Source organism: Paraburkholderia fungorum, from assembly GCF_046026025.1.
In the GTDB taxonomy this organism is placed as follows: domain Bacteria; phylum Pseudomonadota; class Gammaproteobacteria; order Burkholderiales; family Burkholderiaceae; genus Paraburkholderia; species Paraburkholderia fungorum_E.
The window spans coordinates 1-57,671 of record NZ_JAQQFL010000041.1; the positions used below are offsets into that span (position 1 = coordinate 1).

General features: G+C 63.0%; 45 protein-coding genes and 2 pseudogenes (1 of these 47 running past the window's edge). 7 read left to right on the forward strand and 40 right to left on the reverse strand.

The window, feature by feature from the left end; all coding sequences use genetic code 11:
- Positions 1 to 73: 73 nt before the first annotated feature.
- The 3 genes from PQR67_RS32620 to PQR67_RS32630 all read right to left on the reverse strand — a co-directional run bounded on the left by PQR67_RS32620 (position 74) and on the right by PQR67_RS32630 (position 3,321).
- Positions 74 to 2,383 carry a putative bifunctional diguanylate cyclase/phosphodiesterase gene (locus PQR67_RS32620; RefSeq protein ID WP_408466928.1) on the reverse strand — a complete coding sequence of 770 codons (2,310 nt, stop codon included), beginning with the start codon at positions 2,381 to 2,383 and terminating at the stop codon, positions 74 to 76.
- A gap of 114 nt (positions 2,384 to 2,497) precedes the next feature.
- Positions 2,498 to 2,668, reverse strand: coding sequence for a hypothetical protein (locus PQR67_RS32625; RefSeq protein WP_408466929.1), 171 nt, complete (start codon positions 2,666 to 2,668; stop codon positions 2,498 to 2,500).
- Positions 2,669 to 2,754: 86 nt separating this feature from the next.
- Entirely contained in the window at positions 2,755 to 3,321 is a 567-nt protein-coding gene (locus tag PQR67_RS32630; RefSeq protein ID WP_408466930.1) for a DUF4865 family protein, read from the reverse strand.
- A gap of 95 nt (positions 3,322 to 3,416) precedes the next feature.
- Between PQR67_RS32630 and PQR67_RS32635 the strand changes: the two genes are divergently transcribed.
- Positions 3,417 to 4,283, forward strand: a complete 867-nt coding sequence (locus PQR67_RS32635) for a LysR family transcriptional regulator (protein ID WP_408466931.1) — start codon at positions 3,417 to 3,419, stop codon at positions 4,281 to 4,283.
- A 130-nt stretch (positions 4,284 to 4,413) separates the two neighbouring features.
- Here the strand turns inward: PQR67_RS32635 and PQR67_RS32640 are convergent, their stop codons facing one another.
- Positions 4,414 to 4,926: a hypothetical protein gene (locus PQR67_RS32640; RefSeq protein ID WP_408466996.1), complete on the reverse strand. Its 513-nt coding sequence runs from the start codon at positions 4,924 to 4,926 to the stop codon at positions 4,414 to 4,416.
- Positions 4,927 to 5,152: 226 nt separating this feature from the next.
- A pseudogene (locus PQR67_RS32645) lies at positions 5,153 to 5,395 on the reverse strand (SH3 domain-containing protein); the annotation flags it as partial.
- A gap of 342 nt (positions 5,396 to 5,737) precedes the next feature.
- Here PQR67_RS32645 and PQR67_RS32650 point away from each other — a divergent pair.
- Positions 5,738 to 6,304: a lysozyme inhibitor LprI family protein gene (locus PQR67_RS32650; protein WP_408466932.1), complete on the forward strand. Its 567-nt coding sequence runs from the start codon at positions 5,738 to 5,740 to the stop codon at positions 6,302 to 6,304.
- A 95-nt stretch (positions 6,305 to 6,399) separates the two neighbouring features.
- On the opposite strand, the gene PQR67_RS32655 is transcribed toward PQR67_RS32650, so the two are convergent.
- From PQR67_RS32655 to PQR67_RS32670, 4 genes are all read right to left on the reverse strand, one after another.
- Positions 6,400 to 6,954 carry a nucleoside deaminase gene (locus PQR67_RS32655; RefSeq protein WP_408466933.1) on the reverse strand — a complete coding sequence of 185 codons (555 nt, stop codon included), beginning with the start codon at positions 6,952 to 6,954 and terminating at the stop codon, positions 6,400 to 6,402.
- A gap of 43 nt (positions 6,955 to 6,997) precedes the next feature.
- Positions 6,998 to 8,128 carry a BMP family ABC transporter substrate-binding protein gene (locus PQR67_RS32660; protein ID WP_408466934.1) on the reverse strand — a complete coding sequence of 377 codons (1,131 nt, stop codon included), beginning with the start codon at positions 8,126 to 8,128 and terminating at the stop codon, positions 6,998 to 7,000.
- Between the two features lie 309 nt (positions 8,129 to 8,437).
- Positions 8,438 to 8,746, reverse strand: coding sequence for a winged helix-turn-helix domain-containing protein (locus PQR67_RS32665; protein WP_408466935.1), 309 nt, complete (start codon positions 8,744 to 8,746; stop codon positions 8,438 to 8,440).
- A 72-nt stretch (positions 8,747 to 8,818) separates the two neighbouring features.
- Positions 8,819 to 10,312 carry an aminotransferase-like domain-containing protein gene (locus tag PQR67_RS32670; protein ID WP_408466936.1) on the reverse strand — a complete coding sequence of 498 codons (1,494 nt, stop codon included), beginning with the start codon at positions 10,310 to 10,312 and terminating at the stop codon, positions 8,819 to 8,821.
- 170 nt (positions 10,313 to 10,482) lie between these two features.
- On the opposite strand from PQR67_RS32670, the gene PQR67_RS32675 reads away from it, so the two are divergent.
- A complete protein-coding gene (locus tag PQR67_RS32675) occupies positions 10,483 to 12,801 on the forward strand; it encodes an FdhF/YdeP family oxidoreductase (RefSeq protein WP_408466937.1) in 2,319 nt (772 codons plus the stop codon).
- A gap of 60 nt (positions 12,802 to 12,861) precedes the next feature.
- On the opposite strand, the gene PQR67_RS32680 is transcribed toward PQR67_RS32675, so the two are convergent.
- The 10 genes from PQR67_RS32680 to PQR67_RS32725 all read right to left on the reverse strand — a co-directional run bounded on the left by PQR67_RS32680 (position 12,862) and on the right by PQR67_RS32725 (position 23,778).
- Complete coding sequence (locus PQR67_RS32680; protein WP_408466938.1) at positions 12,862 to 13,365, reverse strand: M48 metallopeptidase family protein; 504 nt, start codon at positions 13,363 to 13,365, stop codon at positions 12,862 to 12,864.
- An 85-nt stretch (positions 13,366 to 13,450) separates the two neighbouring features.
- Positions 13,451 to 14,095 (reverse strand): hypothetical protein, encoded by a 645-nt coding sequence (locus PQR67_RS32685; protein WP_408466939.1) that lies wholly within the window; start codon positions 14,093 to 14,095, stop codon positions 13,451 to 13,453.
- A 104-nt stretch (positions 14,096 to 14,199) separates the two neighbouring features.
- Positions 14,200 to 15,570 (reverse strand): sensor histidine kinase, encoded by a 1,371-nt coding sequence (locus PQR67_RS32690; RefSeq protein ID WP_408466940.1) that lies wholly within the window; start codon positions 15,568 to 15,570, stop codon positions 14,200 to 14,202.
- Positions 15,557 to 16,279 (reverse strand): response regulator transcription factor, encoded by a 723-nt coding sequence (locus PQR67_RS32695; protein WP_408466941.1) that lies wholly within the window; start codon positions 16,277 to 16,279, stop codon positions 15,557 to 15,559. Before PQR67_RS32695 ends, PQR67_RS32690 begins: the two co-directional genes overlap by 14 nt.
- On the reverse strand, positions 16,269 to 17,852 hold the full coding sequence (locus PQR67_RS32700; RefSeq protein WP_408466942.1) for an alkaline phosphatase family protein: 1,584 nt from the start codon (positions 17,850 to 17,852) through the stop codon (positions 16,269 to 16,271). Before PQR67_RS32700 ends, PQR67_RS32695 begins: the two co-directional genes overlap by 11 nt.
- A complete protein-coding gene (locus tag PQR67_RS32705) occupies positions 17,849 to 18,574 on the reverse strand; it encodes a TonB family protein (protein WP_408466943.1) in 726 nt (241 codons plus the stop codon). Before PQR67_RS32705 ends, PQR67_RS32700 begins: the two co-directional genes overlap by 4 nt.
- A 1-nt stretch (position 18,575) precedes the next feature.
- Entirely contained in the window at positions 18,576 to 18,974 is a 399-nt protein-coding gene (locus PQR67_RS32710; RefSeq protein WP_408466944.1) for an ExbD/TolR family protein, read from the reverse strand.
- A gap of 2 nt (positions 18,975 to 18,976) precedes the next feature.
- Entirely contained in the window at positions 18,977 to 19,669 is a 693-nt protein-coding gene (locus tag PQR67_RS32715) for a MotA/TolQ/ExbB proton channel family protein (protein ID WP_408466945.1), read from the reverse strand.
- Positions 19,670 to 19,684: 15 nt separating this feature from the next.
- Positions 19,685 to 21,856 carry a TonB-dependent receptor gene (locus tag PQR67_RS32720; RefSeq protein WP_408466946.1) on the reverse strand — a complete coding sequence of 724 codons (2,172 nt, stop codon included), beginning with the start codon at positions 21,854 to 21,856 and terminating at the stop codon, positions 19,685 to 19,687.
- Positions 21,857 to 22,086: 230 nt separating this feature from the next.
- Entirely contained in the window at positions 22,087 to 23,778 is a 1,692-nt protein-coding gene (locus PQR67_RS32725) for a glycoside hydrolase family protein (protein WP_408466947.1), read from the reverse strand.
- Positions 23,779 to 24,347: 569 nt separating this feature from the next.
- On the opposite strand from PQR67_RS32725, the gene PQR67_RS32730 reads away from it, so the two are divergent.
- Together PQR67_RS32730 and PQR67_RS32735 are read left to right on the forward strand one after the other, a co-directional pair.
- On the forward strand, positions 24,348 to 25,004 hold the full coding sequence (locus PQR67_RS32730; RefSeq protein WP_408466992.1) for a peroxiredoxin: 657 nt from the start codon (positions 24,348 to 24,350) through the stop codon (positions 25,002 to 25,004).
- A gap of 36 nt (positions 25,005 to 25,040) precedes the next feature.
- Positions 25,041 to 26,111 (forward strand): rhodanese-like domain-containing protein, encoded by a 1,071-nt coding sequence (locus PQR67_RS32735; protein ID WP_408466993.1) that lies wholly within the window; start codon positions 25,041 to 25,043, stop codon positions 26,109 to 26,111.
- A gap of 215 nt (positions 26,112 to 26,326) precedes the next feature.
- Here PQR67_RS32735 and PQR67_RS32740 read toward each other — a convergent pair whose 3' ends face one another.
- Positions 26,327 to 27,232 carry a LysR family transcriptional regulator gene (locus tag PQR67_RS32740; protein WP_408466948.1) on the reverse strand — a complete coding sequence of 302 codons (906 nt, stop codon included), beginning with the start codon at positions 27,230 to 27,232 and terminating at the stop codon, positions 26,327 to 26,329.
- A 97-nt stretch (positions 27,233 to 27,329) separates the two neighbouring features.
- On the opposite strand from PQR67_RS32740, the gene PQR67_RS32745 reads away from it, so the two are divergent.
- Positions 27,330 to 30,926, forward strand: coding sequence for an indolepyruvate ferredoxin oxidoreductase family protein (locus PQR67_RS32745; protein ID WP_408466949.1), 3,597 nt, complete (start codon positions 27,330 to 27,332; stop codon positions 30,924 to 30,926).
- Here the strand turns inward: PQR67_RS32745 and PQR67_RS32750 are convergent.
- From PQR67_RS32750 to PQR67_RS32760, 3 genes and pseudogenes are all read right to left on the reverse strand, one after another.
- Positions 30,873 to 31,763 (reverse strand): annotated as a pseudogene (locus PQR67_RS32750) (LysR substrate-binding domain-containing protein). The gene PQR67_RS32745 and the pseudogene PQR67_RS32750 sit on opposite strands and share 54 nt — an antisense overlap.
- Before the next feature lie 230 nt (positions 31,764 to 31,993).
- Positions 31,994 to 34,444 carry a penicillin acylase family protein gene (locus tag PQR67_RS32755; protein ID WP_408466950.1) on the reverse strand — a complete coding sequence of 817 codons (2,451 nt, stop codon included), beginning with the start codon at positions 34,442 to 34,444 and terminating at the stop codon, positions 31,994 to 31,996.
- Positions 34,445 to 34,511: 67 nt separating this feature from the next.
- On the reverse strand, positions 34,512 to 35,669 hold the full coding sequence (locus tag PQR67_RS32760; RefSeq protein ID WP_408466951.1) for a porin: 1,158 nt from the start codon (positions 35,667 to 35,669) through the stop codon (positions 34,512 to 34,514).
- Positions 35,670 to 35,870: 201 nt separating this feature from the next.
- On the opposite strand from PQR67_RS32760, the gene PQR67_RS32765 reads away from it, so the two are divergent.
- Positions 35,871 to 36,761: a LysR family transcriptional regulator gene (locus PQR67_RS32765; RefSeq protein WP_408466952.1), complete on the forward strand. Its 891-nt coding sequence runs from the start codon at positions 35,871 to 35,873 to the stop codon at positions 36,759 to 36,761.
- Positions 36,762 to 36,838: 77 nt separating this feature from the next.
- Here the strand turns inward: PQR67_RS32765 and PQR67_RS32770 are convergent, their stop codons facing one another.
- The 17 genes from PQR67_RS32770 to PQR67_RS32850 all read right to left on the reverse strand — a co-directional run.
- On the reverse strand, positions 36,839 to 37,624 hold the full coding sequence (locus PQR67_RS32770; RefSeq protein WP_408466953.1) for a cyclase family protein: 786 nt from the start codon (positions 37,622 to 37,624) through the stop codon (positions 36,839 to 36,841).
- 88 nt (positions 37,625 to 37,712) lie between these two features.
- Positions 37,713 to 39,335, reverse strand: a complete 1,623-nt coding sequence (locus PQR67_RS32775; protein ID WP_408466954.1) for an indolepyruvate oxidoreductase subunit beta family protein — start codon at positions 39,333 to 39,335, stop codon at positions 37,713 to 37,715.
- Positions 39,328 to 41,574, reverse strand: a complete 2,247-nt coding sequence (locus PQR67_RS32780) for a thiamine pyrophosphate-dependent enzyme (RefSeq protein WP_408466955.1) — start codon at positions 41,572 to 41,574, stop codon at positions 39,328 to 39,330. Before PQR67_RS32780 ends, PQR67_RS32775 begins: the two co-directional genes overlap by 8 nt.
- A 96-nt stretch (positions 41,575 to 41,670) precedes the next feature.
- Complete coding sequence (locus tag PQR67_RS32785) at positions 41,671 to 43,095, reverse strand: FAD-binding oxidoreductase (RefSeq protein ID WP_408466956.1); 1,425 nt, start codon at positions 43,093 to 43,095, stop codon at positions 41,671 to 41,673.
- A gap of 13 nt (positions 43,096 to 43,108) precedes the next feature.
- Entirely contained in the window at positions 43,109 to 44,443 is a 1,335-nt protein-coding gene (locus tag PQR67_RS32790) for an MFS transporter (protein WP_408466957.1), read from the reverse strand.
- A gap of 88 nt (positions 44,444 to 44,531) precedes the next feature.
- Entirely contained in the window at positions 44,532 to 45,278 is a 747-nt protein-coding gene (locus PQR67_RS32795) for an HpcH/HpaI aldolase family protein (RefSeq protein ID WP_408466958.1), read from the reverse strand.
- 70 nt (positions 45,279 to 45,348) lie between these two features.
- The gene (locus tag PQR67_RS32800) at positions 45,349 to 46,050 is read right to left on the reverse strand and encodes a GntR family transcriptional regulator (protein WP_408466959.1); all 702 of its coding nucleotides are present in this window, start codon (positions 46,048 to 46,050) and stop codon (positions 45,349 to 45,351) included.
- A gap of 60 nt (positions 46,051 to 46,110) precedes the next feature.
- The gene (locus PQR67_RS32805) at positions 46,111 to 46,674 is read right to left on the reverse strand and encodes a flavin reductase family protein (protein WP_408466960.1); all 564 of its coding nucleotides are present in this window, start codon (positions 46,672 to 46,674) and stop codon (positions 46,111 to 46,113) included.
- An 11-nt stretch (positions 46,675 to 46,685) separates the two neighbouring features.
- Positions 46,686 to 47,783 carry an LLM class flavin-dependent oxidoreductase gene (locus tag PQR67_RS32810; RefSeq protein ID WP_408466961.1) on the reverse strand — a complete coding sequence of 366 codons (1,098 nt, stop codon included), beginning with the start codon at positions 47,781 to 47,783 and terminating at the stop codon, positions 46,686 to 46,688.
- Positions 47,780 to 48,526: an ethyl tert-butyl ether degradation protein EthD gene (locus tag PQR67_RS32815; protein ID WP_408466962.1), complete on the reverse strand. Its 747-nt coding sequence runs from the start codon at positions 48,524 to 48,526 to the stop codon at positions 47,780 to 47,782. The genes PQR67_RS32810 and PQR67_RS32815 overlap by 4 nt, the downstream gene beginning before the upstream one ends.
- 13 nt (positions 48,527 to 48,539) lie before the next feature.
- Positions 48,540 to 49,958: an amino acid permease gene (locus tag PQR67_RS32820; RefSeq protein WP_408466963.1), complete on the reverse strand. Its 1,419-nt coding sequence runs from the start codon at positions 49,956 to 49,958 to the stop codon at positions 48,540 to 48,542.
- 49 nt (positions 49,959 to 50,007) lie between these two features.
- Entirely contained in the window at positions 50,008 to 51,150 is a 1,143-nt protein-coding gene (locus PQR67_RS32825; RefSeq protein WP_408466964.1) for an aminotransferase class V-fold PLP-dependent enzyme, read from the reverse strand.
- Between the two features lie 57 nt (positions 51,151 to 51,207).
- Positions 51,208 to 52,293 (reverse strand): porin, encoded by a 1,086-nt coding sequence (locus tag PQR67_RS32830; RefSeq protein WP_408466965.1) that lies wholly within the window; start codon positions 52,291 to 52,293, stop codon positions 51,208 to 51,210.
- Positions 52,294 to 52,415: 122 nt separating this feature from the next.
- Positions 52,416 to 53,804, reverse strand: a complete 1,389-nt coding sequence (locus PQR67_RS32835; RefSeq protein WP_408466966.1) for an MFS transporter — start codon at positions 53,802 to 53,804, stop codon at positions 52,416 to 52,418.
- An 81-nt stretch (positions 53,805 to 53,885) separates the two neighbouring features.
- Complete coding sequence (argE, locus tag PQR67_RS32840) at positions 53,886 to 55,070, reverse strand: acetylornithine deacetylase (protein WP_408466967.1); 1,185 nt, start codon at positions 55,068 to 55,070, stop codon at positions 53,886 to 53,888.
- 100 nt (positions 55,071 to 55,170) lie between these two features.
- A complete protein-coding gene (locus PQR67_RS32845; RefSeq protein ID WP_408466968.1) occupies positions 55,171 to 56,373 on the reverse strand; it encodes a pyridoxal phosphate-dependent aminotransferase in 1,203 nt (400 codons plus the stop codon).
- A gap of 891 nt (positions 56,374 to 57,264) precedes the next feature.
- On the reverse strand, positions 57,265 to 57,671 hold the end of the coding sequence (locus PQR67_RS32850; protein ID WP_408466969.1) for an EAL domain-containing response regulator. The gene runs 868 nt beyond the window's last position; 407 of the gene's 1,275 nt are visible here — the last part of the coding sequence; its start codon lies beyond the right edge, outside the window; its stop codon occupies positions 57,265 to 57,267.

Genomic DNA, 57,671 nt, shown 5'->3' on the forward strand with positions numbered 1-57,671 from the left:
GGCGGGGGCGGGCGGGGGCGGGGGCGGGGGCCCCCCCCCCCCCCCCCCCCCCCCCCCCCCCCCCCCGCGCCAGTCATGACGCGCCGGCCATCCCCACCTGCGCGTCACACAAACTACGCGCATAGGCGCTCGCCCCCACGGGGCGGCTGTAAAAATACCCCTGCTGCTTGTCGCACGCGATCCCGCGCAAAAACGCCGCCTGTTCGGCAGTCTCCACACCTTCAGCAGTGACATTCATGCCGAGCGAATGGGCCATCGCCACCACCGCCTGCGTGATCGCGATCGAATCGCGATGATCCGGCAAGCCGGCGACGAAGGATCGATCGATCTTCAGGTTATGCAGTGGAAAGCGCTTCAAATACGACAGCGATGAATAACCCGTGCCGAAATCGTCGACGGAAATCCGCACGCCCATCGCGCTCAATGCGGTGAGCATCGGCAAGACGGCGTCGCTGTCGCTCATCAACAGCCGCTCGGTAATCTCCAGTTCCAGCGCGCCCGGCTCGAGTCCGGACTGCTCGAGACAGCGCTCGATCCGCTCCACCAGGCCGCCTTTGAACTGACGCGGCGACAGGTTCACCGCGACGATCAGATCCGGCGCCAGCGTGCGCCGCCAGAGCGCGACCTGCTCGCAGGCGCGCGCCAGCACCCAGGCGCCGATCTCGACGATCAGGCCGGCGTCTTCGGCCACGGGAATGAATTCCACCGGCGAGACATTTCCCAGATCGCTGTTGTACCAGCGCAGCAGCGCTTCGGCGCCGATCGTGCGGCCGCACTGGCTGTCGACGATCGGCTGATACACGAGACTCAGTTCGTCGGTGGCGAGCGCGCGCCGCAATGCCTGCTCGATCATGAAGCGGCGTTGCAGACGCTGATTCAGTTCGGCCGTGAAGAACTGGAAATTGTTCCGGCCGCATTGTTTCGCGTGGTACATCGCCGAGTCGGCGTTGCGCATCAGCGTGGGGACGTCCTGGCCGTCTTCGGGAAACAGACTGATGCCGATCGACGCGCCCATGTAGTACTCGTTGTCCGCCACCGCGAACGGCACCGCGATCGTGTCGAGAATGCGCTGGGCGAGCGCGATCAGATGCCCGGTGTTTTCGTATGCGCTGACCACGATCACGAACTCGTCGCCGCCCACCCGCGCGAGCGTGTCGCCCAGCGCAACACACGTCGACAGCCGCTCCGCCACGCTGCACAGAAGCGCGTCTCCAGCCTCGTGACCCGCGGTGTCGTTGACCTTCTTGAACCCGTCCAGATCGACGAACAGCACCGCCACCCGCGCCAGCTCGCTCATCCCGGCCACCCCGGCCGGTGCGAACAGATCGCGCATCCGCTCGGCCAGATAGGCGCGGTTGTAGAGCCCGGTAAGCGGGTCGCGGGTGGCCAGAAACTTGAGCTGCCGTTGCGCCTCGCGCACCGGCCCGATGTCGGTAAACGAAATCAGCACCGAACCGGGTTCGCTGTCGCCCGGTCTGATGATCGGCACGACATTCTCAGTAATCCAGACGACATCGCCGTCGATCAGTTCCAGGCCGATCGTGACGCCAAGCAGGGGTTTGCCGTTTGCCAGCACCCGGGTGGTCGGGCGATCGGCCTCGGTGACGAGGGAGCCGTCCTCGTGATACGCACGCACCATCACCGACAGAATGTCGTGGCCGACCAGTTCGGCGCTCGCCCGCAGAATGCGCTGCGCACTTGGATTGCAGGCCAGCACCACGCCGTCGCGCGACTGCACGATGATGCCCTCGTTCAGATGATCCACCACCAGCCGGTGATGCTCCTCGCTGCGCGCGAGGCGTTGCGCGATGGCGTCCTGATGCACGGCAAGACCGACGCTGTGGCTGATGTCATAGAGTATCGCCGCCTCTTCGGCGCTCGGTCGGCGCGGCGTACGGTGATAGACCGCGAACGCGCCCAGCACCGTGCCGGAATCGTTTTCAAACGGCACCGACCAGCACGCACGCAAGCCGAGCGGCAATGCGAGGTGCCGGAAGTCGGCCCACAGCGGATCGGTTTCGATATTCTCGACGGTCACCATGCGCCGCTCGAACATCGCGGTGCCGCACGACCCGACCCCTGGGCCGATCGCGACGCCGTCGATCGCGGCACTGAAATGCGCCGGCAGCGATGGCGCGCCGCCCACGCGCGCGCGTACGCCGTCCGCGTCCAGTAACAGGATCGAACAGGCCGCGCCTTCGCCGAGCAGCGCTTCCGCGCGGCGGCATACTTCATCGAGCAATTCCGGCAGCGGGGTGTTGCGGGTAATCAGCCGCAACACCGTACGCTCCGAAGCCAGCACCCCCTCGGCCCGATCCGGCCCATAGCGGGTGCTCTCAGGCGTTGCTCCCATCGTGTAATCTGATGTCGCTTCGCGTGTCATTTGTGCGCCCCCTAACCCCACATCGGCAGGTTAGTGTACGCGGCGCACCGGGGTTTACGCGAGGCCGGCGCACTTTAATCGCGACGCATAGCGCGAAATACATGTCCCGGCCGGTTACCTCGTCAGCCAATGAAACAACAGCACCATTAACACGGTGACTCCAACGATCGAGGTCGCAGTCAGCACGAGCCCTGCCAGATGTGCGGACAACGCCATGCGGGCGTCGAGCGGTGCGGGTGGCGCGAGTAGTACGGCTGAAGCGCGGGCCGCAGGAGCGGATGTCAAACCGCTTTCAACGGCCCTGCTGTTAGGCGTGCTGTTGTTAGACGTTCCGCAGTTGAGCGTGCCGCAACTGGATGCACTGCACCCGCTCACTTCAGACTCGCCACGCCGGGCCGCGCGAGATGCAGCACCTCGTAGACCGTGCGGCCCGCGGCAGCGACGGGCGCCGCCGACGATAGCGTGAGACGGATCAGCTTCCAGTTGGCGACATCGAGCGCGCCGACCACCGCCACCGTATCGTCCTGCTCCGCGATGCGACGATTCTCCTCGGTCAACGCGGCGCGCAACTCTGCGCGGTTGTCGTGCTCGCCGATCGGCTGTTCGTCGCGATACAAGGTGAGCGCCCGCTGCGCCGGCCCTTTGCGGGCATCGAGCGGTAACCAGGTTTCGACGTCGGGACGGCCGAAGTCGTCGATCACGTTCTGAAAGCGCGACCCCATGAAAAAGTCGGCGGTTTGCTCGACATCGAGCCACAAGTACACCGCGGAATACACGTTTGCCGTGGCGCCATAGCGGCCCTTTTCACGGACGACGAATGCCTTGAAACCCAGGCCCTCGGTCTCATCCCATAACGGGCCGCGCCGCGTCGCGCGCTCGCGGATGATCCCCATGTCATAGGCGGAGGGCAGACGGTGCGAATACTGTTTGGCAAGCATGGCGAACTCCTCTTGGTTTCGACTGATGGTGAGCTTGCGCCCGCACGATCATTACAGCAAGATATGGTGATTTATATCTGCGATAAAGTTTCAATATGCCAACCCTCTCCCGTCCTCTCGATCTGGATGCGATCCAGGCTTTCGTGCTGGTGGCGGATCTCGGCAGCTTCACGCGCGCCGCCGAAGTCATGGACACCTCACAAGCCGCGATGAGCCTCAAGCTCAAACGGCTCGAAGAGCGTCTGGGTTACCGCTTGCTGGAACGCACGCCGCGGGTGGTGAGGCTCTCGCCGCGCGGCGATGTGTTCATCGGCGCCGCGCGCAACTTGCTGCTCGCCCACGAGCGAGCCCTGGCGGGGAGCGCCGCCGAGACGCCGGAACGCCGGCTCAAGCTGGGCATCAGCGACCACGTGGCAGGGCCCAATCTGCCGGCCTTGCTGGGACGGCTCGCGACTTATGATCCGTTGCTCGTCATCGAGGTGCGCATTGCCGCGTCACGCGACGTGCTGGCCTGGTTCGAGCGGGGTGAAGTAGACGCGGCAATCGGCCGTCGCGAGGACGACCGCCACGATGGGCAACTGCTGGCCGAGGAGCGGCTTGGCTGGTTCGCGGCGCCTGGCTGGCAGCAGCGCGAGGGGCAGCCGCTGAGGCTGGCGACCCTCGCCGCGCCGTGCGGGATCCGCGCGATTGCCACGGACGCGCTCGATGCGGCCGGGATTGCGTGGACCGAGGTGTTTGTCGGCGGCGGCGTGATGGCGGTCGGCGCGGCCGTCAGTGCGGGGCTCGCCGTGGCCGCGCTGGCGCAGCGCGTGGCGCCGGCAGGCGCGGTCGAGGTCGGCGAGCAACTCGGCTTGCCGCTGCTGCCGACCTCGAAGGTGGTACTGCATACGCGGCTGAGCGACCCGCGCTCACAGGAAACCCTGCGAGCCGTCAGTTCAGCGTTTCTGAGCGCGGCGTACTGAAGAAAACCGACGCTCGCCGCATCGCCCGCGTGAGAACGGCGATGACGCGGCAGCGAGCGTGTCAGACGGGCCCCCTCACGCTTCGCGGCGCTGCGGAACCCGAAGCAGGCTCAGGCGCGAGTCGCGGCGTCTAGTCCAGGGTGCCTGTGCCGCTACCGCGATCAGCCGCGCTGATCCGGTTGCCGGTTACCTCCGCCTCCTCCGTCTTTTCCGCCTCCCGAGGGCCTGTCACCGCCGCCTTGCGGGCGGCCTCCGCCATTGCCAGCCGGTGGCTGACCTCCCGATGGGCGTCCACCGGCGTTCCCTGGTTGACCTCCCGGTGGTCGTCCACCCGTGTTGCCCGGTAGCGGACCTCCTGGCGGTCGCCCACCCGCATTGCCCGGCGGCGGACCTCCCGGTGGGCGTCCACCCGCATTGCCCGGTTGCTGACCTCCCGGTGGTCGTCCACCCCCATTCCCCGGTGGCGGACCTCCTGGTGGGCGTCCACCCGCATTACCCGGTGGCTGCCCTCCCGGTGGGCGTCCACCCGCATTACCCGGTGGCGGACCTCCTGGCGGTCGCCCACCCGCGCTACCCGGCGGCGGACCTCCCGGTGGCCGTCCACCCGCGTTACCCGGCGGCGGACCGCCTGGTGGCCGTCCACCCCCATTCCCCGGCGGACGCCCTCCCGGTGGCCGTCCAGCGCCGGGTCTCGGCGGCGGCGGGGGCGGATGATGCGCCCAGCGCGATTGCTGGCCGTACCACGGCCGGCCCCGATAATAATTGCCCCAGTAAGTGCCGATCGAGAATGTCACGATCGGCAACCCGATCACCGTGCCGTAGCTCATCACCGGCACATTGCTGCCCTGATAGGGATAGCTGAGCCGCCCCGCATAGACCCAACCGCGCAGATTCGGAGCAGCGACGTCGCACCATTGGTAATTGCTGATGCAACCCATCACGCTAACCGGAACGCCGCCAGGCAACTGCGTGACGACCGGGTAATCCGATGCAGGTCCGGCACGTACGTTGACCGTGCTGTTCGTGTAAGCCTGCGATTGCGCAGAAGCCACTGCGGGTACAGCCAGCAAGCCGGCTGCAGCGTAAATGCATCGAGCGACGTGTCGTTTCATTCTCCCTCCCCTTTGCTGCCCGCGTTTGTGCGCTTGTTTGCGTACTTATGTGCGGACCGCGTATCAGCCTGAATCCTTGCCTGCATCTTTGCCTGCACCGAAATCCACACCCGCATCCGGCCGTGTTGGCGCACAAGCCATCTGCTAACGAACGGACGCACGTTGCATGCCTGAAAGCGTTCGTCAATGCATGCCCAGCTTACCGGCCTGCTCCCGGGCCGCTCGCGCCAGGCAAGATTTGGTAATCACCCACCCGAACTCACGCTGTTCTCGGGCGTCCGCGTTCCGTCGACTCGACCGATCATCCATTGCATGAAAAACCCATGCACTGCCGGGACCACGATGAAAATTTTCCGCCCCATCCTTCTTGTCGCCGCACTGATGCTCGCGCATCTGCCCGCTCACGCCACCAGCTTCGACTGTCACCGGGGACGCTCGCTCACTGAACGGATGATCTGCAACGACCCCGCACTCTCAAAGCTCGATGACGCGCTGGGACAACTGTACTGGAGCGCGCGGCGGCGAGTCATCAACCGTCGGGCCTTTCTTACCGATAGCGATAGTAAATGGGCGTGGCGGGAAGCGAATTGCCGCGACGCGGCATGTCTGGGGACGTGGTACAGGACGCGGATCGACGAACTGCAACGGCTGATCGAAAGCATGCAGACGGAAACGCCAGATGGGCCGTCCGTCCCGAACACGCCGCGTAAGGCCGTAACGCCCGCGCTACAACAAATCGAAACGGCGATGCTTCAATGCACCGCCGCCAACCCGGGGATCGTTGTGAACGACCAGTGCTCCACGGTGATCAAGCAGACCAACAGTCAGTGGAACTATAAGCCGCACGGTGGCGACTGGTTCTGTGGCCTCGCCATGCTCGCACCGGCGGAAGCAGGCTCGGCACGGTGAGAATGGCGTTTTTGTGTTTGCCCGTGGTGCTGGACTTTACTTTTCATTCTTTGCCACCGCAGGCAAACAGACTTCAGCGATGCCGAGATGATGCCCTATCTGCCGCTCCAGAATTTCCGCTGCACCGCCATCACCTCCGCCTCCACTTCTACCACCGGGCCAATCACCTCGACGGGCTTCTGGCAGTGGTCGAACACATAGCGGCAATCCACGCTCATGGTCGGATTCTCGGCGTGATCGCCGGTCGCCTCCAGCAAGCGCTTCTCGGTCATGCCGAACACGACGCGGCCGATGTTGGCCCAATACATCGTGCCGGCACACATGCAGCAAGGTTCGACCGATGTGTACAACGTGCAACTCCACAAGTACTCAGGTGTGAAGTTCAATGCCGCCACGCGAGCCAGCACCGACTCGGCGTGATTCACCGTGTCGACATTACCCTGCTCCATCAGCACGGTCTCCTGATCCGGGCCGATCAGCACCGCGCCGAACGGGTGGTGCCCCAGCAGCGTCGCCCGCTCGGCCACCCGGCTCGAGTGCCGCAAATGCCGCACGATCTGCTCGTGAGTCGGCGTGAGGCCCTGCGGCGGATAGGCCGCCGCCTTGTCTGCAGCGCCGCTATCGGTATCGGTCGGGACGGTAAGACTCACGGGCGATCTCCTTTAATAATAGTTAGTCAACCAGATCAATTCTTTACTTCGGCAGCGAACCGTCCACGCCTTGCACGAACCAGTTCAAACGCAGCAGCTCCGCATCGCTCAACGACTTGCCCGCGGCGATCTTGACCGCGCCGGACTGGTCCGTGATCGGACCGGCAAATGGATTGAACTTGCCCGAGATGATGTCGTCACGCTTCTGGCTCAGCGCCTTTTGCGCCGCCGGCGACACCGCGTCCGTGTTGATGTTGGCCAGATCGATCGCCTTCTCTTTCAGCCCCCACCACACCGGCGAATTGTTCCACGTGCCCGCCATCACCTGCTGCACGAGATGGGTGTAATACACGCCCCAGTTGCTCACGCATGCGCCCAACTGGGCATTCGGTCCGAACTTCTTCATATCGGAGTCCCAACCGAATGCATGGACTTTCTTCTGTTCGGCCGTCTGCATCGTCGCCGTCGAATCGGTGTTCTGGATCAGCACGTCGGCGCCCTGGCCGATCAGCGTCTCGGCGGCCTGCTTCTCGCGGCCCGGGTCGAACCAGCTATTGATCCACACGACTTTCACGCGTGCATTCGGGTTGACCGAACGCGCGCCCATCGTAAAAGCGTTGATGTTGCGCACCACTTCCGGCACCGGTACCGAGCCGACAAAGCCGAGCGTGTTGGACTTCGTCGTATAACCGGCGACCAGCCCGGCCAGGTAGGCGCTCTGATACGTCCGCACGTCATAGGTGGCGAAGTTGGCGGCCTTCTTGTAGCCGGTCGCATGCTCGAATACGGCGTCCGGGAAGTCCTTGGCGACCTTCAGTTCGAAATCCTGAAAGCCGAAGCTCGAGCCGACCACGATCTTGTTGCCCTTGGACGCCAGATCGCGAAACACACGCTCGGAATCCGCCGATTCCGGCACATTCTCGACCCGCGTCACCTTGATCTTGTCGCCGAATTTCGCCTCGACCTCTTTCACGCCCTGCTCGTGCGCATAGGTCCAGCCGGCGTCGCCCGGATTGCCGAGGTAGACGAAGGCGATGCCAAGCGGCTGTGCGCTCGCGGCAGCCGCTGTCCCGGCGCTGAGTGCGAGGCACGCGCCGAGCGCTGCGGCGAGAACGGTCCCGACGGTTTTGATGCGCAATGAGTGATGCAGCACTCGCGTCAGCTTTGCTTTCATGAATTCTCCGAAGATGGTTTCCAGGTGCCTGCCACCGCGCGGGCGTGTCCCGCGCAAGGCTTCAGCATAAGGGGCCATATTCGAAGGCCAATTTCAGCGCAAAAAATATTTCTCGTTATCCCGCTCATAACGGAATCCATATTCTGGTGGCCAAAAACCATGTTCGAGCCTTCGAACGAGTGCATCGGCCAGGTGGTACGGCAAGCGCTCGGTGCAAGCGCAATGACCTTATCAAGCAGGCACACAGCGCTCTTAACGGCCGGACGCCGACGGCACCGTCACCGCCCTCACGCCGAATTCCGCTGCCACTCAATGAACCTGTGACGGCGGGTCCGCCGGTTCGTCGTCTGGCGCATCGTCCTCACCGAACAAGTCCGCGCATAAGCCCTGGCCGATCTCGCTCAGGCGCGCCGTCCCGGTGCCTTCCTCATTGAAGGTGGTGTCCACGAGACCGCCGTCGACGAGCGCCGTCAACTGCCGCCGCAACGCACTCATCGGCACGTCGGCCTGCTTGGAAAGCTTGGCGAGCGACCACGCGCCGCCAGGCGTCTCCCGATACGCGCGCCACAACTGCGCCAGGATGGCGACCAGCACCGGATCGAGTTCGTCGTCTTCCATCGTGAATGTCTCCTCGTTTTTCTCAAACACGGTCAACCCGCGCCAGGTTCTACGCGGCCCTACGTGGCCCTTTCAGGCCATCTGCGCCACCAGTTCACCCAGCGTCTTCACTGCCGCCTCGGTCTGCGCCGTCCACGGATAGCTGTAGTTGAGCCGGATGAAATGGCGAAAATCGTCGCGCATCGAAAACATCATGCCCGGCCCGATCGTGATGCTGCGTGCGAGCGCCGCCTGATAGAGCCGCATCGAATCGACCCGTTCGGGCAATTCCACCCACAGCACGTAGCCGCCCTGCGGGTTCGACATGCGCGTGCCTGCCGGAAAAAACCGCTGCACCATCGCCATCATGATGCTCGCCTGCTGCCGGTAAGCCTTGCGCACCTGCCGCAGATGCCGGTCGTAACCGTCCTGCCGAAGGTAATCGGCGACGGCGACTTGCGGCACCGAAGGCGTAGTCAGCGTGTTGAGAAACTTCAGCTTCTCGACTTGCGCGCGATAGCGCCCCGGCATGGCCCAGCCGATCCGGTACGACGCCGTCAGGCTCTTCGAAAACGACGCGCAATGCAGCACCAGCCCCTTCGTATCAAAGTTCTTCAAGGGCGACGGCCGCGCCTCGCCGAAGTACAACTCCTGATAGACATCGTTCTCGATGGCCGGAATCTCGTGCGCGGCGAGCAGTTCGACCAGTTGCTGCTTGCGCGCGTCCGGCATCTGGAAACCAAGCGGATTCTGGAAGTTCGGCATCACCATGCACGCAGCGATCTTCTGCCGCGCGATGACCTGCGCCAGCGCCTCGATATCGATGCCGTGGACCGGATGCGTCGCCACTTCGATTGCCCGCATGCCCAGACGCTCGATGGCGTGCAGCATCGCGTAGTAAGTCGGCGACTCGACGGCGACCGTATCGCCGGGCTTGGCGACCGCCTGCAAGCTGAGGTTGATCGCCTCCGTCGCACCGAGCGTGATGACGATTTCGTCCGGATCGACCGGCACGCCGTTCTCGGCATAGCGGCGCGCGATCTGGCGGATCAGCTGGGGATTGCCGGGCGGCAAATCGTCGATCAGATTCCAGCTCGCCTGGCGCCGGGCGATCGCATTCGCGTACTGGTTGATGCGCCGCCATGGGAACAGCGACGGGTCGGGGTACGGCGAGCCGAGCGGCACGGCGTCGTGCGCGCGGATGCTGCGCAGGGTCGACAACACGAGGCGGCTCACGTCGACCGCGGCCGCCACCGGCGGCGTATGGACGGCCGGCGGACGGCTCAGGCGCGGCTCGTCGAGCGCGGCCGCCACCGGCGGCGTATGGACGGCCGGCGGACGGCTCAGGCGCGGCTCGTCGAGCGCGGCCGCCATCGCCACCGCGTCGCGCACGAAATAGCCCGACTGCGGCCGGGTCTCGACAAGCCCCCGGCTTTCCAGCAACGCGTACGCGTGCAATACGGTCTTGATGCTGACGCCGTGCTGCTGGCTCGCCTGCCGCACCGACGGGATCCGTTCGCCCGCCGCGAAGACGCCGCGGCGCACGGCTTCGGTCATTTCATCGGCGAGTTTTTCGTACAGTTTCAAGGACCTGGCTCAAACAAACGTGTCAGTGGGAACGTCAGTCTATGACAAATATCAAGCAACTGTATCTCTCCGCTTTCCGATTTTCTGTATGCTGCGCTGCTTTTGGAACACAGTAGGCTTCCATGCATCGGCATAAAAGCCTCGTCCACGCCCTATCTGGCGGCAAGATCATGAAGAAACCCGAAGCTCGCATCGAACCGTACACGCACCCCGCCGCTGGCTGGGGCGCGCTCAAATACGTCGCCCTCAACCTCCTCAAGGAAAAGGTGACGGGCGGCGACTATCGCATGCTGTTCAAGCAGAACCAGCCGGACGGCTTCGACTGCCCCGGTTGCGCGTGGCCGGATCGCGAGCACGCGTCGACCTTCGAGTTCTGCGAAAACGGCGTCAAGGCCGTGGCCGCCGAGGCGACCAGCAAACGCGTGACACCGGCGTTCTTCGAAGAACACACGGTTGAAGCACTGATGGCGCAGTCGGATTTCGAGCTCGAACAACACGGCCGCCTGACCGACCCGCTCGTCTACGACGCCATGCGCGACCGTTACGTGCCGATCGGCTGGGACCAGGCGTTCGACCTGATCGCCGACCACCTGAAACGCCTCGACCATCCCGACAGCGCTGCCTTCTATACGTCAGGCCGTGCCAGCAACGAAGCCGCCTTCCTGTACCAGTTGTTCGTGCGTATGTATGGCACCAACAACTTTCCCGATTGCTCGAACATGTGCCACGAAGCGACCAGCCGCGGCTTGCCGCACACGGTCGGCATCGGCAAGGGCACCGTTACGCTCGACGACTTCGAACACGCCGATACGCTGCTGATCTTCGGCCAGAACCCCGCGACCAACCATCCCCGCATGCTTGGCGAGTTGCGTGAGTGCGCCAGGCGCGGCGCGACCATTGTGTCGATCAATCCGCTGAAGGAACGTGGACTCGAGCGCTTCGCCAGCCCGCAACATCCGGTCGAGATGATCACAATGGGCAGCACGAAGATCAGCTCCGTATTCATCCGGCCAAAGGTGGGCGGCGATTTCGCATTGATCAAGGGTGTCGCGAAACGCGTGATCGAGCTCGACGACGAAGCGCTGGCCTCAGGCCTCGACCGTGTGCTCGACGTCGCGTTCATTGCCGAACACACGGTCGGCTTCGATGCATTCGCCGACGATCTGCGTGCCGAAAGCTGGGACACCATCGTCGCCGAAGCGGGCGTGCCGTTTGAAGACGTGCTGAAGCTCGCCGATATCTACGTGAAAGGCCGCGCGGTCATTTCGACGTGGGGCATGGGTCTCACCCAGCACAAGAACTCCGTGCCGACGGTGCAGATCCTGTCGAACCTGATGATGATGCGCGGCAATATCGGCCGCCGCGGCGCCGGCCTGTGCCCGGTGCGCGGACACTCGAATGTGCAGGGCGACCGCACGGTCGGCATCGAGGAAAGGCCGACTCAAGAGTTTCTCGACCGGCTCGGCGAAGTCTACGATTTCGAGCCGCCGCGCGAGCATGGCCTCGACGTCGTCAACACGATCCAGGCGATGCTCGACGGCAAGGTGAAGGTGTTCATCGGCCTCGGCGGCAACTTTTCGATCGCGACGCCGGACACGCCGCGCACATGGGAAGCCATGCGCTCGTGCGAGCTGACCGTGCATATCACGACCAAGCTGAACCGCAGCCACCTCATACACGGACGCGACGCGCTGATTCTGCCGACGCTCGGGCGCACCGAAATCGATCTGCAGAATGGCGTGGCGCAAGGCGTGAGCGTCGAGGATTCGATGAGCATGGTGCACATCTCGTACGGCATGAACAAGCCGGCTTCGGAGAATCTGTTGTCGGAGATTGCCATCGTCGCCCGCATGGCGCACGCCACGCTCGGCAGCGGCAAAGTCGACTGGCTCGCTCAGGCGGCCGACTATGCGTTGATTCGCGACGGCATCGCGCAGGTCATCGACGGCTTCCATGACTACAACGAACGCCTGAAGCACCCGGGCGGTTTTCACCTGGGCGTGGCGTCGCGCGAACGGATCTGGAAAACACCGAGCGGCAAGGCGCAATTCCTGGTGCACGCAATCGATGTCGACACGCCGATTCACCAGGCGCGTGCAGCGCATGGCGAGCGTCTGATGACCTTGATGACGACGCGCTCACACGACCAGTACAACACCACGATCTACGGTCTCGACGACCGCTATCGCGGCGTGTACGGGCAGCGGCGCGTGCTGTTCGCCAACAGGGACGATCTCGCGATGCTGGGTTTCGTCGCCGGCCAGCGCGTGGATATCACGAGCGTGTGGGCCGATGGAATCGAGCGTCACGTGGCCGGGTTCCTGCTGGTGGAGTACGACATTCCGCGTGGGTGCCTCGGCGCTTACTATCCGGAGACGAATCCGCTGGTGCCGCTCTCCTCGGTCGCCGATGGCGCGGGCACGCCGACATCGAAGTCGATTCCGGTGCTGTTGACGGCGTCGGCGGTGATCGATGCGGTTGCTGCCTGACGCGATGCCGGCTTGCGGCCGGCAGACGCCACCCGACGCGCCAAACCTGGAGCTTGACGCTCAGGTCTGGCTTTTTGCCAGATCGCGGTACGTGAGATACAGGCGCAGATCGAATTCGATCTGATGGTAGCCCGGTTGCATGAACTCGCAGAGGCGGTAGAACGCCTTGTTATGGTCGCTTTCTTTCAGATGGGCGAGTTCGTGCACGACGATCATTTTCAGGAATTCCGGCGCGGCCTCCTTGAATAGCGAGGCGACGCGGATTTCCTTCTTGGCCTTCAGTTTGCCGCCTTGCACGCGTGAAATGCTGGTGTGAAGGCCGAGCGCGTGACGCACGACGTCGAGCTTGCTGTCGTAAGTGACTTTGTCGATTTGCGCGCCGTTGCGAAGGTATTCGCGCTTGAGCTCCGCGCAGTATTCGTAAAGCGCCCGGTCTGTTTGCACCTGATGAGCGCCGGGGTACCGCGCGGTGAGATAGTCGCCGAGCCGGTCGTCGGCGATCAGCTTTTTCACCTTCTCTTGCAGAGGTGCGGGATAGCCGGTCAGGTATTTCAGGTGTTGCATGGCGGTGTTCTTTGCGATTGGCGGCTGCACGGGTTGCGTGCCTCGCGGCGGAGGCTGTGCGGTGCGGATATTCGATGCGCCGGCCTCAACCGAGATTGTCCTCGCAATCCGCCCACAGCCGCAGCGGATCGCGGTGAAGCGGATACTGCCTGTCGAGCCAGGTCGACAGGCGGGTCCAATCAGGGTGATTCGTTCCGCTCTGAGCAGACCAGGTCGACGACCGTTCAAGAATCTGCCCGTTCTCGCGATCACGGACCACCAGGCTGCCGAGCCCGCTTGAACTGTTCTCCTGCGATTCGACCCGATACCGCGGCAGAAGCCTCAGTTCCGCATCTCCAGCCCAGCCGTACACGGCCCGCACCACGCCGGTTGCGTCCCGCAACTCCACTGCCCCGCTCGCCGGCCGAACGGCCGACCAGCCTTCAGGAAACTCCGCGACCACTTCGTTGCCGCTTTCCCTGACCCATTTCATACGCCATGCTTTCTCCATCGCCTCGCGTACCTGCGACACCGACGTATATCCCGGAGGCAACTCGATCCCTATTGGCAAGGTCACGAGGTTATCTTTCCAGAGTGAAGCCTCGTCACGATCACGTCGATCGGTGGTTCTGGATACCTCTTCTCCGAACGGGTTGTCGGGCCGGCTGGCTAGATGGGAGCCGCTTTGCTGCAAATTGGGGAAAAGACCGTCCGCGTCCCGACGAGTCAGTTTGGGTTTGCCGTTTTTCATGGATCTGTGCGCTGAAAAGCATGCTCAAGGACGTTCAATTTACATTAATCGTGAGCTTGGGGTATCGCTTTCAGCGAACAACCGGCGGCACGGCTGCGCAAGCCTCAGTCTTGTCCAAATCGCATCAGCATTTTGCAGCCCGGCTGGTTGTCGCTGATTGAGATATCCGCGCCGTGTACCCGCGCAATCGCCGCGACAAGGCTCAGACCCAGGCCATGCCCAACCGTTGCCTGCGTTTTCGCGCCGCCGCTACGGTAAAACGGCCGGAACACCGCCTCGCGCTCACCGGGTTCGATACCGGGCCCCGTGTCCGCCACCTGCAGTATCGCGAGCCCATCGACCTGGCGCGCTTCGAGTGTGATCTCGCCGCCTCGCGGCGTGAATTTCAACGCGTTGTCGAGAAGATTTTCGACCACGCCAAAGAGCAGATCGGCATCGCCGATGACCTCCACCGGCGCAATCGATTCCAGCCTCACCGTCAATCCCCGCTCATACGCTAGCGGTTCATAGAGTTCGACGACATCGCGCAACACGGTGTCGAGCGAGACCGGTCCGAAACTCGCCCGGCGCCCTCCCGCTTCGATTTCCGCGATCCGCAGCAGCGCCGTAAAACGATTGAGCACCACGTCCGATTGCACGATCGCGCTATCGATCGCGCTCGCATAGTCTTCAGGCGTTCGCGCGCGCCGGCCGGCCCGTTCAAGCCCCGCGCGCAGGTGTGTCATCGGCGTGCGCAGATCGTGCGCGATGCCGGCGCAAACACCCCGCACCTCTTCGACGAGGTGCTCGATCTCGTCGAGCATCGTATTGACGATCGCCGCCAGCCGGTCGAGATCGTGGTTCGTGCCGCGCGTCGGCAGACGGCGGTTCAGCTTGCCCTTGATGATTTCACGGCTGGCCTCGCTAATCGCGCGAATCCGCCGGTTCGACATCCAGTTGAGCGCGGCGCCACACCCGATCGCCAGCAGAATCGTCAGCGCCAGACCTGCGCACAGCGTCTTCACCAAGGTGCGGTCGAACACGATGATCTCGTCGATCGAATGTCCGACCACGATCCGCACCCCGCTGGTGGTCGGCACAATGATGCCGCGATAGTGGCCTTCGACCTGCGCACCACCGTCCAGGAAAGTCTGCGTGTAATTGAAGGGTTGCCGTTCCGGCTCGGCCGGCAAGCTCGCCACGTTGCCCGCGAGCCACGCACCGTTTGCATCGAACACGCCATACGGCCGGCTGTTGGCGATATCGCGCCGGCTCAATGCGGCGATACTCGCAATCGCTTCGGCACGGCCGATCGTGTGGAATTCGGCCACCTCGCCACGCAGACGCTCGTCGACTTCATGCAGCAGATAGCTGGTCGTCAGCCAGTACAGCAGCGCGAACAGCGCGATCGCGGAACAGACGAAAACGATCACCAGCCAGCCGACGCTGCCCGCGCGGCCGGCACTCACCCGCGCCGGGCGCTTAACTGTCGGCATGGATGATGTAGCCGGCATTGCGCACGGTCACGATCATGGCCGGCAGGCGCCCATTGCAACTGACCTTGCGGCGCAAATTGGAAATATGCATATCGACGACATTCGTCTGCGTATTGAAGGGGTAATTCCAGACCGACTCGAACAGCATCGCGCGCGTGACGACCTGGCCCGCGTGACGCATCAGGAACTCGAGCAGCGCCAGCTCGCGCGGTTGCAGTTCGAGCGTCTGTCCGGCACGCTGAACGACGCGCGTGGCAGGGTCGAACGTCAGATCGCCAACGCACAGCAAGGACGGCTCCCCCACCGACGAATGGCGGCGCAGCAATGCGTTCAGCCGCGCGGTCAGTTCGAGCGCGTCGAACGGCTTGGTCACGTAGTCGTCCCCGCCAGTCCGCAGTCCGCGCACGCGTTCGTCAACGGCGCCCAGCGCACTGAGGATGAGTACCGGCGTGCGCTTGCCGACGTTGCGCAAGGTGGACAGGATCGACAGGCCGTCGATGTCCGGCAGCATGCGGTCGAGCACCACGGCGTCGAAGTCGCCGTTCAGCGCCCGCAGCAAACCGTGATGACCGGTCGGCACGCATTCGACTTCGAAGCCGTAGTCTTCGAGCGCCGCATGAATTTCAAGCGCGACGTGCTGATCGTCCTCGACGACCAGCACGCGCGGCGTACTCCCGCAAAGCAGGGAAATCGGCAGGTCACTTGCCAAGTGGATGCGTTCCTCGTAGATCCTGAGCCAGTTGCCGCGACTGCGCCCAAGTCGCGGCCGGCAGCACCGCGGTGCCTTCCTGCGCGACCGCCTGTAACGTGGTGGGGGGCACACCAAGCGCGGCCAGAATGGTTGGCGCGACCTGGGTCGTCGAGACCGGGTAAGTCACGTGGCGCCCCTGATCGGCAAGCCGCGGACTGGCGAGCAGCAGCGCCACCGCCGTATCGTCGTTATGAAAACCGCCGTGTTCGGCGAGCTTGCCATCTTTCGGTGGCGTAAATATGACACCGTCGCGCGAGACCACGACGATGTCCGGTGTGCGGCTGTCCTGCAGCGGGGTGGGAAAGCGCAGCGCCAGCCGGTCACCGCTCAGCACGTCGGCAATGCCCAGCGCTTTCGCCTGGCGGCGTAGCGCGGCGCTGATCCGCTTCGTCGCGGACGCATCGTGCAGCCAGATCAACGCGCCGTGATCGGTGGTCAATTGCGCCAGCGCACCGGGCGCGGCGTCGTCGATCACCTTCTGGAGGCGGCGCTCGTCGATCTTGCTCAGACGCGCCGGGTCGATCGGACCGTTGCCGTGCTTGGCCGTCACGATCACCAGCGTGTCGTCGAGCAGATGCTGTTTCCCGAGTTCGCCGACGAACTGGCCGATCAGCCGGTCCGCATGGCCGATCGCGCGATCGACACCCGGCGTCAGTCCACCTTCGGCATCGCGATAGCCATACAGTTTTTGCGCGACATTCACCGCCTGCAGGTTCAGCCCGAACACGTTCGGCACGGCCGTGCGCCGGCTGGCGTCGTGGCTCAAGCCGTCGATCTCATTGATGATCGCGCGCGCTTTCAGGTCGTCGTAGTCTTCGGTCTTGCCGAGCGAACCGGTAATCTCACGGGTCGTCACGTTGCTCAGGCCTTCGTAGTTCGCGCCGATCTCCGGCAGGAACAGATCGTCGACGCCGTGGCCGGACGGCCCCTCGACCAGTTCGTAAGTCGGATGCTTGTCGGTCCAGGCGGTATAGCCGCCCGCATCATGCACGGCCTCGAAGATCGTATTGACGCGCAGGAACGCGTGCGGATACACCGGCGCACAAGCGTGTTGCGGATCGCGCGGCAGTTTGACCGGATCGATTGCATCGCGCCCGTCGGGGCCGGTCATGTCGAGCGACTCGTCGTAGCGCACCCGCGTCCCCGTCCGGCTGCAATCGCTGCCGGGTGGCGCAAGCTCGCGATCGTACGAGTCGTCGTAATACACGCCGGTCACCGCGGGCGTGCCGCCGGTAACAAGCGCCAGCAGGCCCGGAAACGAGTCAGCCGGCTCGACCGTATGGGCGTTGGTGTAGTCGACGCCCTGCTTCGACAGATTCGCGAGCGTGCTATCGGGGTGCGCCTGAATGAAGTTGGCGAGGTCGCTGGTATGCAGGCCGTCGACGCTGATCAGCAGCACGTGTTGCACCGGTGCTCCCGGCGGCAGTCCCCCCGCGCGGGCGGTGCCTGTGACGGCGAGAACGGAGAGCGGGAGTGCGAGTGCAAGTGTGCATGTGAGTGCGATTGTCAGAGCGGAAAGAATCGGTTTCATTCGGTTTCGTTTAGATTGAAAGTGACCCACAGTTGTTCAGAAAGCGTTTTTCCTGCAAAGGCCGGCTCCGGCTTCGGACACGCCGCGTCGCGCACGGCCGCCAGCGCGGCACGATCGAGCAGGCCAACGCCGCTGGAAACGACGACCCGCGCATCGGAAATCGCGCCGTCGCGGTAATCGAACGCCACCCGGGTGCGGCCGGCGATACCACCCATGCGCGCCGACTCCGGGTAATGCAACGCGGACTGGATAGCCGCCCGTAACGCGGCTTCGAAACTCGCGCCCGGTTTGGCGGGAGTCGCGGCCGCGGTGACAGGCGCTGGCGGTGGCGGATGAGACACAGCCGGCGGCTCTGTCGGTGTAGCCGACTGCACCGTGGGTGCGGGCTCCGGTTCAGGCGGCGCTGCCGGCGCGGGCGCAGGCAATGCCGGACGCTGTGTCACCACCCGCTCGAGGCGATGCACGGGCTGCGGCTGCGGCTGCGGCTGAGGCCGGGGCGCCGCTGGCGGCACGAGTGGCAGCGCTGCGGGCGCCGGCGTGGGGGCAGCGGCGGGCGCAAGCGTCAACACCATCGCCGGCCGCTCGGCTTGCGCCACGTGCCGATGCGTCAACATCAGATAAGCGCCAGCGAGCACACCGGCCTCCACGACGAAAGCCAGCGCCGCCGCCAGATAGATACGCCGTCGCTCCGGTGCGCGGACAGATGCGGAGATCGTCGCCATCTCACTGCGCCACGGGTTGTGCGGCCAGCGCGATCTGCGACACGCCCGCCGCGCGGCACGCGTCCATCACGGCAACGAGTTTCTGGATCTGCGCCACCTTCGAGCCGGCGATGGTCACCGCCGTATGCGCCGCATCGGGCCGTGCCGACAGCATCGCCGTGAGCTCGGCGGCCGTCACCGTTTTTCCCTCGACCGAGATCGTCCCCGTGTCGGACAGCGCGACGCTCACCTTCGCCGGCGGCAACGCCTGAGTGCTCGCGCTCGACGGCAACTGCGTTTTCAGACCCGCATTCGGAATCATGTGCAGCGTGATCATGATGAAGAACACCAGCAGAAAGAACATGATGTCGATCATCGGGATGATCTCGATGCGTGCTTTGCGCGCTTCGAAATACTTCATCGTCACGCCCCTTGCGATACGGGCTTTCCCGCCACGGCGCGCAGCCCTTCGCGCTCGCCTCTCACCACCGGCTCATGGGCGATGCCGGTCATCCGATTCACGAGCGCTGCCTTCAACGTTTCCAGTTGATGCACGACGGAGCGAACCCGGTTATGCAGCCCGTTGAAAAACACCAGGCCGAGCATCGCGACGAACAAACCCGACGCGGTAGCGACCAGCGCCTCGGCCACACCGCCCGTCACCTGGGTCGGCGCATTGCCCGGGTTTGACAGCACCTGGAACGCGTTGAACATGCCGATGATCGTGCCGAACAAGCCGAGCAACGGCGCGAGCGTGACGATCGTATCGAGCACCCACAGCAAGCGGTCTATGCGCGGCGCCTCCCGCATGATGACCTCGTTAAAACGGGCGTCGAGTTCCTCGCGGTTGTGCGTGGCCTGCAACCGCGTGGCCGTCGCGAAGAGCCGTGCGACCGGCAAATCGTGGTATTGCCGTGTGAGCGAAGCGAGTGTCGCCGCGTCGAGATGATCGAGCCGGTCGATCTGTTCGAGCGCGGCATAACCGCATGCCGCGAGGCGATGCAGGAACCAGAAGCGCTCGACGATCACCGTCAACGCGACGAACAGCATCGCCGCAATGGCATACAGCACGCCGCCGGAATCGTTCGCGAGATGCAGCAAGGTGTCGACATTCATTGAATCAATCTCCAGTTAGAAGTCGGTGGACAGCGTGGCGACGAACGCACGGCCGGGAATCGTCCAGTACAACGGCGTGCTGTCGGCCGCGGTATAGCCGGCCAGCGCGTTGATGCTGGTGCGGTTGAAAAGGTTGTCGATTTCGAGGCCGATGCGCGTGTTGTGCATCCAGGCGGCCGGGCTCCTGATCGTGTACACGCCAGACAGGTTGGTCACCGCGAATCCGCCGAGGGGCTGCGTGTCGCCCGTGTCGCCGAACTGATGGCCAACGAACTTGGTGATCAACGAGCCGTACAGCGGACCACGCTCATAGATCACACCGAGTGCGGCCGTGGATTGCGGTGCGTTCGGCATCCACGTGTCGGTACTTTTCTGTTTGGCCGAATTGAAAGTCAGGTTGCCGTACAGGCTGAAACCGAGTCCGGCATAGAACGTCGCTTCCGATTCGACGCCCTTGTAGACCGCGCCGCCCGCATTCGAGAAGGTCGCGTTGCCGCCCACCACGCGGCTCGTCACCGCGTTGCGGAAGTTGATGTAGTACAGATCGGCCGACACGGTGAGCCGCTCGCTCTTGTACGTGGTGCCGATCTGATAGTTGTCGGTCTGCTCCGGGTCCGGCTGGCCGGAAACGGAGGGGTTCTGCACGTAGAACACATTCAGGTTCGGGGCGAGAAAACCTTGCGCGTACTGGATGTACGCGCTCCAGTTCGGGTTGATCTGCTCATGCAGGGTCAGCGACGGCAGCACCTTCGTCCACGTATGGCTGAAGTCCACCGCCGCGCCGGAGCCCTGATCGACCGGTGAGTCGATACTGCGATTGAACGACACGTACTTGACACCCGGCGTCACGGTCAGCCCGTGCGGCAATTGCCACTCGTACTGGATGAACGGCTCGAACGTGAGGAGCGTGTCGTGCATCGTGAAGTTCAGCTGCTCGAGCGCGAAATTCAGCGAATCGTCCACGTTCATGTTGTTGCGGAAATTCGATTGATGCGTGAGCCATGCGCCAAGCTGCAGCTTGCCCGGGCCAATCTGCCGTTCGGCGTTCACCACGTCGCCAAACGCGCGATAGTTGTTGGCCATCTGCTGGCCCGGCACGTTGTTCGGCCCAAAGGTGGTGCCGTTCGGCGTTTCTCCGTTCGGGTCGAGACCGTTGAAACCGTCGTGGTAATACGCGTAGGTGTACAGCTTGTTTTCGATCTTCCAGTCCGCGAGTTTCGTTTTGATGCCGATATATTCGAAGTCCTTGCTGATGCGATCGAAGTTGTAGCCGTAGTACGACTGGCTCGACGGATCGCCGCTCAGGCCGAAGTTGGGTCCGAACTCACGAATCTGCGCGGCCGTCGCGCCGAGCGACACATTCTGGTGAATGCGGCTGTAGTCCGCATACAGGGTGAGCAGCGTGTCGTCGCCAAGCGGCTTGTCGAGCTTGAAGAAAAAATTGTCGCGGCGCTGTGCCCCGTTGGTCAGATATCCGTCGCTGCCGACGTGGTTGTAGCCGACCACCGCACGCGCATCGCCCCACTGCTGCATATCGCCGGTGTTGAATTCGGCGCCGCTGGTCCACGTATTGAAGCTGCCGTACGAACCGAAGACCGTGAACTTCGGCGTCAGAGACGGCTCCACCGACTGCACGGCAATCGTGCCGCCGAAGGTCGCAAAGCCGATCTGCGAGGCGTCGCCTGGACCGCGATCAACCGCGATCGAGCCGATATTGCGCGACGAGAAAAACGACGTCGAATGATGGGTGAAATCGTTCGAGTCGCCAAACGGAATACCGTCGAAGGTCACGTTGTACTGACCGTCCTGAAAGCCGCGAATCGACAGGCTCTGCGACTCCATCAAACCTGCGCCGTTGGGGTCGATATTGGACACGCTCGGGGAAATCTGAATGATGTCGCTATAGTTCGCACTCGGCGCCGTGCTGTTCTCGATGTAGTGCCGGCTGACGATCGACTTCGGCTCGCTTGCGCTCAACGCCCCCTGCGACGGCGCCTGGGCCGGGGCCGATTGCACGTTGCCGGAGGGCGCCGCGGCGCCGGCGGACGACCCGGTTGCCGTGCTTTGCACCGAGCCGAGATCCCCGGAGGTCTGAGCGAAGGAAAGCTGCGTGCCGGCTGCGCATAGCGAGGCCAGAACAAACTGCGTAAGCGGTTTCTTGCGGAACCTTGAACGTACCCGTTGCATGTTTCAGCATCCTTGTCTTGAATGACCGTCGAGTGATCAGCGAATAAGGCCATGCTAAAGACCGGGCGTTAATCGACCGTGATGGATACCTTACGAACCTAATCCGGTTGCATGCGCAACAAAAGCGAGAAAAAGGAGAAAGGCCGCCGCGGTTTGCCAACCGGGGCGGCCTCCTCTGCCATCCACTCATGCACGGCGCTGCCGCGCCGCACCTGAATGGGGCCAGTTCGTTACTGGTTGTTGATATTGTTCGGTGCTTTCGGCAGCGACTTGCTGGCTGTCAGCACCACATTGCCGATCTGACGGTAGTTCAGCAGATTGGTATTCGGTGTCTGCACGCCATAACCGGCAAACGTCACGCTCAAGTGGGTCGCGTCGATCTGAATGGCGGTCGGTGCATAAAGACGTTGAGCGAACCAGGTTTGCGTCGGGATGATCGGCGCCTTGGCAGGAATCGTCACCGTGGTCTTCGCGCCACCCTGGTTGGTCGTCGTGATCGAGTTGATCGACGCGATCGGGCTGTTGATGTCGTTATAGACCGTCCACGTCTTCAGGTCGCTCGATTCCGCATAGCCGATGTAGTGGAACGCATCCGAATCGCCGTCCAGACAGTTGCCGCCCGAGAAGTACAGACCCCAGCGGCTGCCGTCGCCATTGATATCGATCAGCGTGCCACGCGGGCTGATCCAGCGGGTGCCGTTGTAGTCCACCGTGGTCGGATCGTTCAGGCCGCTCACCACACCCAGATCGGTGAAGTTCACGCCGTCCTTGGTTGTGGCCAAACGCACGTTCGAAATATCGTGGTTGGTCTTGCCGCTAAACGGCGCCTTCGCGCACTGATTGGCAACCGGCATCGTCGTGCTGCCGGTGTTGTCGCCATTCAGGATCTTTTGCACGTACAGCACCGTGGTCGCCTTGGTCGGGTCGGTGTTCGGCACGACGGCCATGATCCCGTCCGGGTTCAGCAAACCGCTGGTCTGCTGCACGACGACCGGGTTCACCGCGCCCGCCGTGTTGGTTGTCGCCGTCGCCACCGCGGCGATGTCCTGACCGCCCACGTTGGTGTTGTTGGTGTTCCAGATCGGGAACTTGGCGCTGGCGAGCGGCAGGGAGATCACGTTCAGCGGCGCCACGTCGACCTTGGCCGGGTCGCGATTCAGCGTGTAGAGCATCTGGCCGGTCGCGGCCTGCGTGCCTGGCAGTTGCAGCAGCGATGCATGACCCCAGCCGTTGTCGGCGGTAGTCGCTGCATTGGTGCTCGTGATCGTGGCGGGGCACTCGCCGGGATTGAGTTCCAGCACGTTCTGCATGAAGTACCAGGTCTTGCCGTTGTCGTCCGACTCGGCCGCGACGACCGACTCGTTGATGTCCTTCGGACGCCAGTCGAACAGGCCGATGATCGGCGTGGTCGTGCCATTCACGTTACCTGTCGTTGTCAGGTTGCTGGTGTACACCAGCGGGAAATAGAACGGCGCCATGTTGACGAGCGGATCGGTCGGCGGCATGACGAACTTCGAGCCGGTTGCATAGGTCTTGCGGACCGGCGGCGTGACGGTGTAGTCGCAATAACCGGCGGCCGTGTCGGGCACGGTGCCCGTCGTCAGAAACGGGTTGGTCGTGTTCTGCGTATTTTTCGGATCGAGCGCCAGCTTGTCGAGCGTGAACGGCGTCGCGCCGGCGCCCTTGCCGATCGACGTGCCCACGTTGATCTGGGCAGCCGCCGGTTGCACGCCGCTATCCAGCGACCACTTGACGCTTGCTGCCGCAACCGCCGGTGTCGAAGCAGCGGCAGGTGCCGACGCCCCGGCCGGCGACGCCGCGGCGGTGCTTGCCGGGTCGTTGTTGAGACTGCCGCCGCAGGCGGCCACTAGCGCGCTCGCCAGCGTTATCGCCGACAGCGCCATGAACGAAGCTTTCCTCATACTTCCCCTCTGCATGTTTTGATTGATGGAGTCGACCGACCAAACACAAGCCCGCGGTGCATGCCTCGAGCACGCGCCGCGGGATACTGAAAAAATGCGTAGATCTGTCTGGACCGCAGAGGCGCGATGTTTGAACGGTGTCTCGCGCTTCGCGAAGATGGTTCTGCAGGTCCGCTTCTAACGTGAGCGCATGATGCGAAAGCGTCATGTCGATGACGGGTCACGGATCTTACGAACATAAACTGGGCAGGCAGCGAGCCGGATCGACCCGCGCACGGCGGGAATCCGGGTACGAACCGGATCAAGGTGCGGGGGTGTTTCTTCGGCGTGCCAGCAAAGCTGGCCGCCATAACGGCGGATTCACCCTAACGTCTGCTGATAGCGAAATTCATTTTTTGTTCTACGCTATATAGGCGACCCGCGGATGGCCCGCCAAGGCGATGCCGTGCAACTGGCCTTAGGGCGATCTCGAGTCGAACCAATTGAAATCCAAACCCCAGGTAGCCCTGGCGTACCCCGCTCCACCGCGACACGGGCACCCTGATGCACCCACCCTATGGAGGCTAATGATGTCAATTCGACTGGGAGAAGACGCGCCCGATTTCACTGCCGAAACCACGGAAGGAACGATCCGTTTTCATGAGTGGATCGGCGACCAGTGGGCGATCCTGTTTTCGCATCCCAAGGATTTCACCCCCGTTTGCACCACGGAACTCGGATACCTGGCAGGTCTCAAGCCGGAATTCGATAAGCGCAACACGAAAATTATCGGGCTGAGCATCGATCCGGTCAGTGACCACAACGAGTGGGTCAAGGACATCGCCGAGACGCAAGGCCACGCGATCAACTACCCGATGATCGGCGACCCGGACCTGACGGTCGCGAAGCTCTACGATATGATTCACCCCGAGGCGAGCGGCGGCGGACCGCGCACCGCGGTGGACAATGCCACCATCCGCTCGGTGTTTCTCATCGGGCCGGACAAGAAAGTCAAAGCCATGCTCGTCTATCCGATGAGCGCAGGCCGCAATTTCGACGAGGTGCTGCGCCTGCTCGACGCGCTGCAACTCAACGCGAAACACGCGGTGGCAACGCCGGTGAACTGGAAACCGGGTGAAGACGTGATCATCCCAACCTCCGTTTCAAACGATGCCGCAATGCAAAAATATCCGCAGGGCTTCAAAACGGTGAAGCCTTACCTGCGCTACGTTGCGCAACCCAAGTAAAGTACCCGCAAAAGCGAACCTCGGAGCCAAACCGTGTTGATCTTCCGGCAGCTATTCGACCAGCAGTCGTCAACCTATACCTATCTTCTCGCCGACAGCACGACGCGAGAGGCCGTGCTGGTCGATCCGGTATTTGAACAGGCGCGCCGGGATACCGCCTTGATCAACGAACTTGGGTTGCATCTGCTCTACACCATCGACACCCACGTCCACGCCGATCATGTGACCGGCGCCTGGATGCTGAATCGTCGTACCGGTAGCCAGATTGCGATATCGGCGGCAAGCGGCGCCGAAGGCGCCGACCGCTATCTGAGCCATGGCGACAAGGTCCAGTTCGGCCCGAGGTACCTCACAGTAAGGGCGACACCGGGTCATACCGATGGCTGCATCACACTCGTGCTCGACAACGAGACCATGGCGTTGACGGGCGATTGCCTGTTGATCCGGGGCACAGGCCGCACGGATTTCCAGCGCGGTGACGCACACGCCATGTTTCGTGCGATCCACAATCACATTTTTACGCTGCCTGCCGCGTGCCTGCTTTACCCCGCCCACGACTATCGCGGCTTGACGGTCACGAGCGTGGACGAGGAACGGCGCTTCAATCCACGCCTTGGCGGTGAGCTGTGTGAAGCGGATTTCGCCGGCTACATGACGAACCTGCGCTTGCCGCATCCGAAGCAGATCGACATAGCCGTGCCTGCGAACCTGAAATGCGGCCTGGCGGCGAGCGACCCCGCGCAGATGGCGGAGCCCGATTGGGCGCCGCTGACATGCAGCTTCGCGGGGATCTGGGAAATCAATGCTCAGTGGCTCGAGGAAAATCCGCATGCGGTCGAGATCGTCGACGTGCGAGAGCCCGACGAGTTCGACGGACCGTTGGGGCGCATCCAGGCCGCCACGCTCATCCCCTTGGGCGACCTGGCCGGACGCGCCGCCGAACTCACGAAGGAACGCCCGATCGTGACGGTTTGCCGGGCCGGCGGGCGCTCCGCACAAGCCACGATCATTCTGCGGCAGGCCGGATTCGAGCGGGTTGCCAACCTGGCCGGCGGCATGCTCCGCTGGCGCGCTGAAGGACGCACCGTCGAGAACGGCAGCATGTAGCGGTTTCTCCGAACACCACGCCTCAGCGCCTGACCGACATCGACATCGACATCGACAGCGCCGCGCTTGCTGCGCAAGGCCCTTCCGTGATGGACGGCAGGTTACGCGGCGTTCGATAACGATTCGGGTATGCGAAAAACAGATACATCCGAAAACACCGACATCATCACAGCGCCGTTGCGGCGCGACTCAACCTGAAAATCCGCCTCCTGCCCTCAACTTCCGCAGGCATGAATCAGGAACTGTTGAAACGCAACCGCCGGCGTATCCAGGGTCGAGCCCTTGCGCCACAACATGCCTGCATCCATCTGCGGAATCGCGTTGAGGATAGGCCGCGCTTCAATCCGCTTGCCCTCCAGCGACCACGGACGAAATACCATGTCGGACAGAATCGTCACCCCGAAGCCATACGCAACCAGACCGCGTAACGCCTCCATCGAACTGGTGCGAAACGCGATGTTCGGCTCGATTTCATTGCGCCTCCAGTAGCGCAGCGTCGACTCCTCGCCTTCGTCCACGGTGATCAGGATATACGGATAGTTCGCAACATCCGCGAGCGACGGCGCATTGAGTTGCGCAAGCGGATGCGTGGGCGAGGTCCACAACTGCCGCCGGGAACGAATCAGTGTGTGGTGCTGAAAACGCCTGATATGCTCCACATTCGACAGCAACGCAACCCCAAGATCGACATCGCCGTCGAGCACCGCCTGCTCGATCGACGCGCGGTCCGTATCGTGCAGATCGATCTCGACATCGGGGTAAGTCGCACGAAAGCGTGCCATCAGTTCCGGCAGAAAATAGCCCAACAGCGTATAGGACGCCGCGATGCGCACCGTCCCCTTCAGATCATGCGAGCGAAACGGGGCCTTGTAGACCGCGTCGCGCACTGAATCCAGTATGTGCCGCGCGTGATTCAGGAAGTCCTGCCCGTCCGGTGTCAGCGTGACACCCTGCGGCAAGCGTTCGAACAGCCGTGTCCCCAGGGTTTCCTCTAATGCGAGCACGGCGTTCGTAATCGCGGATTGCGACACGTGCTCGACAGTCGCCGCCATCGAAAACTGCCCGCTTTGCGCGGCCGCCACGAAGTAACGCATCTGCCGCAGGGTGATGTCTTTTGACATGTGTTTTTCGCATAGCAGGATTCGGTATTCGTGATTTTACGATGGAAATTCCGCTTCCTATACTCGGGCTCAAATAGAACCATCGGAGACATGGACCATGAATGCCCCGCTATCGCCCGAGCTACGTGACGCACTCGCCACCGTTTCGCTGGACGACAAATACACGCTCGAAAAAGGCCGCGTCTACATGAGCGGCACGCAGGCGCTGGTCCGTCTGCCGATGCTGCAGAAGGCGCGCGACCAGCGAACCGGCCTCAGGACGGCGGGGTATGTGTCCGGCTATCGCGGCTCTCCGCTCGGCGCGCTGGATCAGGGACTGTGGAAGGCGAAGAAGCATCTCAAGGAACACGACGTCGTGTTTCAGCCTGGGGTTAACGAGGATCTTGCGGCCACCGCGGTATGGGGTACGCAACAGATCAATCTTTGGCCTGGCGCCAAGGTCGATGGCGTATTCGGCATGTGGTACGGCAAAGGGCCGGGCGTCGACCGTACCGGGGATGTCTTCAAGCACGCGAATTCTGCCGGCACGGATCCAAACGGCGGCGTGCTGGTTCTTGCGGGCGACGACCACGCGGCGAAGTCGTCGTCGGTCGCGCACCAGTCCGAGCATATGTTCGTCGCCAGCGGCATTCCGGTGCTCTATCCGGCGAGCGTGCAGGAGTATCTCGACTATGGGCTTCACGGCTGGGCAATGAGCCGCTATTCCGGCCTGTGGGTCGCGATGAAATGCGTGACCGACGTGGTCGAATCGAGCGCGTCGATCGATATCGATCCGGACCGTTTGCAGATCGTCTTGCCGGACGACTTCGACATGCCCGACGGCGGACTCAATATCCGCTGGCCCGATCCGCCGCTCGCGCAGGAAGCGCGTCTGCTCAATCACAAGTGGTACGCGGCCCTCGCCTACGTCCGCGCCAACAAACTGAACCGCGTGGTGATCGACAGCCCCACGCCGCGCCTGGGCATCATGACCGCGGGCAAAGCCTATCTCGACGTGCGGCAGGCGCTCGCCGACCTGTCGCTCGACGACGAGACCTGCGCGCGCATCGGCATTCGCGTATTGAAAGTGGGCTGCGTGTGGCCGCTCGACGCGCAGAACGCGCGGGACTTCGCCACCGGTCTCGACGAAATCCTGGTGGTCGAAGAGAAACGTCAGATCCTCGAATATGCGCTCAAGGAAGAGTTGTACAACTGGCGCGACGACGTTCGTCCCAAGGTATTCGGCAAGTTCGATCAGCGCGACAACGCAGGCGGCGAATGGTCCGTGCCACGCGGGCAGACGCTGCTGCCGGCGCATTACGAGCTCTCGCCTGCCCTGATCGCGAAGGCAATCGCGCGGCGTTTGGCGCAGGCCGATCTGCCTGCCGATGTGCGCGCGCGGATCGAAGCGCGCGTTGCGATCATCGAGGCCAAGGAACGTGAAGCCGCCACGCCGCGTTCCGTCGCCGAACGTCAGCCGTGGTTCTGCTCCGGTTGCCCGCACAACACATCGACCCGCGTGCCGGAAGGCTCACGCGCGCTGGCCGGTATCGGCTGCCACTACATGTCGATGTGGATGGACCGTAACACGGAGACGTTCAGCCAGATGGGCGGCGAAGGCGTGGCGTGGACCGGGCAGATGCATTTCACGAATGAGCGGCACGTGTTCGTCAATCTCGGCGACGGCACCTACTTTCACTCAGGTCTCCTCGCGATTCGCGCCTCGATTGCGGCGGGCGCGAATGTCACCTACAAGGTGCTCTACAACGACGCGGTCGCGATGACGGGCGGCCAGCCGGTCGACGGCGTGCTCACGGTTCCGCAGATCGCGTTTCAGGTGGCGGCCGAAGGCGCGAAGCGGGTGCTGATCGTCACTGACGAGCCGGAGAAATACGATGCGAAGGTGCGTCTTCCCGATGACGTGAAGGTCTACCACCGCGATGAACTCGACCGGTTACAGCGCGAGTTACGCGACGTGGCCGGCACGACCATTCTGATCTACGACCAGACCTGCGCAACCGAAAAGCGCCGGCGCCGCAAACGCGGCACCTATCCCGATCCCGCCAAACGCGCGTTTATCAACGACGCGGTGTGCGAAGGTTGCGGCGACTGCTCGGTGCAATCGAACTGCCTCTCGGTCGAGCCGCTGCAAACAGCGCTCGGCACCAAGCGCAAGATCAATCAGTCGTCCTGCAATAAGGATTTCTCCTGCGTGAACGGCTTTTGCCCGAGCTTCGTGACGGCGGAAGGCGCGCAGGTGAAGAAGCCCGCTAAGGCCAGTTCAGGCACCGCACTGCCCGATTTCGCGGCGCTGCCCCGGCCTGCGATTGCCGCCTTATCGAAGCCTTATGGCGTGCTGGTAACCGGTGTCGGCGGCACCGGCGTCGTGACGATCGGCGGCTTGCTGGGCATGGCCGCTCACCTCGAAAACAAAGGCGTCACCGTACTCGATATGGCGGGGCTCGCGCAGAAAGGCGGTGCGGTGCTCAGCCACGTGCAGATCGCGGCGACCCCCGATCAATTGCACGCCACGCGCATTGCCACCGGCGAAGCGCGTCTGATCATCGGCTGCGACGCCATCGTTTCCGCATCCGCCGAGGTGCTTTCCCGCACGCAACATGGCGTGACCAGGGCGGCGATCAACAATAGCGCGACGCCGACCGCGCAATTCGTTCGCGACCCGCAGTGGAGCTTCCCCGCCGACGAGACGCGGCACGACCTGCTCAAGAGTATCGGCGACGACTGCGATTTCATCGACGCGAATCGTCTTGCTCTCGCGCTTCTCGGCGACACGCTCTACGCCAATCCCTTGCTGCTCGGTTTTGCCTGGCAACGCGGCTGGCTGCCGGTCGGCTACGAAAGCCTCGATCGGGCCATCGAGCTTAACGGCGTGGCGGTCGAGAAGAATCGACTCGCGTTCGAGTGGGGCCGCTATATCGCGCAGCACGGCGAAACCGCAGCCGATGCTTTTGCGCCGCGTGCGGACAAGCAGCAGGCGATTGTCGTGCAGATGCCGGAATCGCTTGACCGTCTCATCGAACGCAACGTCGAGCGGCTTGGGCTCTATCAGAACGCGCGCTATGCGGCGCGTTACGTGGAGGTGGTCACCCGTATGCGCGCCGCCGAAACGAAGCTTGCAGCGGGCGCGAAGCTACGCCTCACGCCGGTGGTCGCGCGCAATCTCGCCAAGCTGATGACCTATAAGGACGAGTACGAAGTCGCACGTCTCTACGCGGACCCCGCTTATCTGGACAAACTACGCGCGCAATTCGAAGGCGAACCGGGCCGCGATTACAAGCTCGCTTTCCATCTCGCCCCGCCGCTACTCGCGAAACGCGACGAACACGGCCACCTGAAGAAACAGCGCTTCGGCCAATGGACGCTGAGCCTGTTCCGCCTCCTCGCCAGACTCAAAGTCCTGCGCGGCACCACGCTCGATGTGTTCGGCAAGACCTCCGAGCGCCGCGGTGAACGTGAATTGATCGAACAATACGTCACGCTGATCGACGAGTTCTGCGCAACGCTCGACAGCACGCGCTTCGAGGTTGCGATGAAGCTCGCCAATCTGCCCGATGAAATCCGCGGATTTGGTCACGTCAAGGAACGCAATGTCATCGCTGCGGCGACGAAACGCGAACAATGGCTCCGCGACTATCGTGCCTCACCGCACCTCGAACGCTTTGACCAGGTAATCGACAAACGAAGCAATTCTTGAGGAAATAGCGGTGTTCCGATAGTAGACGGCGTGGATCGGCTGCCGGATGTCCTGAGTCTGGCGGCCGAGAATCTGCACGAGGCGTCCTGACTCCCGGTCCTGCCCAGTCATGAAGTCCGACAGGCAGACGATGCCAACGCCATCCAGCGCCAGTTGTCTGAGCGTCTCGCCGCTGGACGACCAGACCGTCGGCTCGATGCGATGCGGCTCGCCGTCGGGGCCGAGCACGGGCTAGACGTTCAGCGAATCCGGCTGATTGAATCCCAGCAGCGCATGTTTGCCGAGATCTTCGACCTTGCGTGGCTGGCCGTGCGCCGCCAGAAAACCGGGACTCGCCAGAATACGAAGCCGGCTGTTGCCAACGAGCCGGCTATGCAGCGTCGAATCCTTCAACCGGCCGATCCGGATCGCGACGTCGGTGCGCCGTTCCAGCAGATCGATGATCCCCTCGTTGCTGTTCAGTTCCAGCTCCACTTGCGGATAGCGCTCCCGATACCCCCGCACGAGCGGCACAATCACGTGAAGCATGAACGGTGAAGCGGCGTCGACCCGCAACCGTCCGGACGGCTTGTCGCGCCGCGCCACCATCTGCTCCTCCGCGCTCTCCACCGATTCGATAATCGCCCGCGCATTCTGCAGAAACGCCCGCCCTTCCTCTGTTAGCTCCAGCCGGCGCGTGGTTCGGCGCAGCAAGGTCGTCTTCAGCTTCTCCTCGAGTCTCGCGAGCGTCCGGCTCGCGGCCGAGACCGTCAGGTCGAGCTGCTGGGCGGCCGCCGTGATCGATCCCATGTCGACCACGGTCGCGAAGGTTTGCAGTTCATCCAGCGTGGTCTTCATTGTTGACTTTAAATCAAAATAATTTCATTTATAGACCACTCCTTTCGCAAAAGTAAAGCGCGCACACTTCAGGCCATATTCTGATCCTGACCTGGGCCGTCTTGCGGCTGGTCTTCCTGTGAGGCATGACGCATGATCTCCACAACGTCTTCCCGTGAACCCACGCGCGGTAGCGCGACGCTGCCGCGGCTCGCGCGGCGCGTCAAATTACCGGTCCGCGACCGGTAACGTCACGGAAGCCGCGATACGGGTCCGTCGTACTCGAGCGTCACCGAAGAACTCCGGCTGCGCCGGACATCCTCTGGATCGAGGTCGATACGCTTGAGATGGTTCTGCGCATGCATCTGCACCTGGTCGGTGAGATGCGGCGTTCCATGTCCCGACGGGTCGATGAACTGGTTCTGTCCGCCGGCTTCGGTCACGGAATAGAGCACCGGGTGGCCGTTCCCCAGTTCCATCAGGCCCACCCACTGCTCGCCGCCATTCAACGGCACCCTCTTCGGCCCGAGACCCAGTTCCGCCCATGTCGTGCTGCTTCGCTCATCGTCGTCAGGGAGCGGGAGGTGCGCCGGGTCGTCGGCTTCATCCGTAAAGTATTTCCAGTAAATGGGCATGCGCCACGCGTCCATCGGCTTGCCGGGGAATTTCTTGCGAGCCGTCTCGATCGTTTGCCGAATCGTGTCGACCACCACGGCATCGCGTGGACGGCCATTGAAATAGTCGAATTTGACCGGCAGCCCTGCCTTCGAACCCTGGAGGGTGCGATACAGCAAGCTCGTCTGATACTTGAGATACCGGTCGGCATCGATCTTGTTCCACCAGTCCTCCGTAGTGCGGCTAAAGATCATCTTGGGAGCGACCTCGAGCCACGTGCGAAACAGGGTGAGGCCAGGGCTATCGTAGTAGCCGTCGCCGTCGCGATCTTCATAGAGGCCGTTCCACGAGAGCATCAGATCCACGGCCTGCGACACCTGAGGATCATGCGCTTCAGCCGCCGCCGCGCGCAAAGCAGGAGCGAAGAAGTCGGGAGACGTCTGATTCCGGTCGCGCGCGCCCATCGCGTTCCAGATTTGCTGGTTGTAGTCCTCCATATCGAGCAGGGTAACGGACGAGGCAGACGCTCCGAGACGATTTCCCAGCCAGGTGCGAAAGGTCGCACCGAACCGTCCCTCGTCCCCCTCGCGTGACCAGGTGGTGGCCTTGCTGTTCCAGCTATGGATATACCCCTGCTTCGGATTGAGCATGTGCGGCCGCTCCGCGAGCGACAGAAAACCCTGCCATTCATAGTCGCCTGTACCCGGTGTCGGCAGGCGCGGGTCGGCGCCCGGCGCACGCACCGGCTGCAGACCCGTCTCCCAGAAACCGATCTGGCCACTCTCGTCGCCGTAGCAGATGCCGAAGTCGGTTGAAACCCGCGCGATTCCTTTGGTTTCGAAATCGGCGAGCGAACGTGCCCGCTGCATCTCGACAACCGCGACCCAGTTGTCGAGTTCGTGGCCACGTTCGGCGAAGCGCTGCGTATAGGCCACGCCATGCGGCTTATCCCAACTGACGACCGTCCCGTGAATCGTGCGCGCCACTTCGTGATCGACCGGCGCCGCGCCTTTGACAAGAATTCGTTCGTTGTGGACGTCCATCTGATGCCACTGGCCCTTGTACCAGTACTGATGAGGATCTTGCGGGTTGAGGCGTTCGGCGAAGGTATCCGTCGTATCCTCCTGGCCGGTGGCGATGAGCCATCCATGATGCGGGCCGCGTCCCATGATCGGGATGCCCCACGAGGGCAACGTAAAGCCGGCACTGTCAAAACCGCCGCCATGCAGATGGATTTCAGCGCCGTCGGCCGTCGACTCCAGCATCAACACCTTACCGCTCGCGGATCGCTGCGGGCCGATGACAAGGCAGCGGCTATGATTGTTGCTCGGGGCCGGGGCCGCTGCGGGCGGCATGCCCTCCTCTGTCTGCGCCAGGGTCAGATAGGTCGCTTTCGGCACGGGCCGCGCCGGTGCGAGATCCTCACCCGCCGGTATCGCCGTCGGGGATTCGGGGTCGCTCACCGGCACGACATCGTCAAAGATCTCCCGCCCGGCCGTCTGGCCATGGCGCGTCACCATCGCGTTATAAAAGGCCTGATTCTGCAGCTCGAATCCGCCGCGATCACGCGGAAAGCCGGAAATCATCGACAGGTAATCGAGGAGTGTCCAACGCTCCGGCTTCACACCCCAGTGCGCGATTTCATAAGGCGTCTTATGGGCAGGGTCCTGCTCGATCTCGGCGATCTCCCGGTTCACGCCGTCGACATAGGCCTGCATCATGCGCTGATGCTCGGGCGGAATCTCGTGATACATACGGAGCAGTTCGGCACTGTCGAGCTTGCGATCGCGCGAGATGATGTCCGACTGGACCGCGGACGGCCCCAGCACCTCGGCCGTACGTCCCAATGCCCGGCGCCGCGAGAGCTCCATGTCGGCGAGCCGGTCCTGCGCTTCGGCGTAGCCAGCTCCAAACATCACCGCCGCCGAGGTGTTGCCGAAAACATGGGGGACGCCCATGGCATCGCGATCGATACGGACCTGTTGAGCGGCCTGCGCGGCGACGGGTTCGGCTCTCGGCGCCTGCGCGCATCCGGCCGCGAGCGATACGGAGATGAGCAGCGGAGAAATGACAACTGTGCGATTCATAGTACCTTCTGGCATTTTTGAGTTATTGGAAAGCACGTGCGAAAGACGTTGAGCGGCTTCGGGCCGTTCAGAATCTGTGACGGATCGCGGCGCGCAACGCGATCTGACTCGAGGTCGACGAAATTCCACCGGCCCCGGTGATATAGGCGTAATCGAGTACGGTGCCCGTCTTGTCGCCCGCGACCTTTTCATAGGCGCCTTGCACATAGATATCTGTGCGCTTCGACAGGACGTAATCCGCCATCAACCCGGCGGTATGAAATTGCAGGCTCATGTTTCTGACCGCCGTATTGGCGTCAAGCAGCGTATAGACGTACTGCGCGCCCACGAAGAAGCTCGGCGTGATCTGATAGGTCCCCGTGAACTCCATGTTCTGAAACCTCAATAAGCTGAACGCATCCGGCCCACTGCCCGGCAACTGGGTCGTGCCCGACGAACCCGTGTACCAGCTCGAACTCACCGGTTTCCCGACATTCGTATTGGAATAGACGAAACCGAGCGTCGCGGACCCGATCTGATAGTTGATGCCGGCGCCGAAGATACGTAAGCGCGCCGCCGTGAAGTTCACGTCTCCGAGCGGCGTCGCGCCACTGTTTTGCGCGCCCGGATTGTCGGCCTGCAGGTAGGCCGCGGCGAGCTGCAGCGGGCCATGCACATACTGCGCGCCAAAGCTGTATAGACGGTCATTGGCAAATTTCGTGTCGTTGCTGAAACCGACCATGCCGCCGAACTGGAAGCCGGCAAGCTCCGCGCTCGCGTACTTGATCGCGTTGTTCACCAGAAACGAACCATCCGTATTGTCGTTATCCAGCGGGTGCGAAAGCAGCACGCCGCCCCAGTTGCCGTTGGCTGTCACCGGGGCAAGGTAATCGAGAACAGAGTCGTACTGACGGCCAAGCGTGACGGTACCCAGCTTCTCGTCCGACATGCCGATATACGTTCGAGCCGGCGCGGACAGCCCACTGTTGATATCGAACGAGGTCTTGCGCACGAAAGTGACCTTTCGTCCACCACCGAGATCTTCCGTGCCGCTGAGCGTGACGATGTTACTTTGCGCGTAGCCGCTCTGGAACTGATAGGCGGCATCGCCATGCGGGTTGGCGTGGTTGGTGACGACCAGACCTTCGTCCATGACGCCAGACAGTGAAAGACTGCTTTGTCCGAAAGCGGGGACGGCGAATGCTGGCAATCCTAACGTGGCGATCAAGATGATTTTTTTCTTCATTGTGGTTGAGACGCTCAGTTCAATTAACAGATCGGATCCTGGATTCGGCTTCAGTCGATGCGATGCATCACGTTGTCGTGTGTCGTGCACAATTCGGGTCAACGCGATTAAGTGGCGCTCAATATATCGGCGCCATTTTTTTCAAATAAGATGCTTTTTTATTCACCCCGATCACCAGACCTTATCTCCCGCGTTAACCCTATGAAACTTCAGCAGCTACAGGCATTCGTCGCCGCCGCACATCACGGGAGCCTGCGAGGCGCCGCGCGCGATCTCGACCTTACGCAGCCGGCGGTAACGCGTACGATCCGCGAACTGGAGGGCGCGTTGAAAGTGGAATTGGTAACGCGCGGAGTACGCGGCATCGAACTCACCGAATGCGGCCGCGCGCTGTTGCCACGTGCCGAGCAATTGCTGGCCGACATGCAACGCACCATTGAATCGGTAAAACAGGTGAGCGGCGAACTGACGGGAAAGGTCAGCATTGGAACCATGCCGTCTGTCGCATTGACGTTCTTGCCGAAGGCGGTGACGGCGTTTCGCCGCGTCATGCCGCTCGTCAAACTGCATATGCAGGAGGTCACCGTGCTCGACGCACTGGCGCAACTGCGCAGCGGCAAGATCGATATCGCGGCGATTCGCCATGTCGCGGAACTCGAGAGCGATCTGGTCCAGGCGCCGCTTTATTCAACGCAATTCGTGGTTGCGATGCGCGCCGGTCATCCGCTCGAAAACGCAACGCGGCTGGAGGAGTTGCTCGACGCGGAGTGGATTGCCACGGGCGGCTCCGATCATTTTTCCCAGAGCGTGCTGACTACCATGTTCACCGCGCATGGCTTGCCTGTACCCGGCCGATTGCTGCATGCGCCTTCGTCATTTGCGGTGGCGCTCGGGCTCGTCTCGCAGACGGATATGATCGGCTGCTTCACCAAGGCGCTGGCGAACATGGTGACGCCGCTCGGGATTCGTGTCGCGAACATCGAAGAAACCATGCCTGGCTACGATCTCAGCATTGTTTCGCGGCGTGATTTGTTGCCGACACCTGCGGTTGCGCAGTTCGTGTCGTGTCTGGAGAATGCGGCGCGCAGGTGACGCGCCGCATTCTCCAGCGATCGAGGGGAATACAACCTGGTGCGGGCCCTGGAACCAGGCCCGGCAGCACGTCAGAATCAGATTGCGTGTTCAACGAGCGCGAGCACCCGGCAAGGACTTCCCGAGCCGCCAACGATCTTCAGTGGCGGCGTAATCAGCATCGCGCCGGTCGCGGGCAATCGGTCCAGGTTGACCAGGCTCGCGAGCCCGAATTTGTTGTTGCCGTGCATCGTCGAATGACACGGGAACGGCTTCGAGAACGCGTAAGCCTGACCCGCGTCGGTTCCGACACCCTCCGCACCCCAGCCGAGCACATCGCGCTCCCGTGCCAGAAATTCGGGCAGATCGGGGTGCGGCCCTGGCGTATGGCTGCCGTCTTCGCGCGCATTCAGGAACGCGTCGGGATCGGTGCGCCGCGACCAGTCCGTGCGCATCAACACCCATGAGCCCGCGGGAATGCGACCGTGCACCGCTTCCCACGCCTCTACGTCAGCAACGGTCAGCAGATAGTCGCTATCGTCCTTCACGCGCGCCGACACGTCGATCACGCAGGCCGGCGCGATAAAGTTGCCGACCGGAATCGCGTCGGTCGTATTGTCGGCAAAGTCCTTGCCCGTCACCCAGTGAACCGGTGCGTCGAAGTGCGTACCCGTATGTTCGCCGCAGGAGAAATTGTTCCAGTACCAGCCGGGGCCGCGTTCGTCGTAGCGCGAAATCTCCTCCATGCGAAATGGTGCGCTTTGCCCATACTGCGGCGGCAGCGAGATGATCGGCGTGCGGTGGTGAAGGCTCTGGCTCAGATCGATCACCTGAATCGTGCCCTGTTCGAGCGCCTGGGCAAGCTGGTTCAGCAGAGTCGGCATGACGGGTTCCTTGGTACGGTCGAGTGTCAGTTCGATACGGGCGGTTGCGGATCGCGCTGAATGCGTCTGCAACCGGTTGTGCAAGCTATCAATGCGTGGCGGAACTCACAGTGGCGGACGCCACATCCGCGCTGTCCTGGCCAGTTCGCCGGTCGTTGCGGCGCAGTTCATCGAGAAGCGCGTCGAGACGCTCGCCCTCTTCGTCGGCCAGCGCAGCTTCGCAGAGCGCTTTCAGACGAGCGGCCGGCGCGGCGGTTCGGGTCACGAGCGGCAAGACGGCCTCGATCTTTCTGTAATTACGCATGCCTCGCGCGTGCGTGTCGCCGTAGCCCTTCACGAGACGCTGACTGCGCGCAATCTCAAGCGCCAGCGAATAGTCGTGGGCTGCGTAGCGCAGCGTGCGTGCCAGCCACGCGTCGATTTCCGCGTGCTCGCGCTGGTAGCGCAGGGAACGGCGCCGCACGCCGCGCAGCGAAGCTACGCCATACAACATCAGGAAACCGCGCAGCGAAGTGGTCCGAACAACGCGTCCGCGCGATGTCAACCGCTCGACCATCGAGCGCAGCGCACCCGGCTTCAGCAACCAGCGGCCCAGCGCGGCAGGAAGCGTGTCGGCAATTTCCTCGATCCGGGGATGGAGAAATTCGTTGATGTGCAACAGTTGTTCGGGCGTAGCTTTGACCTCGTCTCGCACACGGGTGAACCGGGTGGCGCGGATTTTCAGTTCGGCGACTCGCACGGTGTCTTCATACGACATCCAGAGCGCGAGATGCCGCGCCGTTTCGCCGAGCAGCAATTCGTCGCCGCGTACGGCATAGGTAGCGGCATCGTCCGCGGCTCGCAGCGGTATGAGGCGTTCCAGATACGCGTGCGCGTACCCGGCGTCCTGATAGTCCGCGAGTCGGCGCACCGCACGGTGCAGAATGTCCGCGACTTCAGCGGGAAATTCGCTTTGTATGCGTCGATCAAGCGCGGCGATCTCCGGAAGGTTCGCCGCACCGATATCGAATGACTGACTCCGCCGTGCCGGCGCAGCATCGCCCGACAGCTGGGCCTTTTCCTGACCCGCATTGCTGTTCGCGCCCAACGCCGTTTCAAATCCCGCAGCAAAGGCCTTGAGACTGCTTTGCACGCCGACGCCCGCCCGTTTGATCGCCGCTTCGAATTGCTCGCGCGAAAAAGGCAGCGCATTGGCGCCCGCCAGTGCACCGAACAAAGCCGCACTGATCACGCTCCCCTCGTGCTCGGCGATCCGCGCGAAATCGGCGTGAACGAAATGCTTCGCCGCTTTCCGCGCCTGCGCGACAAATGGACGGGGATCGACGCGGCCATCGCTCATCGACGTCTTCTCGGTCATCGAATACACGCGGTGAGTGGAGGCGATCAGTGTGGTCCTGTCCGGCGTGACGAGTCCACGCTGGATCGCACGCCCCATCTCCATCAATTCGGATGCCAGCACAATGTCGACGTCGCCCGGCGTCGGCACGAGCGACAGGACCGGTTCAGGCGCGCGATCGTGAGCATCGAGCGCGCGGGGATGAAACTCGACGTAGTAGATCGTCGCACCGGTGCGCTGCGCCACGCCGGGCACCGACGTGGTCTGCGCAGGATAGCCCTCGTATTCGGCCAGATCGACGATCCAGTCGGCGAGCACGCCGCCGCCCTCGCCGCCCATCGCCAGAATTGCAATACCGATCGGACGCTCAGACATAGCGGATCTCCCGCGCGGCCACGCGCTTTTGCAACCAGCCGATCACGGCGCCCGTCAACCGCGCCGACAATCTGTCCCACCAGCTCGGGTTCGTAATGACTTCCGCGCGATAGAACGATGGGCACAGCACCGCCGCGTGCGACACCTCTCCGCACAAGCCGCAACCCACGCAACTGTTCAGCACGGCGGCAACCGGTTCGCGCCGCAGCGGATCGGGATTGTCCGCCACCGTCAGCGAGGGACAGCCCGACAGGCGGATACACGAATGATCGCCCGTACAGGTATCGGCATCGACGCCGAAGCGCTCGCGCACAACGCGCTTACCCTCGCTCGCCAGCTTCTTCACCAGCGGCTTGACGCGGCGCTGCCGGTTCAGCATGCATTCGGATTGCGCGATGATGACCTTCGGCCCGGTCTCGGGCGTGGTGAGCGCGTCACGCAAGGTGTCGCGCATCTGCGCGACGTTATAGGTATGCGTGATCGTCTTGACCCATTTCACGCCAACGCCGCGCACCGCCGTTTCAATCGGATTATTGGTCGCGCGGATCGCGTTGGCCGCGCGCGACGACAGGATGTCCTGGCCACCCGTTGCGGCAGAGTAGCCGTTGTCGACGATCACCAGCACGTTATTGTTCCTGTTGAACACGGCATTGCCGACGCCGCTCGTCAGACCGTTGTGCCAGAAGCCACCGTCGCCCATCATGCTGATCGTGCGGCGCTGCGTTTCGCGGGTATTGAACGCGGCGGAGCCGGCCCAGCCGAGTCCGTAACCCATCGTCGTCGCGCCGAGATTGAACGGCGGCAGAATCGAAAACAGATGGCAGCCAATGTCGCAACTGACATGATGTGCGCCGAGTTCGCGTTCCACCAGTTTCATCGCGGTGAAAATCGGCCGTTCAGGACAGCCGGTGCAGAACGACGGTGGCCTTGGGTGCAACTCAGGCGCCGGCGCCGCTACGGGCGGCTCGGCCACCCGTGCCACCGCCAGCCCGGCCACCGCATCGTCCGCCTCCCCGCCGGCGGCTGCGACGCGCACCGGCACGGACACCGGCCGCTGCGGCGCGATGGCCGCAAGCACGCCCTCGGACAGCGCCGCCCGGCCGTTCCAGTCCGGCCAATAGCGTTCGAAGAATTTCAGCAAGCCCTTCATCACCGCAACCGGCGTGTATTCGCCGGCGCGCGGCAGCATATCCTTGCCGTGCAGCCGCGCGCCGATGTCGGCCTGTCTGAGGATCAGGCTGACGGACTGTTCGACGAACTCCGGCTGACCTTCCTCGATCATCAGCACCGCACGTTTGTTCTCGCAGAAACCGCGGACCTCGTCGTCGACCGGCGGGTAAGCGACGTTCATTACATAGAGCGGCACATCGGTGTTGCCGTGAATGTCCGCGAGACCGAGCAATTGAAGCGCACGCATCAGTGTGTTGTACATGCCGCCTTGCGTGACGATGCCGATATCGCCTTGTTCGTTGCCGAAGAACTCGTTCAGCTTTTCGCGTTTGATGAATTCGATCGCGGCCGGCCAGCGGCGCTGGATCTTTTCCTCTTCGTGAAGAAAACTCGCGGGCGGCAGGACAATCCGGCTGACGTCGCGCACCGGATTTTCGATTGCATCCTTGAGCGTGAACGCGGGCCGGATATTCTCGCTGGCGATGAAACGTCCATGCACATGGCACGCACGGATCCGCATCTGCAGCATGACGGGCGTATTGCTCGCCTCGGACAGTTCGAAACTCTTCTCGACGGCATGGACGATCGAAGGCAAGTTCGGACGCGGGTCGAGCAACCAGATCTGCGACTTCATGGCGAACGCATGCGAGCGCTCCTGCATGATGCTGGAGCCTTCACCGTAATCCTCGCCGACAATGATCAATGCGCCGCCCGTCACACCGCCCGAGGCGAGATTGGCCAGAGCGTCCGAAGCGACATTGGTGCCCACCGTCGCCTTGAACGTGACCGCGCCGCGCAGCGGATAATTGACGGAGGCTGCGAGCGTCGCCGCGGCCGTCGCTTCGCTCGCGCTGCTCTCGAAGTGCACGCCGAGTTCTTCGAGAATGTCATTGGCGTCCGCGAGCACGTCCATCAGATGCGAAATCGGCGCCCCCTGATAACCCGCCACATACGATACGCCCGATTGCAGCAGCGCCTTGGTGACGCCCAGAATACCTTCGCCGCGAAACTCTTCGCCTGCCGGCGTGCGCAGCTTCTCCACTTCAGCCTTAAACGATCTTTCAGCCATGTCGATGCTTTCCTGTGCGATGAGCGTACCGGGCGCGGCACGCAAGGAGGTCCGCTGCGTGCAACGGCTCTTTTGTGCTGCGCCGCCCGGTACGGCTCAGTCAGTACCAAACAGTTTGTGCGGGTTCAGAATGTTGCAGGGGTCGAGCGCGGCCTTGATGGCACGCATCGATCTGACATGCTCGGGCTTACGCGTATGGCCGAGGACATCGCGCTTCTTCAGCCCGATCCCGTGCTCGGCCGATACCGAGCCGTTGTATTCGCGTGTGAGGTCGTAGACGAGCGTTTCGATGTCCCGTGCCGTTTCCTTCGAGATATCCGGGCGATGCACGACGACATGCAGATTGCCGTCGCCGAGATGTCCATAGACCAGCGCGACACAGTCCGGCCAGCGCGTTTTCAGCGCCGTCTCGCAGCGTTGCGCGACCTCGCCGATCTGCGCGATGGAGAAGCTGATATCGAACGCCACCATGCCGGGAATCAGCTTGGGGTACTCACCCGGCGCGTCGCGGATCGCCCAGAACGCGAGCGCATCGCGCTCGTTCGACGCGATCGCGGCGTCGGTCACCGTGCCGTCTTCGAGTAGACGCGCAAGCACGTTCTCGAAATCCTCCGCGTGGCGCGTCGCATCGCCTCCCGTGCTTTCGAGCAGCACGTAGAACGCGTGACGCTGCGCGAGAGGGGCGCGCAACGCGGGCAAGCGGTCGAGTACGAAGTCGTAGTAGCCCGGCCACATCACCTCGAAGGCCGATACGCCGGCCGGCAGTTCCGCCTGTGCAACCGTCAGCAGCCGCGTCACAGCCGCGTAGTCGGCGAGCCCGCACCACGCCGTGGCCACCGAGCGCGGCCGAGGGCGCAAACGCAGCACGGCGCGTGTCAGCACGGCAAGGGTCCCCTCGCTGCCGATCAGCAGGTTCCTCGTGTCGTAGCCGCAGTTGTTCTTGATCATCGGCTGCAACTCGCCGATCACGGCGCCATCGGCGCAGACCGCTTCGACGGCGAGCACCTGATCGCGCATCATCCCGTAGCGGATCACGCGATTGCCGCCCGCGTTCGTCGCCAGATTGCCGCCGATCGTGCAACTGCCCCGCGCGCCCAGATCCAGCGGGAAGAACCATCCCGCCGCCAATGCGGCCTCCTGGACGGTTTGCAGCGGCGTGCCGGCCTGAACCGTCATCGTGCCCGATACCGTATCGAGCGACTCGATCGCGTTCATGCGCTCGAGACTCAACGCCACTTCGCCGCCGCACAGACAGGCGCCGCCGGCCAGCCCGGTCAACCCGCCTTGCGTCACGACAGGCTGCCGGTGCCGCTGGCAGATCGCCAGCGCACGCGCCACCTCGGCGGTATTGCGTGGGCGGATCAGCGCGCGGGGCAGCGCACCCGGCACGCCGCTCCAGTCAGCGAAATTGCGACTGCCGAATGCGTCCGGCAGCGTCACGACGTCGGCGCCAAGCTGTGCGATCAATTCGCCGATGGCGTCGGCCGGCAAGGCAACGTCTTCATGTGGTGGTTGGGTCATGATATGAGGCGTATCAGGTGGCAGGTTGTGAGCGGACCGCCTCACGCGTGTCATCGCGCAGCACGGCGAGCAGAATTGCGCCCAGCAAGGTGACGGCGGCGAACAGCGCCATCGCGAGGTTCATCGAACCGGTGGTCTGCTTGATCCAGCCCACGATATAGGGCGAAAAGAATCCCGGCAGATTGCCGAGCGAAGTGATCATCGCGATCGCCGCTGCCGCCGCCGAGCCGCGAAACAGCGTTGTCGGCAGATTCCAGAACACCGGCAGCGACGCCATCAAACCGAACATCGCCAGCGTCAGCACGGACATCGACAGCACCGCGTTGTGCAGGACCAGCGGACTCAACGCCCACGCGAACGCGGCCAGCACGGCGAGCAGGATCAGCACGGATCTCGTGTTGCGATGGCGATCCACGTAGGCCGCAACGCGCATCATCGCGAGTACGGCGACAGCCCACGGTATCGCGGTCAACAGACCGATATGCAACGGGTTATCGACGCCGGCCGATTTGACGATCGTCGGCAGCCAGAATACGAAACCGAAAAACGACATACCGTAGCAGCCATAAATCGCGCTGAGCAGCCAGACGCGCGGCGAACGGAACACGTCGGCAAGCCGCGAATCCGCCGCACCGGTTTGCTCCGCGGCGAGCGCCTCGCTGAGCGCGAGCTTCTCCTCGGCGCTCAGCCATTTCGCGTGCTGCGGCGTGGCGTCGAGATAGATGAGCGAGGCAAGGCCGAGCGCAACCGCGGGCACACCCTCGATCAGAAACAACCACTGCCAGCCGTGCAAGCCGTGCCATCCCGGCATGCTGCGCAGAATCAGACCCGACACGGGACCGACGAGCAACCCCGCCACCGCGATCGCCGTCATGAAAATCGCGGTCATACGCGTGCGATATCGCGTGGTGAACCACTGGGTCAGATAGAAGATGATGCCTGGAAAGAATCCCGCTTCCGCCACGCCGAGTAGGAAGCGCATGAAGTAGAACTGGGCGGGCGTGGTGACGAACAGTGTGGCGGCCGACAGCAGCCCCCACGAAATCATGATGCGCCCGATCCAGCGATGCGCGCCGAAACGCTTGAGCATCATGTTGCTCGGCACCTCGAACAGCACATAACCGGCGAAGAAGATGCCCGCGCCGAGGCCATACACCGTTTCCGAAAAGCCGAGGTCCTGCAGCATGTCGAGCTTGGCAAAACTCACGTTCATCCGGTCGATTTGCGCGATCAGATAGCAGCAGAACAGAAACGGCATCAGACGCCATGCGATCCTGGTGAACAGCGCCCGCTCGACTCCGTGCTCGAGCGTCGGCGTGGACGCGAGAGCAGTGCTTCGTGCAGTCATCTCGACTCCTGACGAAAAGAATGGACGTGCGCAGACCGCGGCGCGTGCAACACGCATCGCCGCCAAACTGCTGCTTCTGCCGGTTTTGTTATGTCGTGCGTGTCTTCAACGCCGCGCGTGCATCGGCCACGCCGCGTCTGACCAGATCGATATCGTTGGCGACCACCGCCAGCGTGTAGCCGGCTTCGAGGCGCATCGCGGCATCGGCGGCGCTGGACGTAAAAATGCCGCACGGCAGGCCGCCTTCCAGCGCGGCCTTGCGGACCTGTTCACAATCGCGTTCAATGTCCGCGGGCGGGTTCGCGCCGCGCGACATGGCGAGATCGCCCGTGCCGATGAAGATGTAGTCGACGCCCTTTGCCCGCGCGATCGCATGGGCCTGTTCGACCCCTGCCACGGTTTCGATCATCACGCCGACCGCTACTTCGCGATTGGCTTCGAGCAGTGTCTCGACGCCGCGCAACAGAGGCCGCACGCCGCCCGCCGAGCGGGTGCCTTCCGGCGGATAGCGGCTCGCCGATGCGGCATCCGCCGCCGCGCGCCCGCTTTCGATCAAGGGAATCAGAACCGAATGCGCGCCCGAATCGAGCGCCTGCGCGATCGAAGTCGGCGAATCGTCGGCGCAGCGCACGATAACGCGTGTGCTGTTACGCACGACGCCCACCGCCGCTTCGAGCGATGCCCGGTCCCACAAGCCGTGCTGCATGTCGATCACGATCGCGCCTGGCCGCGCCTGCGCGGCGATCTCCGCGATGGCCGGACTGCCCAATGCAAGCCAGATGAGGTCGATCGCCTGTCTGTCATGCAGCATCGAAAGAATCGGGGTGTCGTGCACACTGTCTCCTGCTCTGGTTCTGAAATTCGGCGCTTGCAGCGCCCTTGGCTTTGTAGCGCTGCCTGTGGGGTTACTCGTCCGACTTGTCACCGTTAAGCAACGCGAAATACTGTTGCTCGGCGTTCAGCATGAATTCGAGCATGGCCACCTTGATCAGCTTCGGGTCGCGTTCGACAAATGCTTCGAGCAAGGCTCGCATGCCGTCGATCACGATCTTCTGGGTCGAGCGGTTGTTGAGCGTGCCGATACGGACCTGCTGCGCGTGATCCACGAAGCGCAGGATGGTGGAACGCAGGCGCGCGTTCTGGACCGCCTCGAGCCATGTCGCACGAAACTCGACGTTGGCCGAAATCATCTGATCGACATCCTGCTTGTCGTACGCACGGCGCGCCTTCTGATACGCCTTCTTGAGTTCGCTCTCCTGCTTGTCTGTCAGCACCGCGGCAGCGCTCGCCGCTGCGGCCGGTTCGAGCAACCGGCGTACTTCGAAAATCTCGTGGATGTCGTCGCCGGTAATGGTCGGCACTACGAAGCCGCGCGTGGTGCCAACCAGATAGCCTTCGTTCGCGAGCCGCAACAGCGCCTGGCGAACCGGCATGCGAGTACAGTCGAATTCCGCGGCAATTTCGTAGTCGAGCACACGCTCTTCCGTGCCGATCTCGCCACGTTGCAGACGGCCGCGCACCTCCTGATAAATGCTCTCGCTAAGCGTGGTTGGCTTGAGCGCGGTTCGCCGCGGAAGTTTGACAACCTTGTCGTCGGACTGGGCCACAGTGGTTCCTTTTCTGATTTACGAATTCTGAATTCAGATTATGGTGAAGGGGCGCGTTAGTCAAGCAGTAGATGCGCGACTTTCAGTCTTTTCAACCTGCATCGCAGGAAGAGGATGAAATGCCCCGTCGCGATAGACCAATGCCGCCGCGGCCTCACCCAGCGAGACCGCATCGACAGCGCCTATCACCACGCGATGCGTACCGTAATCGGTGGTTCTTGCAACGCTGCACTGGAAATTCGCCAGCGCATCCGCGAGATGGGGCGCGCCGCCCGCACCTTCACGCCATTCGCCATGATCAAAGCGCGCTTCGCGTGGCACACCGGCCATCCCGCCGAATATGCGCGCCAGTTTTTCATGCTCATGACCGAGCAGATTGACCGAGAAGGCGGCACCCGTTGTGAGCCACTGCGCAAGTGGAGAGCTCAGGTTCACGCACACCAGTAACGCGGGTGGCTCGATCGTCAGTGAGCACAGCGCGGTCGCCGTCACGCCGAGCGGTATGCCCTCTCCATTGCGTGCGGCCACCACGCATACGCCGGCAGCGAGACGGCGCATGCCGGCACGAAATGCTTCGGCTAGCGGCTGATTCGTGGAAGGAAGCGTGTGGGGTGTTGGGTTCATCGTATCCCTCATCAATCGACTCGCAGGCCGGCCTCGCGCATCAACGGCACGACCCGCTCGCAGAAGAACGGCAGTTCGTCGACATAGTTCACGAACGACAGCGCGGCCCCGGCAAACCCGGCCTGATGCATCTGCACCAGCGTGTCGACAATCTGTTGCGGCGTGCCGACCAGCGGGAAGGTGCCCGTGCCCGCGGCAAAGCGCTGCCAGTAGAGACGGTAGGCCGCGTCGTCGTGGCTCTGGCTAAAGCCTTTCTTCTGGCGCATGTGGTAATCGAGCGCGGCTTCGTCCGCATGGTCGCGCGAATAGTGGTCGTAGTAGGCGCGCGCTTCCGCTTCGGTCTCACGGCAAACCACATGCCCTACCGTGTAGACCAGCACCTCGCGTTGCACCGCCTGCGCGCGCTGACGAATATCGTCGATGTGCTGACGCCCCGCCTCGAGTTCGGAGAACGTCGTGAACAGGCAATCGCAATGCCGTGCGGCGAAATCGCGTCCCGGCGGCCCGAACGCGGCATTCATCGTCACCGGGCGCGGTGTCTGCACCGCCACCGGCCGCGAAATGGCCTCCTTCAACTGATAGAACCGGCCGTCGAAATCGAACGGTTCCGCGGACGTGTAGAGCCGCTGGAGAATCTCCGTCCATTCTGCCGCCTGTGCGTAGCCCTCCGGATTCAACTGCATGCCGAACATCGCGAATTCGTCGGGGTTCCAGCCGCAGACGATGTTCAACCCGGCGCGCCCATGGCTGATGTGATCGACGGTCGCCAGCGCCTTGGCCGCGTAGAGCGGATGCACGAGCGGGACGTGCACCGTCATGAACAACGCGATCCGTTGCGTTACCGCGGCGAGCGCGGCGGCAAACGTGAACGTTTCGAACGACCACTGGCGCACGTCGGTCGCGCCGCCAAAACCGCGCCAGCGTGCAATCGGCAGAAAGAAGTCGAGACCACCTTCGTCCGCGATCCGCGCCGCGCGCTGCACGTCGTCCCAGCCTGCGCGCCAGCGCTCGGGAACGGTGGTGAAACTCAAACCGCCGTCGGCGTTGGCCGAAAAAACACCCACCTTGAAGGGGTTGGGTCCACGCATTGGATTCGGAGTCGGGCTCACGTTGTCTCCCTGTCGTTGACCGGCCGCAACTGCAGCGACCGACTGGTCATCGGATAGTGGGTACTCCCGCCGCCCAGCGACGGTGCGCGTCGAGAATGTTCACGCAGCGCGTGCCGTACCGGCGAATGGAGTGCATCATTCAGCGCGGCGCTGTCGGCGAAGACGACCTTGTTACGCTGTGCGGCTTGCGCGCGCGGAAAGGGTAATGCGCTCGGCCAGTGGACCGGCGTGTACACCTCCAGTTCGAGCAGACCGGGAAATGCCTGGAGCAGTGGCACATGATGCGTCAGGTAATCCGCGAGCCACGCGTCGAACCCGGCGGATGAAGCCTCGCCTCTTTCGTATGCGACCAGATAGGTGCAGCGCTGCGTCTCGCACGGCGCTTCGTCAGGAGGCGACGTATAGCGGCGCACAAGCATCGCCTGCTGTGACACTTCGCACGCCGATGCTTCCTGTAGATCGCGGAACACATCGTGTTGCAGCAACCGCTCGAATGCGCCGTGCCCGGCAAGCGCGAGATCGAGCGCCACTGGGTTGTCGAAATAGCATTGCAATACCAGCGTGGGACCGTCGACATCGTCGCCATAGGGATCGCTGCCGGCGCCAGGTATATGCAATACGTAACGGCTCAGATGCGGCACGTCGCGAGACCAGGCACGCAGGCATCGATACACCGCCTCGACGTCGAGCACTGGCGGCCGCGCAGCGCTCGCATGCCACAACAGGAAATAGCTGATCTGCATGACGGCATCCGGCTCAGGTCGATACGGCGGCAAGTGCGCTGAGCCGCTTACGGAACATGAAGTACACGAGCGACACCAGCAGCAGCCACGGCACGCCGACGATCCACGAAATGTTCCAGAAACCGGTATCGAGCCCCATGGTGATCAGAATGGCCGCCAGCAAACCAATCCCGAGAATCTGCGCATACGGAAAGAACGGCATGCGCACGGGCAGCTTGCGGCCACGCCATGCGCGCCGGAACTGCAGGTGCGTCGCGAGAATAGCGATCCACACCATGATCCCGCCGAACAGCGCAATACCGAACAGATAGTTGTACGCCAGCGGACTCAGGAACGAGATGAGCGCGGCCACCAGCACGCCGAGCCCGGACACCAGCGTGGCGGCAAGCGGCGTGCCGCGCGCCGTCAGCGTGCCCAGCCAGCGTGGCGCGAAACCGCCGCGGGCCAGCGAGAACATCATCCGCGACGACAGGTACAGGTTCGTGTTCATGCTGGAGAGCGCCGCAGTGACGACGACGAAGTTCATCAGCCCGGCGGCATGGCGCACGCCGGCATGCTCGAACAGCCTGACGAACGGGCTTTGCTGCACGATCTTCGCACCGGCTTCCGTCCACGGCAGATAGGTAATCATGATGCCGAGCGCGAGGAGATAAAACAGCGTGAGACGCAGCACCATCGAGCGCAATGCGTGCGGGATCGCTTTCTGCGGATCGCGCGCCTCGCCCGAGGTCACCGCGACCACTTCGACGCCGTAGAACGAGAAGATCGCCATCAGCACCCCCATCCACACGCCGCTGAAGCCGTGCGGCATGAAGCCGCCGGGTAATCCGGTCAGGTTATGCATACCCACCGGTTCCGTATGCGCGCTTGCACCGAATATCCCCAGGCCGCCGAGGCCAAAGATCGCGGCAAGGCCGAACACGATGAACGCGATGATCGCAACCACCTTGATCAGCGCGAACCAGTACTCGAACGAACCGAAGTTGGTCACGGAACGGCAATTGACATAGACCAATACCGCGCCGAAGGCGAGCGACCACCACCACACCGGTATGCCGGGAAACCAGAAACCCATGTAGATGCCCACCGCGATCGCCTCGCCGCCCACCGCGACGACTTCGATCACCCAGTACGTGTAACGCACGACGAACCCGGCCCACTTGCTCAGATACATCTCGGCATAGGTGCCGAACGATCCCGCCGACGGATGGGCAACCGCCATCTCGGCGAGACTGAACACCATGATGACCGCTACCAGCGCGGCGATCGCATAACTGATCAGTACAGCCGGGCCGGCATAGCCGATCGCAATACCGCTGCCCATGAAAAGCCCGGTGCCGATCGCGCCGCCAATGCCGATCATCGTGATCTGGCGCTGGCTCAGTGCTTTTTCGAGGCCGGCTTCCCGGTTTGTTGCGGGTGTGACTTCCATCTGAAGACTCCCTTTAACAGGCGCAAAACCACGTCGACAGAAACGCGGGTCAGTCAGGCAAAAGCGTCGCGAGCCGGCTCGCGATCGAATCGTGCGTCAGCACGCCCGGCGAAAAACGCACCACGCGGCCACGCGTATCGACCACGACGCCGGCTTGCGCAAGCCTTGCTTCCAGCGTTTTCGGATCGATATGCACGGGCAGCGTCGCCATCACGCTGCCGCCGCGGGCCGTGTCGGCACGCGGCGAATGCAGTGCGTAACCCTTGGCGTCGAGTACGTCGATCAGCGCACGGCACAAGCGCAGGTTGCGCTCGCGCAGCCCATCGGCGGCGCCGGACAGCCGCCACGCGAGACCCGGCGCCGACGCCACGAACGGCAGGAACGACGGCGTGCCGGTGTCGAACCGGCGCGCTTCCGCCGCCAGCGAAAAACGCGTGATATCCCAATTGAACGGATCCGGCTGACTGAACCAGCCGGTCATCTGCGGGGCGAGCCCGCTGTCGAGCAACGCGGGACACACATAACCAAGGCCGGTTCCGGGCGCCCCGCACAGCCATTTCAGCGTGGTCGTCGCGACGAAATCGACGGCCGGCCTCATCACGTCAAAGTCGAGAATGCCGGCGCCTTGCGTGATGTCGACCGCGATCAGGCTGCCCTGCTTGCGGCCATGCGCAACGAGCCGATCGAGATCGGCGCGCTTCGACGCGGTCGACGTGACCCATGTGACGACCGCGAGCCCGACGTCGTCGCGCCATGCATCAATGAAAGCGTCGTCCGTGACCCACGCCGCACCGGCTGCCAGCGGCACGGTTTCGAGCGTGAAGCCGAACGTGCCGGCAAGACCCGAGAGCAGGAAATGCAGGCTCGGAAAACAATCCGCGGCAATCAGCACCTTGCGGCCAGTGAGCCGCGTACCGAGCGCCGCGACGAACTTCCCGAACGCTTCGGTCACGTTCTCGGCGGCGAACACGTTGCGCGGGTCCGCGTTGACCAGGCGTGCCCAGTCGTCAAGCACGCGTTGCCGCGCGGCAAGTCCTTCGTCCCAGCGCTTGAGACCGGGTGCGCACCAGCTCGACGCGAATTGCGCGAGCGCGTCGCGCACCGCCGCTTCCTGATCGGGAAACAGGCCGACCGAGTGGTACATGAGCCAGCCGTCGTGTGCGCCCGGCGATGAATTTACGTTCGATTGCATGAATACGTGTGTGAGGTATTGCGACAGGGGTTAGGGATCCGGGCACCGTGCAGGCGATCAGAACTTGTGGCGCATGCCGAGCCGCAGCAACACCTGATTGCCGTTCGACGAAGCAGGAATGCTGATGATCGCGGCGGTCGGGGAGTCGCCGGTCGCGTGCATGATGATCGACTGCACGTACACGTCGGTCCGTTTCGACAGGAAATAGTCGAAGGTCAGATTCAGCTGGTGGTACCTGTTCGCGCCCAGGGTCGTGAGCCCATAGCCGATGCCATAGACCTGCGCGACATTCGTGTAGGAGACCCCACCCTGATAATTGCGGAACATCGCGGAAGGCAGCCCGTTCGCCGACTCGTACTGCGCCTGCGAATAGACGCCGTATACCGTCACCTTGGAGAACTGATAGTCGGCGCCCGCTCCCCACGTCCGCAGCTTGCTGCCGCCGACATTGACCGGCGTAGCCGACCCCACCAGCGGCGAAATATCGAGGGTGGTCCCGCTAACCTCCGTATAGGCCGCGCCCGCGCTGAAGTTGCCGCGCGAGTAGACACCCGTGAAGCTGTAGGTGCGCCCCTTGCCGTTGATATCGCCGGCAAGATTGGAGAAACCGTACATTGCCCCTAGCTTGAAGCCGGCCAGATCGGGCGACATGTACTTGACTGAATTATCGACGCGCTGCCCGCTCATCCGGTCGTTGTCGAGCGGATTGTTCGCATAGCCGCCCGCCGACCAGGTCGGTGTGTAGTAGGACTCCAGCGTGTCGCACATGAAGTCGTATTGATGCCCCGCGGTCAGCACGCCCCAGCGGTTGCCGGACAACCCTACCCATGCCTGGCGGCCGAACAGCGCGCCGCCCTGCCCCAGCTTGCCGTTCTGCAACTGGTAGCCGTTTTCGAGGACGAAGATCGCCTTCATGCCGCCCCCCAGGTCTTCGGCCCCTTTGAAGCCGAGACGGTTGCCCTGCATGACGCCGGTGTCGAGAAACGGCACGGAGTGGCCGCCCTCGTTGCTGGCCCAGGTAATACCGGCATCGATGATGCCGTACAGCGTGACTGTGCTTTGCGCGTGTGCGGCCATCGACATGCCGGCACAGGAGCCGGCGAGGAGCGTGGAGGCGGCAATTTTTCTAGGCGTCGGTTTCATCGATCGCGATCAGGTTAGGGTGAGACGAATGCGTCAGGCGAATTGAAGGAGACGCGCAACAGCATCGCGCGTCGGCGGGTGAACCGGCTGCTTGTTCAAAACGAAACGTCTAACTGCGCGTCTTACTGCGTCCTGCTGTGATCCGTGACCTGAGGCGCACCGCCTGCGTCCGGGTGAAAGCATGCGGCGTGCGGGTCCGCGAGGCGCCGCGGCGCGGGCAGGAACAGCACGATCAGGCTGCCGGCCACCGCGCAGGCGGCCACGCCGAGCATCGACACTGCCGTGTTGCCGGTGAGGTCCTGTGCAAGCCCCATCAGATAGGGGCCGAATAGACCGCCGAGTGCCGCGAGCGCATTCATCAGCGCGAAGCCGGCCGCCGCGGCGCGGTCCTTCATGAAGTTCGAGGCCAGCGCCCACACCAGTGGCGTCGCGCCAATGAAGGCCGCGGTGGCCAGCACGATGCCCGCGATCGAGAACAACGGCCGGCCAGTGAACATCACACTGAAAACGAGCCCCAGCGCGCCGGCGACACATGCGCCGGCGATGTGCCAGCGCCGTTCGCCGAACCGGTCGGAGCTGCGTCCAAGCAGGAGCATCGCCACGCCGGAGGCGAGATAGGGAATCGCGGAGATCAGACCGATGGTCCGGTAGTGCACAAAGCCGGCGGCCTTGATGATCGTCGGGGTCCAGAACACCACCGCATAGATGCCGAGATTCAGCGCGATGAGCACCGCGCCGAGCAGCCAGACCTTGCTTTCGCCGAACGCGTCCCGGATGCGTGCCCGCTGATGCGTGCCGGTGCGATCCGCTTCGACGATCGCGAGCAGGCGTTCCCGCTCTGATGCGCTCAGCCATTTCGCCTTGGCCGGCGAATCCGCGAGGCCGATAAATACCACCGCTCCGACGATCAGCGCGGGGATGCCTTGCAGCAGGAACAACCATTGCCAGTTACGCAGCGAACCGACGTCGGTGAACACATCCATCATCCAGCCCGATAGCGGACCGACGACCACGCCGCCGGCCGCCGCCGCCGTGATCAACAACGAGATCACGCGCCCATGCCGGTGTTTCGGATACCACTGGGTCAGGTAATAGACCACACCCGGCAGAAAACCCGCCTCGGCCGCACCGAGCAGAAAACGCATCGCGTAGAACGCCGCCGGGGTCTTCACGAACAGCGTCAACATCGAAATCACGCCCCATGTCACCATGATTCGCGCAATCCACGTACGGGCGCCCACGCGGTACAGGATCAGATTGCTCGGCACCTCGAACAGCAGGAAACCGACGAAGAACACGCCCGATCCGAAACCGTAGACCGCCGCGCTGAAATGCAAATCGTCGAGCATCTGCAATTTGGCGAAACCAATGTTGACGCGATCGATATACGCGACGATGTAGCTGATGAAGAGAATCGGCATCAACCGCCACGTCACCTTGCGGAACAGGTCGGCGTCGCGTGTGGTTTCAATGGCGTCAGGCATCGGCAGTGAGGAATGGGCGGTTGGCATGAGTGCTGATCGTGCGGCTCGAAATGGAACGACGAAGGAAACGACGGCGTAAAAACAGAACCCCGGATGCAGCGACAACGTTCAGCCCATGCTCACCCGTTCGATCAGACGGCCGATGAAGCGCTCGCACTGGTAAAGCTGGTCGAGCGACACGTATTCGTCGGCTTTGTGCGCCTGATCGATCGAACCCGGTCCGCACACGATTGCCGGTACCCCGGCGTTCTGGAAGAACGACGCTTCGGTGCCGTAGGCCACCTTGCCGCCACGGCCATGCACGTCGCCGATCAGTGCCATCGCAAGGCGGTGAATCTCGTCCGCCTCGCTTGCATCGAGCGCGGGGATATTGCCGACGCATTCGAACGAGACGTCGGCTAGCCGGTTGCGGGCGCGCATTTTTGGCAACACGGTGCCGTCGACGTAGTGTTTGAGCGCGTCGATGAAGCGCTCCGGCGAGACGCCCGGCAGGAAGCGGTACTCAAAGAAAAACTCGCAGTCGGCCGGGATGATGTTGCGGCCGTTGCCGCCTTCGATCGTGTTGGTCGAGATGGTCGAGAACGGCACGTCGAAACCGTCGACACGCTCGCCATGCGCCTCTTCTTCTTCCGCGAGATCCTGAATGCGCGAGATGATCCGCGACGCGTATTCGATCGCGTTCAAGCCCTTCGGCGTCAGCGACGAATGCGCCGCGCAACCCCGCACGTGACACCGGTAAATACGTCCGCCCTTGTGCGCCGCGATCACCCGCATGTCGGTCGGCTCGCCGACGATGCAGCCCGACGGCGTCAGTCCCGCGTCTTTCATCGCCGCGATCAGGCCCGGCACGCCGAGGCAGCCCACTTCCTCGTCATAACTCAACGCGACGTGCAGCGGCTCACGCAGCCTGGCGGCACCGAAGCGTTGCGCCTGCGCCAGCACGACACCGATGAACGCCTTCATGTCGCACGCGCCGCGGCCATACAGACGGCCATCGCGAATCTGCGCCGCGAATGGATCGCTGGTCCACGCCTGGCCATCCACCGGCACGACGTCCGTATGCCCCGACAACACGACGCCGCCCGGCCCATTGCCGAAGGTGGCGAACAGATTCGCCTTCGAGCGCTCCGCGTTGTAGTCGTAACGCAGCGTCGCACCGGCTGACTCGAGGCGCTCGGCCGCCCACTCGATCAACGCCAGGTTGGAGTTGCGGCTCGTGGTGTCGAAACTGATCAACTGGCTCAGGCAATCGAGCGTTGCTTGCGATGGCCTGGCGTTGGCAGCGTCTGTCATCTGGAATCCTCAATACGGTCGAATTGCATGCGTGTTGCACCCTCGCGGACGCATGGCGCCTGCGATCGATGCGAATCAGAAGGAACAGCAGCGAGAGCCGCTAGCCGGTCTGTATCACGGGTTGCGCGACGCGTGCGATAAACGGTTCGAGACGGTCCATGGCTTCGCTCAGGCTGGCGTCGCTGCGCGCGTAGCAAAGCCGGATCTGGTGCGCCGACTCGGCACCAAAGGCAATCCCGGGTGCGAGACCGACGCCGGCCTCGAGCACCGCACGCTTGCAGAATTCGAGCGTGTCCGTGACGCCTTCGATCTCGAACATCAAATAGAACGACGCGAGATTGGGCACGACCTGCACGCCGGGCATCCGGGCGAAACGCTCGAGTACGATCTGGCGTCCGCGTCTGCATCGCTCGACGAACGACTTCACGAACGGCTCGCCTTCGGTCAACGCGAGTGCAGCGGCTTCCTGCGAGAAGACCTGGCCGCCGCTCGTATTGAACTGGATCAGTTTTTCAAAATCCGCCGTCATGCTTTCGGGGAAGATCATCCAGCCCATACGCCAGCCCGTCATCGCCCAGGCTTTTGAAAAGCTGTTGACGATAAAGACGGGGTCGTCGGGTTGTGCGATTTCAACCATCGAAGGCGCGTAGTCGCGGTCATAGACAATGCGCTGATAGACCTCGTCGGCGATCAGCGCAATGCCGCGCTGACGCGCAAAGTCGAGCAGGCGCTGCTGCTCCGCGCGCTCCATCATCCAGCCGGTAGGATTGCCGGGTGAAGCAAAGTAAATGGCGCGGGTACGGCCGTCGCAGGCCGCGAACAAAGCCTCCAGATCGAGCGACCAGCCGCTTTCGTCGTGGCCGAGCGGCACTTCGCGCACCTCCCCGCCCAGGATCGAAATCGCGCGCAGGATGTTCGGCCACGAGGGCGTGATGCAAACGACGTTATCGCCCGTGCCGACTATTGCCTGCGCAACCAGCATCACCGCGTTCATCCCGGACGATGTCGCGGAAATCCGGCCATCGTCGATCTCGACGCCGCACAGCCTCGCGTAATAGTCGCGAATGGCCTGGCGCAGCGGCGGGATGCCGCGATTTTGCGAGTAGAACGTCTTGCCTTGCGCAAGTGCCGCGCTGGCGGCCTCGCAAATGAACGCCGGGGTCGGCAGATCGCTCTCCCCGGCCCACAGACCGATCACGTCCGGACGGTCGATCCCGAGCCGCCATACGTCGATGATGGGTGAATCCTCAAGCGCTGAGATCGTCGGCTTCACGATGCGCGCAGCCTGCAATGCGTCTGGCACGAATAGTCCTTTCCAGTTTGACGGGGTGATCCTTCACGAGGGCACCAGCCGGGGTCTCGAACTAAATTCAACATTCTGAATTCAGATTATTTGCACATAATTTAGGTGTCAAGCTTTTCCCGGCTAGGGGTCTCTACGGATAGGCGGCCGTCAGCGGGCCAGAAGGCCTATGTGGCATGACTTGCGAGGGAGACGGCGGCCGCAGTTCGGTCGCACGGAGGACTTGAGGTGAAGTTGCACCGGCTCGACATCGGCGCGATCGGTCAGCAGATCAAGCGCAGCGTCCGAATAGGGGTGGCGAACCAATCTTCCGGCGTACTTTCTCGCACCGCAGCAGAGTTGCAGACCCTCTGGCGGGCACGGTGACGCATCGACCCGGTGGCCGATTCTCAGCGCCGCCTACCTAATGAAACGGCTGCTGCAAATCTGTTGGGCAACGTGACGTGACCAGGCACACCGACGGACAGAACGCCGTCCCCTGCTTTGCTGGATGTGCGGCGATCCGCGGCGGCACCCAAAAAAGGGACGCGCTCTCCGTCTGGGAACAACGGTGGTTTCGAAAGGCCGACGAGGAATGACGGTAGCCGGGATCGGCTCATGGCTGAGGCGAATGCCCTGCTACCTGGTGGTGGGTAACGCGTCAGGCAATCAGCAGCGCGACGAGACACGCAACTGCCAAAGCCAGACAAAAACCGCCTGAGATCAAGTCGTATGGGTAAGTCATGGAATCCCCGCTTCGTTATCCGTCAAGCATAAGACGATTGCGGGTGACGTAGTGTTAACGATGGTCAGGTAGTCAATGTAAAAAAGCCCGGCGCGCATCTTCATTTCCCCCTCTGGGGGCCGGAACGAAATTAGCCTTCAAATTCTTCACCCGACAGGCGCATCGGTTCAGAGACGCCACGCAGCGGCGAGTGCGTCACCCTGGCCGAAGTCGCAGCCTTCCCAGCGGAAGAACTGAAGATCGTCGTCGCTGGCGATGCCGTCGGCAATCACGCTCATCCCGAGCGTGTGCGCGAGCGCCACAATCGAGCGCGCGACCGCGGCCCGCTCAGGCTCGTGCGTCACATCGCGCACGAAAGTCGGATGGATCTTGATCCGGTCGGGCCGCAGCCCGTGCAAGCCCGACAACGAGATCAACTCAGGACCGAAGTCAACCAGCGTAATCGACACGCCATCTGCCTGCAACGCGCGCGCCGCCACGCGCGTCCTGCGCAGGAGCGCACCGCTCAACTGCAAATCCAGGGCGGCAGCGTTCAGGCCGGCGTCGCCAAGAGATCGCTTGACCAGCGTCGTCA

What these genes read in the sequence shown, in the direction of transcription:
- PQR67_RS32835 (WP_408466966.1), bottom strand. Translation starts at nt 53,804, where the DNA reads ATGCCAACCGCCCATTCCTCACTGCCGATGCCTGACGCCATTGAAACC.
- PQR67_RS32720 (WP_408466946.1), bottom strand. Translation starts at nt 21,856, where the DNA reads ATGCAACGGGTACGTTCAAGGTTCCGCAAGAAACCGCTTACGCAGTTT.
- PQR67_RS32745 (WP_408466949.1), top strand. Translation starts at nt 27,330, where the DNA reads ATGAATGCCCCGCTATCGCCCGAGCTACGTGACGCACTCGCCACCGTT.
- PQR67_RS32700 (WP_408466942.1), bottom strand. Translation starts at nt 17,852, where the DNA reads ATGAAACCGATTCTTTCCGCTCTGACAATCGCACTCACATGCACACTT.
- PQR67_RS32805 (WP_408466960.1), bottom strand. Translation starts at nt 46,674, where the DNA reads ATGAACCCAACACCCCACACGCTTCCTTCCACGAATCAGCCGCTAGCC.
- PQR67_RS32830 (WP_408466965.1), bottom strand. Translation starts at nt 52,293, where the DNA reads ATGAAACCGACGCCTAGAAAAATTGCCGCCTCCACGCTCCTCGCCGGC.
- PQR67_RS32685 (WP_408466939.1), bottom strand. Translation starts at nt 14,095, where the DNA reads ATGAAAAACGGCAAACCCAAACTGACTCGTCGGGACGCGGACGGTCTT.
- PQR67_RS32650 (WP_408466932.1), top strand. Translation starts at nt 5,738, where the DNA reads ATGAAAATTTTCCGCCCCATCCTTCTTGTCGCCGCACTGATGCTCGCG.
- PQR67_RS32630 (WP_408466930.1), bottom strand. Translation starts at nt 3,321, where the DNA reads ATGCTTGCCAAACAGTATTCGCACCGTCTGCCCTCCGCCTATGACATG.
- PQR67_RS32770 (WP_408466953.1), bottom strand. Translation starts at nt 37,624, where the DNA reads ATGCCGACTCTGCTGAACCAGCTTGCCCAGGCGCTCGAACAGGGCACG.
- argE (WP_408466967.1), bottom strand. Translation starts at nt 55,070, where the DNA reads ATGACAGACGCTGCCAACGCCAGGCCATCGCAAGCAACGCTCGATTGC.
- PQR67_RS32635 (WP_408466931.1), top strand. Translation starts at nt 3,417, where the DNA reads ATGCCAACCCTCTCCCGTCCTCTCGATCTGGATGCGATCCAGGCTTTC.
- PQR67_RS32660 (WP_408466934.1), bottom strand. Translation starts at nt 8,128, where the DNA reads ATGAAAGCAAAGCTGACGCGAGTGCTGCATCACTCATTGCGCATCAAA.
- PQR67_RS32725 (WP_408466947.1), bottom strand. Translation starts at nt 23,778, where the DNA reads ATGAGGAAAGCTTCGTTCATGGCGCTGTCGGCGATAACGCTGGCGAGC.
- PQR67_RS32740 (WP_408466948.1), bottom strand. Translation starts at nt 27,232, where the DNA reads ATGTCAAAAGACATCACCCTGCGGCAGATGCGTTACTTCGTGGCGGCC.
- PQR67_RS32780 (WP_408466955.1), bottom strand. Translation starts at nt 41,574, where the DNA reads ATGGCTGAAAGATCGTTTAAGGCTGAAGTGGAGAAGCTGCGCACGCCG.
- PQR67_RS32820 (WP_408466963.1), bottom strand. Translation starts at nt 49,958, where the DNA reads ATGGAAGTCACACCCGCAACAAACCGGGAAGCCGGCCTCGAAAAAGCA.
- PQR67_RS32710 (WP_408466944.1), bottom strand. Translation starts at nt 18,974, where the DNA reads ATGAAGTATTTCGAAGCGCGCAAAGCACGCATCGAGATCATCCCGATG.
- PQR67_RS32705 (WP_408466943.1), bottom strand. Translation starts at nt 18,574, where the DNA reads ATGGCGACGATCTCCGCATCTGTCCGCGCACCGGAGCGACGGCGTATC.
- PQR67_RS32775 (WP_408466954.1), bottom strand. Translation starts at nt 39,335, where the DNA reads ATGTCTGAGCGTCCGATCGGTATTGCAATTCTGGCGATGGGCGGCGAG.
- PQR67_RS32755 (WP_408466950.1), bottom strand. Translation starts at nt 34,444, where the DNA reads ATGAATCGCACAGTTGTCATTTCTCCGCTGCTCATCTCCGTATCGCTC.
- PQR67_RS32665 (WP_408466935.1), bottom strand. Translation starts at nt 8,746, where the DNA reads ATGGAAGACGACGAACTCGATCCGGTGCTGGTCGCCATCCTGGCGCAG.
- PQR67_RS32680 (WP_408466938.1), bottom strand. Translation starts at nt 13,365, where the DNA reads ATGCAACACCTGAAATACCTGACCGGCTATCCCGCACCTCTGCAAGAG.
- PQR67_RS32785 (WP_408466956.1), bottom strand. Translation starts at nt 43,095, where the DNA reads ATGACCCAACCACCACATGAAGACGTTGCCTTGCCGGCCGACGCCATC.
- PQR67_RS32825 (WP_408466964.1), bottom strand. Translation starts at nt 51,150, where the DNA reads ATGCAATCGAACGTAAATTCATCGCCGGGCGCACACGACGGCTGGCTC.
- PQR67_RS32765 (WP_408466952.1), top strand. Translation starts at nt 35,871, where the DNA reads ATGAAACTTCAGCAGCTACAGGCATTCGTCGCCGCCGCACATCACGGG.
- PQR67_RS32620 (WP_408466928.1), bottom strand. Translation starts at nt 2,383, where the DNA reads ATGACACGCGAAGCGACATCAGATTACACGATGGGAGCAACGCCTGAG.
- PQR67_RS32730 (WP_408466992.1), top strand. Translation starts at nt 24,348, where the DNA reads ATGTCAATTCGACTGGGAGAAGACGCGCCCGATTTCACTGCCGAAACC.
- PQR67_RS32690 (WP_408466940.1), bottom strand. Translation starts at nt 15,570, where the DNA reads ATGCCGACAGTTAAGCGCCCGGCGCGGGTGAGTGCCGGCCGCGCGGGC.
- PQR67_RS32715 (WP_408466945.1), bottom strand. Translation starts at nt 19,669, where the DNA reads ATGAATGTCGACACCTTGCTGCATCTCGCGAACGATTCCGGCGGCGTG.
- PQR67_RS32675 (WP_408466937.1), top strand. Translation starts at nt 10,483, where the DNA reads ATGAAGAAACCCGAAGCTCGCATCGAACCGTACACGCACCCCGCCGCT.
- PQR67_RS32815 (WP_408466962.1), bottom strand. Translation starts at nt 48,526, where the DNA reads ATGCAGATCAGCTATTTCCTGTTGTGGCATGCGAGCGCTGCGCGGCCG.
- PQR67_RS32760 (WP_408466951.1), bottom strand. Translation starts at nt 35,669, where the DNA reads ATGAAGAAAAAAATCATCTTGATCGCCACGTTAGGATTGCCAGCATTC.
- PQR67_RS32790 (WP_408466957.1), bottom strand. Translation starts at nt 44,443, where the DNA reads ATGACTGCACGAAGCACTGCTCTCGCGTCCACGCCGACGCTCGAGCAC.